This is a genomic window from Streptomyces cacaoi, from assembly GCF_006539165.1.
In the GTDB taxonomy this organism is placed as follows: domain Bacteria; phylum Actinomycetota; class Actinomycetes; order Streptomycetales; family Streptomycetaceae; genus Streptomyces; species Streptomyces cacaoi.
This window is the reverse complement of the sequence record NZ_BJMM01000044.1, coordinates 1-55,643: the sequence shown is the minus strand read 5'-3', so window position 1 is coordinate 55,643 and position 55,643 is coordinate 1. Positions and strand designations below refer to the sequence as shown.

Below are 55,643 nucleotides of genomic sequence, written 5' to 3'. Positions count from 1 at the left end.
TCCGCCGCCGGCGGGCGCGGCCACGCCCGGCTCGGCGCCCGCCGGTCCGTCGTCGCCGGCTTCCTGACCACCGCCGCCGGCTTCGCCACCCTGGCGGCGCTCACCCCCACCAGCCCGTATGCGCTCCTCGCGACCGGTCTGGCGCTCGCCGGGCTCGGCACCGGTTTCGCCGGCCCCTCCACCACGAGCACCGTGCTGAGCGCCGTACCGCCCCGGCGGGCCGGCATGGGCTCCGCGCTCAACGACACCCATCAACAGCTCGGCACCGCCCTCGGCATCGCGGGCCTGGGCGCGCTCCAGTCCGCGCTGGAGCGGGGCGCCCCGGCGGCGGCCGACGCCGCGCACCGGACCACCGGGGCGCTCACCGTCACCTTCCTCACGGCCGCGGCCTGCGCCGCCGCCGGAGCCCTCACCGCCGCCCTGACCCTGCGCCGCACCTGACCCGGGCCCCACCCGACGACCTGCCCGACGACCTGCCGGACACCTGGCCAGGGGGCCTGCCCGGGCCCGGTCCCGCGCCCGTCCACAGCGCGGAACGCGGGCGAGGCCGCGCCGGCGCGGCCGATAGGATTCAGGGCATGGCGGCCACTGGATCTGAGCAGGCGGGGCCGACGGCGTACTACGTCTCGACCCCCATCTACTACGTGAACGACGCTCCCCACCTGGGCCACGCCTATACGACCGTCGCAGGCGACGTGCTCACACGCTGGCACCGTCAGCGTGGCGAGAAGGTGTGGTACCTCACCGGCACGGACGAGCACGGTCAGAAGATCATGCGCACCGCGGAAGCCAACGGGGTCTCCCCGCAGGAGTGGTGCGACAAGCTCGTCGAGGAGGCGTGGAAGCCCCTCTGGGAGCACCTGAACATCGCGAACGACGACTTCATCCGCACGACGGAGCGGCGGCACACGGACCGCGTCCAGGAGTTCGTCCAGGATCTGTACGACCGGGGCGAGATCTACCAGGGCGGCTACGAGGGCCCCTACTGCGTGCCGTGCGAGGAGTACAAGACGTACGGCGAACTCCTCGACGGCGAAGGGGAGTTCGAGGGGCAGAAGCTGTGTCCCATCCACAAGAAGCCGGTGGAGATGCTCCAGGAGGAGAACTACTTCTTCAAGCTCTCCGCCTACGGCCCGAAGCTGCTGGAGCACTACGAGGCCAACCCGGACTTCATCCAGCCCGAATCCGCGCGCAACGAGGTCGTGCAGTTCGTCCGCCAGGGCCTGGAGGACCTGTCGATCTCCCGCTCGACGTTCGACTGGGGCGTCAAGATCCCCTGGGACGACAAGCACGTCATCTACGTGTGGATCGACGCCCTGCTCAACTACGCGACGGCCGTCGGCTACGGCTCCGACCGCCGCCGGTTCGACGAGACGTTCCCGGCGGACGTGCACCTCGTCGGAAAGGACATCCTCCGCTTCCACGCGGTGATCTGGCCGGCGATGCTCATGGCGAACGGGCTGCCGCTGCCCCGGCGCATCGCCGCCAACGGCTGGCTGATGGTCGGCGGCGAGAAGATGTCCAAGTCGAACCTGACGGGCATCTCACCGCAGGAGCTGACCGGCCACTTCGGCGTCGACGCCTACCGCTGGTACTTCCTGCGCGCCATCGCCTTCGGCCAGGACGGCTCCTTCTCCTGGGAGGACTTCTCCGCCCGCTACACCAGCGAGCTGGCGAACGACTACGGCAACCTCGCCTCCCGCGTCGCCGCCATGGTGAACAAGTACTTCGACGGCAAGCTGCCCGCGTCCGCGGCGCACGGCGAGGCCGAGCAGGCCGTCGTGGACGGGCTGGCCGGCGCCGTCCGCGAGGCCGACCGCAGGATCGGCGAGGAACTCGACTTCGCCGGCGGCATCGCCGCGATCTTCGACTTCATCAAGCAGGTCAACGGCTATCTGACGGAGCAGGCTCCGTGGAAGGTCGCCAAGGACACCTCCCCCGAGGCCCAGGCGCGGCTCGCGACGATCCTGTACACGGCCGCCGAGTCCCTGCGCGCCTGTGCGGTGCTGCTCAACCCGGTCATGCCCGAGACCAGCGCCAAGCTCTGGGACAGCCTCGGCGCCGAACCGTCCCTCGGCGCCCTCGCCGACCAGCGCATCTCCGAGGCCGCCGACTGGGGCCGCCTCCCGGCAGGTTCGACCGTCACCAAGGGCGCGGTCCTCTTCCCCCGCCTCGAAGAGAAGTAGGCCCCCGCGAACCCCGCACCCGCCGAGCCCCGCCCTCCCCGGGCGGGGCTCGCTCACGTTCGCTGCGGTGCGGTGCCTCGGGACGACAAGGTGGCAACCCGGTGATCGCACCGGACTTCACACGAAAGGGTGGACCCGAAACACACCTCGGGCCCGGAACGGGTCAACATTCCGGGCCCGAGGGGGAGTTGGGGTCAGCCGGGGATGCGGCCGAGGCTGGTCACCAGGATCCGTACGACGGCGTCCTCGATGACGTACAGGATCCGGTAGTCACCGACGTGCAGCCGTCTGATGTCCGTCCCGCCGAAGGCGAAGGAGCCGCGCGGGCGGGGGTTCTCACCGAGCAGATCGACGGCCTCGTACACCGCCTTGAGGCCCTGCGGGTCCTCCTGGAGGAAGCGGACGGCCGCATTCGTGGCCCGCGGCTGCCAGATGATCTCGTATGCCACTACCGCAGCCCCAGCATCCTTCCCACCTCTTCGTGGGAAGTGCCCGCCTCCAGCGTCCCCTCGGCCTTGCGGCGCTCGTACTCGGCGAGCGCCAGTGCGTCTTCGAAATCCTCTATGACCTGCGGCGACACCAGCAGCGCGGCCACGTGGCCGTGGTCGGTGAGGGCGATGGTCTCCCGCGAGTGCGCCGCCCGCCGCACGAGGTCACCGAGCTGGGACCGGGCGGCGCTGATGGCAATCTCCGTCATGGTTCACATGATGACTCAACATACATCTTGTGGTCAATTTGCCGGAGCCGTCGGCTCGGGCGGGGCTCCGGACACACCTCGGGCCCGGAACGGGTCAACGTTCCGGGCCCGAGGGGGAGTTGATTCAGGACTGCTTCACCTGCGGGGGCTTGCGGAGCGAGAGGTGGAGTTCGCGCAGGCGGGCGTCGTCGACCTCGCTGGGGGCGCCCATCAGCAGGTCCTGGGCGTTGCCGTTGAGCGGGAAGGCGATCGTCTCGCGGATGTTGGGCTCGTCGGCCAGCAGCATCACGATGCGGTCGATGCCGGGCGCGATGCCGCCGTGCGGCGGGGCGCCGAAGCGGAAGGCGCGGAGCATGCCGCCGAAGTCCCGCTCGACGTCCTCCCGGCTGTAGCCGGCGAGGGCGAACGCCTCGAACATGACCTCCGGCTCGTGGTTCCGGATGGCGCCCGAGGACAGCTCGACGCCGTTGCAGACGATGTCGTACTGCCACGCGAGGATCTCCAGCGGGTCCTTGGTGCGCAGCGCCTCCAGGCCGCCCTGGGGCATGGAGAACGGGTTGTGCGAGAAGCCGATCTCGCCGGTGTCCTCGTCCTTCTCGTACATCGGGAAGTCGACGATCCAGCAGAAGCGGAAGACGTTCTCCTCGAAGTGCCCGGCCCGCTTGGCGGCCTCGACCCGAACCGCGCCCATGATCTTCGAGACCTCGTCGAACTCGCCGGCGCCGAAGAACACCGCGTGCCCCGGCTTGAGTTCGAGCGCCTCGGTCAGCGCGCGGACGTCGTCCTCGGTGAGGAACTTGGCGATCGGGCCGGTGAGCGCGCCGTCGTCGCCGACGCGCACCCAGGCCAGGCCCTTGGCGCCCTGCTCGACGGCGAATTCGCCCAGGGAGTCGAAGAACTTGCGGGGCTGGGCCGCGGTGTCGGGCACGGCGAGGGCGCGTACGTGCTTGCCGGCGAACGCCTTGAAGTCCGAGCCCTCGAAGACGTCGGAGACGTCGGCCAGTTCGAGGCGGGCGCGCAGGTCCGGCTTGTCGGAGCCGTACTTGACCATGGCCTCGCGGAACGGGATCCGGGGGAACGGCGAGGTGACCTCGCGGCCCTCGCCCAGCTCCTGGAACAGCTCGGTCATCAGCGTCTCGATGACCTCGAAGACGTCCTCCTGCTCGACGAAGCTCATCTCCATGTCGAGCTGGTAGAACTCGCCCGGCGAGCGGTCGGCGCGGGCGTCCTCGTCCCGGAAGCAGGGCGCGATCTGGAAGTAGCGGTCGAAGCCGGCGATCATCAGCAGCTGCTTGAACTGCTGCGGCGCCTGCGGAAGGGCGTAGAACCGGCCGGCGTGCAGCCGGGAGGGGACCAGGAAGTCCCGGGCGCCCTCGGGCGAGGTGGCGGACAGGATGGGCGTGGCCATCTCGTTGAAGCCCTGGGCCACCATCTTTTCGCGGATCTTGGCGATGACCTGCGAGCGCAGCATGACGTTGCGGTGCATGCGCTCGCGGCGCAGGTCGAGGAAGCGGTACTCCAGGCGCTTCTCCTCGTTCACCCCGTCCTCGGTGTTGATCGTGAACGGGACCTGCTCGGCGCCGCCGATGACCTCCACCTGGGAGACCTCGACCTCGATCTCACCGGTGGGCAGCTCGGGGTTGATGTTCTCGTCGCCGCGCGCGGTGACCTTGCCGTCGACGCGCAGCACCGTCTCCTTCGAGAGCGAGCCGAGCTGTTCGCTGATCTCGCTGGACTCGTCACGCACGACGAGCTGGACGATGCCGTAGTGATCCCGCAGATCGATGAAGAGGATGCCGCCCAGGTTCCGGCGATTGTGCAGCCAGCCGCTCAGCCGGACGTCCTTGCCGACGTCCGAGGCGCGAAGCTCGCCGCAGGTGTGGGACCGGTACCGATGCATCATTCATCCAAGTCGTTCGGCTCAGGGGTCACAGAGGATCGCCCTTCAGCGTACCGCCCTCGAAGGAAGCCGCAGGACTCGTTTCCAGAACCAGAAGATGTCCGCATAAAGTGGTGCAATGCGCACCGATGATGTCCTGTCGGCCCTGGGTGCGGGGCTCTGGACCTGGGACAACGCCACGGGTCGCGTGACTCTCGACGCTCAGGCCGCTCACCTTCTCGGCCTCGCGGACGACGGCCTCGTCGACGGTGGCCCCGGGTCCGGTGGACCCGTCCGTGAGGTGTCCGGCACCGAGAGCAACGACGAGGGCACCCGCACCGTTTCGCCGAAGCCCACTCCCGGGGACGACGACGCGTGGCCGTACGCCTACCCGGCCGGAACCGTCCGCTCGCGCCTGCACGCGGTGGACTACATCGGCTTCCAGGGGAGCGTCACGCTGGCGCTGTCCGAGGAGACCACCGCCGAGATACTGCTGCGCGTCGTCGACCAGGACGGCGCGGTGATGCGCACCGTGCGCTGCATCGTCCACCCGCGCGACCCCGAGCACCCCGAGACAACGGTCCGTCCGGCACCGGTGGTCGGGCTGATCTACGAGGCCCCCGACTCGGGCACACTGCGGCCGGCACCGAAGACGCCGCAGCAGGAGGAGGACGAGGCCGCGGCCGAGCGCGACTGGCGCCGCAATCGCGAGGCGTTCCTCCTGGACACCGGGCGGGCCCTGGCCGAGGCGTACACCACGACCGAGGTGCTGCGGGTCGCCACGTCGCTGGCCATGCCCGGCTTCAGCCCCGACGCGCTGGCCGTCTTCTGTCTCTACCGCAACCAGCTCACCGTCTACGGCGCCCCGCACGGCAGCGCCGTCGCCGGTCTCGGCGGTGTTCCCACCCTCGGTTCGGGCGGCGCACGGGTGCGGCTGTCCGACGACGACCCCGCCGCCGAGGTCGTGCGCACCGGCCGCCCGATCTATCTGCTCAGCCCGCAGGAGTACGCCGCGCGCTTCCCCGAGGCCCGGCCCGCCGAGGCCCAACCGGGCGCCACCGCCTGGTCGTTCCTGCCGCTGCGGGTGGCCGGGCGCACCATCGGCGTGTGGATGGCGGCCTTCGCCCGGCCGGTGCCGTTCAGCCCGGACGAGCGCGCGGTGCTCACCACGGTGGCCCGGATGCTCGCCCAGTCGCTCTCGCGGGCCATGCTCAACGAGTCCGAGCGGGAGCTGTCGGCCGGGCTCCAGCGCACCATGCGTCCGGCGCGCAAGCCCGTCATCGCCGGCATGGAGCTGGCGGCGCGCTACATCCCGACCGGCGGCGGCCTCCAGATCGGCGGGGACTGGTACGACGTCATCCCGCTGCCGTCCGGCCGTACGGCGCTGGTGATCGGCGATGTGCAGGGCCACGACGTGCGCGCCGCCGGGATCATGGGCCAACTCCGGGTCGCCGTACGGGCGTACGCCTCCGAGGGGCACCGGCCGGACGCGGTGCTCGCCCGTGCCTCCCGGTTCCTGCACGGCATGAGCGGCGGCGACCCGGCCACGGCCTCGGCGCCTCCGTCCGAGCCGGCCGACGAGACCACCGCGCCCCCGGTGCCCGATCTCCCGACCGCGCTGCCCACCGCCGAGGACGACCCGGAGCGCTCCGACCCGCGCTTCGCCACCTGTCTGTACATCGAGGTCGATCCGGCCACCGGCGTCCTGGACGTGGCCCGCGCGGGCCATCCGGATCCGGCGGTGCAGATGCCGGACGGCCCGATGCTGGTGCGGCCCACGGCGGGCGGCCTCCCGCTGGGTGTCGAGCCGGACGCCGACTATCCGACGACCCGGCTCGTGCTGGAGCCCGGCGAGCGGCTGCTCATGTGCACCGACGGCCTCATCGAGACCGGCGGCCACGATCTGGAGACCGGCTGGGAGCGGGTCAGGGAGATCGTCGCCGAGCACGGGGACGCCGATCTGGAGGAGCTGGCCGACCATCTCGTCCAGATCGTGCACGAGCGCGAACGCCCGGAGGAGCAGCACCACCGGCCCGCGGGCCCGCTGCTGGACAGGCACGAGGACGACATCGCCCTGCTGTTGCTCTCCCCCAGCCCGTCCGCCGGTCCGCAGGGTCCGCCGGGCACCGTCGCCACCGCGGCGCGGCGCACGATGCTGACGATCGCGCAGGCCGAGCCGGACCGCATCGCCGAGGCCCGGCACCGGCTGCACGATCTGCTGCACGACTGGGCCGACCCGGAACAGGTCGACGGCGCGGTGCTGATGCTGTCGGAGATGCTCACCAACGTCCTGGTGCACACCGACGGCGACGCCCAGCTGCACGCGCAGATCATCTGCCCCCACGAGGCGGGGCCGGAGGGCATCGAGGCCGGGCCCCGCGTCCTGCGCGTCCGGGTCGCCGACACCAGCGACGAACTGCCGCACCGCCGCAGCCCGGGCGAGCTGGCGTCCTCGGGCCGCGGTCTGATGCTGCTGGGCATGCTGGCCGACCGGTGGGGCGTCGAGCCGCGCGGCGAGGGCAAGTTGATCTGGTTCGAGATCACCGAGACGAACCCGGAGAAGAACGAGGGCGGGGACGACGCGGTGACGGAGACGGGCGTCGGCGCCGGGCCCGGGCGCCGCGGGGCACAGGGCCCGTAGGCGTGCTCCACGGGTGGGGCGGGAGGGGCGGGCCCGGGCAGGGGCGGGGCAGGACGGCGGCGACGGGAGGACGCCGGGGAGGGATACGGCGGGTGCTGCTGCGGGTGCTGCGGGGTCAGCCGTACATGCGCCGCATCGCGTAGTCCACCATCTCCTCGACGGCCTTGGCGTCGAAGACGACCCGGTGCTCGCCCTCCATGTCGAGCACGAACCCGTAGCCCGAGGGCAGCAGGTCCAGCACCTCGGCCCCGGTGATCACGAAGTACTTGGACTCCTTGCCGGCGTAGGCGCGCAGTTCCTTGAGCGTGCTGAACATGGGGATGACCGGCTGCTGGGTGTTGTGCAGCGCGAGGAAGCCGGGGGTGTCACCGCGCGGGCAGTACACCTTGGAGTTGGAGAAGATCCCCTGGAAGTCCTCGGAGGACATCGAGCCCGTGGTGAAGGCGCGGATGGCCTCCTGGAGGGACGGCGGCGAGGGCTCCGGGTAGAGCGGCTGCTGCTGGGCGTGCTGCTGCGGCCCGGGCTGACCGTACGGCGCCCCCTGCTGCGCTCCGTACGGTGGCGGAGGCGGGGCCTGCTGGTGGTGGCCCTGCTGACCGGGGTGCCCGGCGTGGGGGTAGCCGTGCCCCTGGCCTGCGGAGGCGCCGGTCTGGTCGTAGCCGTACATACGTCAGAGCGTAACGAGTCACAGAACCCGGGTGAGGGGTTGCTTGTTATTACCGGCGGGTAGCATCATCGGTGGGAACTACTGACAAGTACGAGCGAGCCGATACGGAGCCGTCGCCATGGGGCATTACAAGTCGAATCTCCGCGACATCGAGTTCAACCTCTTCGAGGTCCTCGGGCGTGACACGGTGTACGGCACCGGACCGTTCGCCGAGATGGACGTCGAGACCGCCAAGAACGTGCTGAGCGAGATCGCCCGGCTCGCGGAGAACGAGCTGGCGGCCTCCTACGAGGAAGGCGACCGCACGCCCCCGGTGTTCGACCCGGAGACCAGCACGGCGCCGGTCCCCGCCGCCTTCAAGAAGAGCTACCAGGCGTACATGGACGCCGAGTGGTGGCGGCTGGGCATCCCGGAGGAGATCGGCGGCACCACCGCGCCGCGCTCTTTGCTGTGGGGCTTCGCCGAGACGATCCTGGGCGCCAACCCGGCCGTGTGGATGTACGCCTCCGGCCCGGCCTTCGCCGGTGTGCTGCACGAGGAGGGCACCGAGGAGCAGCACCGCATCGCCGAGCACATGGCCGAGAAGCAGTGGGGCTCCACGATGGTGCTCACCGAGCCGGACGCCGGCTCCGACGTGGGCGCCGGCCGCACCAAGGCCGTCAAGCAGGAGGACGGCTCCTGGCACATCGAGGGCGTGAAGCGGTTCATCACCTCCGGTGAGCACGACATGTCCGAGAACATCGTCCACTTCGTGCTCGCCCGGCCCGAGGGCCACGGCCCGGGCACCAAGGGGCTGTCGCTGTTCATCGTCCCGAAGTACGACTTCGACTGGGAGACCGGTGAGCTGGGCGAGCGCAACGGCGTCTACGCCACCAACGTCGAGCACAAGATGGGCCTGAAGGTCTCCAACACCTGCGAGATGACCTTCGGCGCCAACCGGCCCGCGAAGGGCTGGCTGCTCGGTGAGAAGCACGACGGCATCCGGCAGATGTTCAAGATCATCGAGTTCGCCCGGATGATGGTCGGCACGAAGGCGATCGCCACCCTGTCCACCGGCTACCTCAATGCCCTGGAGTACGCCAAGGACCGCGTGCAGGGCGCCGATCTGGCGCAGTTCACCGACAAGACCGCGCCCCGCGTCACCATCACCCACCACCCGGACGTGCGCCGCTCGCTGCTGACGCAGAAGGCGTACGCCGAGGGCATGCGCGCGCTGGTGCTCTACACCGCCGCCGTCCAGGACGAGGTCATCGTCAAGGAGCACAACGGCGAGGACGCCTCCGCCGCGCGCCGGCTGAACGATCTGCTGCTGCCGATCGTCAAGGGCTACGGCTCGGAGAAGTCCTACGAGCAGCTGGCGCAGTCGCTCCAGACGCTGGGCGGCTCCGGGTACCTCCAGGAGTACCCGATCGAGCAGTACATCCGGGACTCCAAGATCGACACCCTCTACGAGGGCACCACCGCGATCCAGGGCCAGGACTTCTTCTTCCGCAAGGTCGTCCGCGATCAGGGGCAGGCGCTCACCGCGCTCTCCGAGGAGATCAAGAAGTTCCTCGCCGAGGCGCAGGGCGGCGAGGAGCTGGCCCCGGCACGGGAGCAGCTCGCCAAGGCCGCCGGGGAGCTGGAGGCCATCGTCGGCACCATGCTCACCGACCTGGCCGCCACCGAGCAGGACGTGAAGTCCATCTACAAGGTGGGGCTCAACACCACCCGGTTCCTGATGGCCTCCGGTGACGTCGTCGTCGGCTACCTGCTGCTGCGGGGCGCCGCCGTGGCCGCCGGGAAGCTGGCGTCCGCGTCCGCGAAGGACGTGCCGTTCTACCAGGGCAAGATCGCGGCGGCGAAGTTCTTCGCGTCCTCGGTGCTGCCGATGGTCACCGTCCAGCGGGAGATGGCCGACTCCGTCGACCTGTCCGTCATGGAGCTGGACGAAGCGGCGTTCTGACGTACCGCCGCGACCGTGGGCGGGGCCCTTCCCCCTCGGGGCCCCGCCCACCGCGCATGCCGCCGTACGGCCCCGCCGGTGTGGGTGTTTGGGCCGTCTTGGGCCGCCGTATGGTGGGGGTATGAGCGATGCCAAGGTGTTCGGGGACGGCCATACCGATGGCCTGATGTCCTTTCTCTCCGCCAGCCCTTCGCCCTACCACGCGGTGGTGAACGCGGCGGCGCTGCTGGAGAAGGCGGGCTTCCGTCAGGTGCGGGAGACCGACGCCTGGGACGCCGCGGCGGGCGGCAGGTACGTGCTGCGCGGCGGCGCGCTCATCGCCTGGTACGTGCCGGAGGGTGCCGACGCCGCGACGCCGTTCCGGATCGTGGGCGCCCACACCGACTCGCCCAATCTGCGGGTCAAGCCCGTGCCGGACACCGGCGCGCAGGGCTGGCGGCAGATCGCCGTCGAGGTGTACGGCGGCACGCTGCTCAACACCTGGCTCGACCGTGATCTCGGCCTCAGCGGCCGGCTCACCCTGCGGGACCGCTCCACGCGGCTGGTGAACGTCGACCGGCCGCTGCTGCGGGTGCCGCAGCTGGCCATCCACCTCGACCGGCAGGTCAACGACGGGCTCAAGCTGGAGCGGCAGCGGCACATGACGCCCGTGTGGGGCCTGGGGCAGCCGCGTGAGGGCGATCTGATGGCCTTCCTCGCCGAGGAGGAGGGGCTGGCACCGGAGGACGTCACCGGCTGGGACCTGATGGTGCACAGCGTCGAGCCGCCCGCCCGGCTCGGCCGGGACAGGGAGTTCGTCGCCGGTCCCCGGATGGACGATCTGCTGTCCGTGCACGCCGGCGCCCAGGCCCTCGCGGCCGTCGCCGAGGGCTCGGCGCAGCCGGGCTGCATCCCGGTGCTCGCCGCCTTCGACCACGAGGAGAACGGCAGCCAGTCGGACACCGGCGCGCAGGGCCCGCTGCTGGGCACCGTGCTGGAGCGCTCGGTGTTCGCGCGCGGCGGGAGCCAGGAGGACCGGGCGCGGGCCTGGGCCGGCACCGTGTGCCTCTCCTCCGACACCGGGCACGCCGTCCACCCCAACTACGTGGAGCGGCACGAGCCGGGGCACCACCCGATGCCCAACGGCGGGCCGATCCTCAAGGTCAACGTCAACCAGCGCTATTCGACGGACGGTTCGGGCCGGGCGCTGTTCGCCGAGGTGTGCGAGCGGGCCGGGGTGCCCTGGCAGAGCTTCGTCTCGCACAACGACATGCCGTGCGGGACGACGATCGGGCCCATCACGGCGGCCCGGCACGGCATCACCACCGTCGACATCGGGGTGGCGATCCTCTCCATGCACTCCGCGCGGGAGCTGTGCGGCGCCAAGGACCCGTATCTGCTGGCCAATTGCCTCCGGGAGTTCCTGGCGGAGTGAGCCGGTGCCGGGCATGGGCGCCCGGCGCCGGGGGTACCCGCGACCGGTCAGCGAACCGGTCCGGGCAGCCACCTCGCTCCGGGCCGGGGACCCGGTCCGAGCGGCCCGCGGCCCGCGTACGGGCCGCCCGGCCGCCCTTGGAGGCATCACTCATGGGCATCGTCGTCTGTATCGGCATGATGGCCGCGGGCGCGATCCTGACCCTCGCGGTCGACTGGGACGTCAGCGGCTTCAACCTCGACGTGGCAGGGATCGTGCTGCTTCTCGTCGGCATCATCGGGCTGTGCTCGTACATCAGCATCCTCAAGCGGCGGCGTGTGCAGCCGCCGTCCCCCGGTGCGCCGGTGATCGAGGAAGTCAACAAGCACCACTGGGAATGATCCCGGGCCCGGCTCCCGCCGGTGTGCCCGGCGTCTGATCACCGTCCGGCCGGCGCGGTGCCGCCGTCTCCCGGCCGCTGTGCGCATACCTCCGTCGCCCCGGCGTAGACCTTCGGCTGACGCGCCGCCGGTCCCGCGCCGCCCACACTCGTGAGCGGAACGGCCCGGGACGGACGGGCGGACAGGCGGACAGGAGGGGCCCGACGGATGGAGCGGGAGAGCGGCGCCGGGCGGAAGGCGCACGGCCCGAGGGAGGCGATCGGCGCGGACGGCGCGATCGGCGCGGACGGCGGGCGGGAGACCGTGGTGGCGCAGGGCGCCTGGTTCGTCCCGGTGTTCACCGTCGCCGGCGGCGCGGCCGGCTTTCTGGCGAAGCTGCTCGCGCAGTGGCTGGTGACGCTGCCCTGGGCGCCGCTGAAGGGCCCCGCCGAGCTGCTCTCCTCGGCGCCGGAGCCGTGGCGCACGCTCGGGGCCGTCGCCCTCGGTGCGGTGGCCGGGCTCGTCCTGGCGCTGATCGGGCTGCACGAGTCGCTCACCGTCCGCGTCCGCGACGACGCCGTGGCGCTCACGGTCGAGGACGAGCACCGCACCGTGCCGCGCGACCGGATCGCGCTCGCCTTCCTCGACGGCAAGCAGCTCGTCCTCCAGGCGCCCGACGGCTCGGAGCCCGCGCGGGAGAAGTGCGACCTGGACGCCGGCCGGCTCGCCCGCGCCTTCGCCGCGCACGGCTACCGGTGGGCCGACGAGGACCCGCACGGGGACGCCTTCCGCCGCTGGGTCCCCGGCACCCCCGGCCTGCCGCCCGGCGCCGACGCCCTGCTGCGGGCCCGCGCCCGCGCGCTGGAGCAGAGCGGGGGCGCCGGGGATGTGCGGGAGCTGCGCGAGGAGTTGGGCAGGTCGGGCGTCGTCGTACGGGACACGAAGAAGCGGCAGTACTGGCGGCTCGCGCCTCCTGTGGAGTGAGGGGGCCGGGGCGCGCAGGTGCGCGGACTCACAAGCGCGCGGGTGCGTGCGCGGTGTGTGCCGGGTGGATGTCACGTTTCGGGGTGGGGGCTCCGTCGTAGGGGTGCGGGCGGCGCGGCGACGGCGGCGGCGCCCGGCAGGCACCGCCCGGGCCGTCCCGGGCCCGCACACCAGCGAGGAGCGCACCATGCCCCAACTGACCGTCGTCGGCGGCGGGTTCGCCGGACTCGTGGCGGCGCTGTCGGCCGCGGAGGCCGGCGCGGACGTCACCCTGTACGAGGCGCACCGCGCGCTCGGGGGCCGGGCCCGGACCGCCGACGGCCCCTACCGGACGAACGACGGGCCGCACGCCCTCTACTCCGGTGGCCCGCACCGGAGTTGGCTGCGGCGGCGCGGGCTGCTGCGCCCGGTGGCCTCGGTGCCGCCGGGCGAGGGGCTGCGGGCGCGGTACCGCCGGGGCGGGGACGGCGGGGTGCTGCGCCGGACGCCGCCCCTGGGCCTGCTGCGGCTGCGCCGGGCGACGGGCGCGCCCGTGGGGATGCCGTATCTGGAGTGGGCGGCCCGGCAGACGGACGAGGCGACGGCGCGGGCCGCCGCGCACTTCGCCGCCGTGGCCACGTTCCACCACGCGCCGGGCGAGCTGTCGGCGGCGTTCACCCACGAACGGATGCGCCGCGCCTCGGCGTTGCCGCCGGAGGCGCGCTACCCGCGGGGCGGCTGGGGCCCGCTCGTCGGACGCATGGCCCGGCTGGCGCGGGAGCGCGGGGTGCGGATCGAGACCTCGGCGCGCGTCGACCGGCTCGACGAGGCGCTGCGCCGGGGCCCCGTCGTCGTCGCCACCTCGCTGGACGCGGCGCGTGGGCTGCTGGGCGACGACGCGCTGCGCTGGCCGAGCGGCCGGACGGCGCTGCTGGACGTGGCGCTGGAGCGGCGGCGCGGTGACGCGTTCCTGATCTCCGATCTGGAGGCGCCGGGCTGGGTCGAGCGGTTCACCGCGGTGGACCGCACGCTGGCGCCGGAGGGCAGCTCGCTGGTGCAGGCGCAGTTCCCGATGTTCCCGGGCGAGAGCCGCGCGGACGCCGTCCGCCGCGGGGAGCACCTGCTCGACCTGGGGTTTCCCGACTGGCGCTGCCGGGTGCTGCACCGCCGGGAGGCCACGGCGGACGGCCGCACCGGCGCCGTCGACGAGCCCGGCACGAGCTGGCGTGACCGCCCGCGGATCGACCGGGGCGAGGGCGTCTTCCTCGCCGGGGACCAGGTCGCGGCGCCCGGCGTGCTCAGCGAGGTCTCCTTCACCAGCGCGTGCCGCGCCGTCCGGCTGGCCCTGGCGCACGCCTCCCGCCCGGCGCCGGCCTGAGCCGGGCTGCCGCACGGCCCGGCGCCCCGACGGGGGTGGGGCGCCGGGCGGCGCTCCGGCGACGGAACGCCGCGGGCCCCGCACCGACCCGGGTCGGTGCGGGGCCCTTCGAGAGCGGGGTGCGCCCCGCGGGGTCAGCAGTGGTTGGGGACCCCGGCGTGCTTGTCGCCCTTGAAGTAGACGGCGGGGACGTAGCCGGCGCCGCCCTTGTTGAGGGCGATCTTGATCCACACGTTGTTGGTGACGCCGTTGTCGGTGACGGTGGCGCCCTCGGTCCAGCACAGCGCCGGGTAGGTGTAGCCGGGCCGGACCTCGCTGAGCATCCTCTTGTCGCTGAAGTTCGGGTGCCGCAGGACGCCGGCGGTGTCGTACGCCTTGACGTTGGTGGTCTTGGCGACGGCGGCGGCCGGGGCACCGGTGACGGCGGAGGCACCGGAGGCGCCGGTGACGGCGGCTCCCGCGAACCCGGCGACGGCGAGTGCGGTGGCGGCGATGCGGAGCTTGGTGCGCATGATCGTCCTTCCGTTGGGTCGGCGGAGCGCGTCCCCCGTATGAGCCGCGCTCCGTGGACTCCACTCAACCGCCGCCGCGGGCCCGCCGGTACCTGTGATCTCTCAGGGGCGTACGGGCGCGCGACGGTGGCGCGGAAGGCGTTGACCAGCGCCGGAGCCGCTCAGCGGGCCGGCACGCGCAGGTCCGCGCCCACCCGGTCCGGGGTGTGCGGCAGGGTGCGGTGGCGGACGCCGGTGGCGTGGTGGAGGGCGTTGGTGAAGGCGGCCGCGGTGCCGACGATGCCGATCTCGCCGATGCCCTTGCCGCCCACAGGGGTGAGGTGCGGGTCCTCCTCGGCGAGCCAGTGGGCCTCGAACTGCTCGGGGACGTCGGCGCAGGACGGCACGTGGTAGCTCGCCAGGTCCGTCTCGACGAAGCCGCCGGTGGCCCGGTCGATGCTGCTGTGCTCGGTGAGCGCCATACCGAGGCCCATCGTCATGCCGCCCAGGAACTGGGAGCGGGCCAGGCGGGCGTTGAGGATCCGGCCGGCGGCGAAGACACCGAGCAGCCGCCGGGTGCGGACCTCGCCGGTGACGGTGTCGGCCTGCACCTCGGCGAAGACCGCGCCGAACGCGTGCCGGGCGTAGTCCTCGCGGGCCTGGACGTCGGCGGTGGTGTCGACGGTGGCGACGCTGCTGCCCGAGGTGCGCAGTTCGGTGCAGGCCGCGTGCACCGCCCAGCCCCAGGAGGCGGTGCCGGAGGAGCCGCCGGCCAGCGGCGCGTCGGGCAGATCGCTGTTGCCGATGTCGATACGGACGGCCTGCGGCCCGACGCCGAGCGCCTCGGCGGCGACCTGGGCGAGCACGGTGCGCGCTCCGGTGCCGATGTCGGTGGCGTTGATCCGGACGTGGAAGGTGCCGTCGTCGCGGGCCTCGGCGGTGGCGGTGGAGGGCGCCAGGAGCGCCGGGTAGGTGGAGGCGGCGACGCCGGTGCCGATCAGCAGGTCGCCGGAGCGCCGGACGCCGGGGCGCGGGTCGCGGTCGGCCCAGCCGAAGAGCCGGGCGCCCTCGCGCAGGCAGTCGGCGAGGCGGCGGCTGCTGAACGGCTTACCGGTCTGCGGCTCGACGTCGGGTTCGTTGCGCAGCCGCAACTCGATGGGGTCCATGCCGAGTTCGACGGCGAGTTCGTCCATGGCGGCCTCCAGCGCGTACATGCCGGGGGCCTCGCCGGGTGCGCGCATCCAGGACGGGGTGGGCACGTCGAGCGCGGCGACCCGGTGCCGGGTGCGGCTCGCGGTGGAGGCGTACATGGTGCGGGCCGGCACCGCGGCCTGTTCCACGAACTCCTTGACGGTGGAGGTGTGGGTGACGACGTCGTGATCGACGGCGGTCAGCCGTCCCTCGGCGTCGGCGCCGAGGCGTACCCGCTGGAGGGTGGGCGCCCGGTGCCCGGTGACGAACGGCAGGTGGCGGCGGGGCAGCACGACCTTGACGGGCCGGCCGGTGTGCCGGGAGGCCATGGCGGCGAGCACGACGTGCGGGCGCGGGGTGCCCTTGTTGCCGAAGCCGCCGCCGACGTGTTCGGAGACGACGGTGACCCGCGCGGTGTCGAGGGAGAACAGCGCGGCGAGGGTGTCGCGCACCGGGGTGGCGCCCTGGCTGGAGTCGTGGGCGACCAGCCGGGCGCCCTCCGGCCCCTCGGTCCATTCGGCGGTGGCGGCGTGCGGCTCCATGGGGTGGTTGTGCAGCGGGGGGATGGCGTACAGGACGTCGACGGTGTGGTGGGCGGCGGCCAGCTCGCTCTCGACGTCGCCGCGCGACGTGGCGCCCGCCGCACCGCCGTTGGCCTCGTCCGGCTGGTACAGCCCCGGGTGGTCGTCGTGGATGCGTACGTCGTGCGGTTCCTCGGCGTACTCGATGCGCACGGCCTCGGCCATGGCCTGGGCCGTCTCGGGGGTCTCGGCGACGGCGAGCGCGACGTGCCAGCCGCGGTGCGGCACCCACTCGTCCTGGAGCACGTCGAGGGTGGCGTCGTCGGGTTCGGTGATGCGGGGCGCGTTCTCGTGGGTGAGGACGGCGAGCGCGCCCTCCATGGCCAGGGCGTCCGTGGCGTCGATCCCGGTGATCCGGCCGCGGGCGACGGTCGCGGGGACGGGCCGGCCGTAGGCGCAGCCGGGCGGGGTCCATTCGGCGGCGTAGCGGGCGCTGCCCTCGGTCTTGTCCCAGCCCTCCAGGCGGGGGACGCCCGCGCCGAGCACGGTGAGCGGGGCCGAGCCGTCGGGTCCGCCGGGGCCCTGGGGGCCTTCGGGGCCTGCCGGGACTTCGTGGTCGTTCACTGCGTCGTCCTCCTCACGCCCGCTGCGGGCTGGTCCCGTCCGCGCCGCCCTCGGCGAGCGCGGTGAGCATGTGCACGGCCAGGCTGCGGGCCAGCGACACCTTGAAGGCGTTGCCCGACAGCGGCCTGGCCGCGGCGAGTTCGGCCTCGACGGCCCGGCTGCACGCCTCGGTGGTGAGCGGCGCCCCCGTCAGCAGTTCCTCGGCGGTCCTGGCCCGCCACGGCCGGTGCGCGAGCCCGCCGAAGGCGAGCGCGACATGCCGCACCGTCCCGTCCTGTGCCCGGGCGAGGACGACGGCGACGGAGGCGAGCGCGAAGGCGTAGCTGGCGCGCTCGCGTGCCTTGCGGTAGGCGGAGCGCGCCCCGGCGGGCGGGGGCGGCACGGTGACGGAGACGATCAGTTCGCCGGGCCGCAGCACGGTGTCCTGGTGCGGGTCGTCGCCGGGCAGCCGGTGGAAGTCGGCGGCGGGCACCGTGCGGCGCCCCTCTGGGCCGAGGAGTTCGACCTCGGCGTCGAGCGCGGCGAGCGCGACGGCCATGTCGGAGGGGTGGGTGGCGACGCAGTCGTCGGAGTGGCCGAGGACGGCCATGTCGCGGTGCGAGCCGTGCAGCGCGGAGCAGCCGCTGCCGGGTTCGCGCTTGTTGCAGGGCACCGAGGTGTCCTGGAAGTAGGGGCAGCGGGTGCGCTGGAGGAGGTTGCCGCCGGTGGTGGCGGCGTTGCGCAGCTGCCCGGAGGCGCCGGCCAGCAGGGCCTGGGAGAGCACGGGGTGGTCGCGGCGCACGGCGGGGTGTGCGGCGAGGTCGCTGTTGCGTACTGCGGCGCCGACGCGCAGTCCGCCGTCGACGGTGTGCTCGACGCGGTCCAGCGGCAGCCCGCTGACGTCGATGAGGTGTTCGGGGCGTTCCACGCCGAGCTTCATCAGGTCGACGAGGTTGGTGCCGCCGGCCAGATAGCGGGCGCCGGGCCGGGCCGCGTAGGAGGAGACGGCCTGTTCGGGGGTGGCGGCACGCTCGTAGGTGAAGGGTTTCACCGGGCCACCTCCCCGGCGTCCGCCGGCCTGCCGGCATCGGTGGAGGTCCCGGTGGAGGTCCCGGTGCCGTCGGCGCCGACGGCACCGGCGACGTCCTCGACGGCCTCCACGATGTGCACATAGGCCCCGCACCGGCACAGGTTCCCGCTCATGCGCTCGCGGATCTCCGCCCGGCTCAGCCCGGCCGGCCCGGTGGGCTCCGCGCCGGGCGGGGTGACGTACGAGGGGAACCCGGCCTCCGCCTCGGCGAGCATGCCGACGGCCGAACACAGCTGGCCCGGTGTGCAGTAGCCGCACTGGAAGGCGTCCCGGTTCCGGAACGCCTCCTGGAGCGGGTGCGAGGCGCGGGCCCCGTCCTGCCCGGCGAGGCCGTCCTGCCCGGCGAGCCCCTCGACGGTGGTGATCCGCGCCCCGTCCTGGGTGACGGCCAGCAGCAGGCAGCTGTTCAGCCGCCGCCCCTCGACGAGGACCGTGCAGGCGCCGCACTGGCCGTGGTCGCAGCCCTTCTTGGTGCCGGTCAGCCCGAGCCGCTCGCGCAACACGTCCAGCAGGGACGCGCGGTGGTCGGCGGTGACGGTGTGGGCGGTGCCGTTGACGAGGAGGGTGAGCGGGGACTCCAGCGAGGTCGCGGAGTTGGTGGGGGCCTGGGACGTGGGCCGTCCGGCCGCCGGTGCGGCGGTGGCGCCCGGGGGGTCTGCGGGGTTCGGTCGGGCTGACGATGCGTTCTCCACGGTGGCCTGCCTGCCTCTCTCGCTTGCTCTGCTGTGCCTCGGTCCGACTCGGTGCGGCTCGCTCCGGCTCGCTGTGGTGCGCTCCGGCTCGCGCTGACTCGCTCCGACTCGGCCGCGGTGGGGCCCTGCCGCCTCGGGCCGGGCCCGGTCCCGGTTCGGTTCCGGCCCGATCCCGGCTCGGTTCCGGCTCGGTTCCGGCTCGTCGGGCGGGGTCAGCCGCGTTCCAGCACGCCGCGGAGGAACGCGGCCTGTCCCACGTGCTGGAGGTCGTCGGCGAGCACACTGACCAGCCGGACGCCGAGCGAGACGGGCGGGTCCCAGGCGTCGTCGATGATCCGGTCCAGCGTCCGGTCCTCCAGCCCGCGCACGAAGGTGAGCGTCTGCGCGTGGACGTCGTCGAAGTAGCCGAGCAGCAGGTCCGGATCGTCCACCCGGACCGCCGCCACCTGTTCCGGGCCGTGCCCGAACCCGGTGGCGTCCGGCGGAAGGGCCAGGCCGAAGCGGTCGCGCCAGCCCTCGGCGTGCCAGACCTGCTCCAGTCCGGCGGCGTCGGCGATGTGGTCGTCCTGGACCCGGGTGAGGTGCCAGATGAGCCAGGCGACGGAGTTGGCGCCCTCGTCCAGCCGGGTGTTGAGGTGGCGGGGGTCGATGCCGTCGAGCGCGTCGTGGACCTCTCCGCTGACGCGCTCGTATCCGTCCACCAGCACCGCTGTGGTGTCCATCGTCCGGTTTGTCCCTTCTTCCGGTTTTACGGCTGACCTTACGGCCGCCCGGCGCGGGCGGCATGCGGCGCACACCCTCGCGGGGCGCACGCCCTCGCGGGGCGCACACGAGCGGCGTGGGCCCGCCCGCGGACGCGGGGGCCCGGACACGGCGCGTACCCGGCCGCGCTCACAGGAAGCTGACGTTCTGGGCCAGCGCCAGCTCGGACCCGTAGTTGACGGTGTTCGTGGCCCGCCGCATATAGGCCCGCCACGCGTCCGAACCCGACTCCCGGCCCCCGCCGGTGTCCTTCTCCCCGCCGAACGCGCCGCCGATCTCCGCGCCCGACGTGCCGATGTTGACGTTGGCGATACCGCAGTCCGAGCCCTCGGCCGACAGGAAGACCTCCGCCTCGCGCTGATCCCGGGTGAAGATCGCGGAGGAGAGCCCCTGCGGGACGTCGTTGTGCAGCGCGATCGCCTGCTCCAGACCGTCGTACTCCAGGACGTACAGCAGCGGCGCGAAGGTCTCCTCGCGCACCACCGCCGTCTGTCCCGGCATCCGCACCAGCGCCGGCTGCGCGTACGCCGCCTCCGGCGCCCGGTCCGCCAGCACCCGGCCGCCGCCCGCCAGCACCGCGCCGCCCTCCGCCCGCGCCCGGCCCAGCCCGTCCCGCATCCGCTCCAGCGCCGACATCCGGATCAGCGGGCCGACGAGGGTCCCCTCCGCGAAGGGGTCGCCGACCGGCAGGCCGCGGTAGGCGGCGGTGAGCCGCTCGGCCACCTCGTCGGCCACGTCCCGGTGCACGAGGAGCCGGCGCAGGCTGGTGCACCGCTGCCCCGCCGTACCGGCCGCGGCGAAGACGATCGCCCGCACGGCCAGGTCCAGATCGGCCGACGGCGCGACGATCGCCGCGTTGTTGCCGCCCAGCTCCAGCAGGCTGCGCCCCAGCCGGGCGGCCACCCGGGGCCCGACCTCCCGGCCCATCCGCGTCGATCCCGTCGCGCTCAGCAGCGCCACCCGCGGATCGTCGACCAGCGCCGCGCCCACCCCGCGTCCGCCCAGCAGCAGCTGATGCACCTCCGGCGGGGCGCCCACGTCCCGGGCCGCCCGCCGCAGCAGCCCGTGGCAGGCCACCGACGTCAGCGGCGTCACCTCCGAGGGCTTCCACACCACCGGATCCCCGCACACCAGCGCGACCGCCGTGTTCCACGACCACACCGCGCACGGGAAGTTGAACGCGGAGACGACCCCGACCACACCCAGCGGATGCCAGCTCTCCGCCAGCCGGTGCCCCGGCCGTTCGGAGGCGATCGTCCGGCCGTAGAGCTGGCGGGACAGCCCGACGGCGAAGTCGCAGACGTCGATCATCTCCTGGACCTCGCCGAGCGCCTCCGAACGGATCTTCCCCGCCTCGGCCGTGACGAGGTCCGCCACGTCCTCCTTGTGCGCACGCAGCAGATCGCCCAGCCGGCGCACCAGCTCGCCGCGGCGCGGCGGCGGCGTCGCGCGCCAGCCGGGGAACGCCTCGTGCGCCGCGGCCACCGCGGCGTCCACCTCGGCGGCGTCCGCGGCGAGGAGCGTGCACAGCGGTTCGCCCGTCACCGGGGTCAGCGCGGTCAGCCCGGTGCCGCCCGGCACCTCCACGCCCATCCGGCCGAGCGCGGCCAGCACCCGCTCACACAGCCACTCGGTCGTCGGAATCCCGGCACCCGCCCCGGTCCCGGCCCCGGCCGCGCTGCCGGCGGCGTCCGCCCCGGCGCCCGCGGCGTTCCCGTTCTCGTCGGTGCGGTCGGTGCGCTCGGTGTAGTGGGTGCGGTCGGTGCGCTCGGCGTCGTCGGCGTGGCCGGTGCGCTCGGTGTGGTCGTCGTGGTCGGCGTGCACGGCGGCTCCTCCTCGGTTCTCGGTGTCCGGGTTGCGGAAAACGGCCGGCGGAAACCCGGCGGGCCGTCCTCGCCCCTGTCCCTGTCCCCGTTTCCGTCCGGTCCCGTCCCGCCCCGCCCCGATTCCGCTCCCGCTCCCGCGTTCCCGTCCCCGTTCCGGGTCCGCCGCGTACCGGGTCAGATCGGTACGACGAGCCGTGGTTTGCCCTGTTCCGCGGTGTATTCGAGGGTCTGCCAGGTGGCGGAGCCGCGGCTGGTGCCCACGGGGAAGGCGATCGTCATGTCCGTGTGGTCGACCAGCCGGCGGTTGCGGGCCGCGTACGCGTCCGCGTCCACGGGCGAGGCGCCCAGCTCGACGATCTGCGCGATCCGCTCCCTGGCCCGGTCCACCAGCCGTCGCGCGTCCAGCGGCTCGTCGTGCAGCGTGCCCGGCAGCACGACGGTCAGCTCCGCGTCCGTCCGCTCGGCCAGCCACTCCAGCGCGAGCCCGCCGACGCCCCGCATCCCGCCGAGGTGGAAGTGCCCGCCGGGAGCGAAGGGCGCCAGATACCGCTCGAACAGTGCGGCGTAGTGCGCGAAGGGGCGGTGCTCGGTCGTTCGGCTGCCGGTCACGGCCATGGAGCGGGTCACGATCACCTCTGGTGTGCATCGCCTCGGAGCGTCCCGGCGCGCCCCGCCCGTGTCTGCCCGGTGCCGCCGTGTGTCCCCACGGCCCGGGCGCGCCCTGCTGCCTCCCTGGTCGGCGTGGGTCGCACCCGTGCGCCCCGCCACCGGACACCCTTCCCGCGCGCCACCCCGCTCACGCGCGCTCCGCCCGTCCACGGGACCGCACCCGCGCCCCGGGTCACCGGCACGGCGCCCGGCGGCGCCCGACATCATCTTCCGTATGACCGAGGACACCAGGGAGGGGACGGCGCCGGTGCAGGCGCTCGTCGTCGTCGATGTGCAGACCGCCTTCGTCTCCGGCGCCGAGGCGGTGCCGGACGCCCGGCGGATACGGGAGAACACCGCCCTTCTGCGGGAGCGGGCCCACCGGGCGGGGGCGCTCGTCGTCCAGTTGCAGAACGACGGGGAGCCGGGCGCGCCCGACGAGCCCGGCACCCCGGGGTGGCGGCTGCATCTGCCGCCCGCCGAGGGCGAGTACGTGCTGCGCAAGACCGTGGACGACGGCTTCGAGGAGACGGATCTGCGCGAGCGGCTGGACGCGGCGGGCGTCCGGGCCCTCGCGGTCTGCGGCGTGCTGTCGGAGATGTGTGTGAGCGCGACGGCACGCACCGCGCTGCGGCTGGGCTACCGCGTCGTCCTGCCGCACGACGCGCACGCCACCTACGACGTGCCGGCGGCCGAGGACATCAGCGGCGTCGTGCCCGCGGCGATGGCGGCGCGGGCCGCCGAGTGGGCGCTCGGGGACGAGATCGAGATCGTGCCGTTCGCCCGGGACGTGCGCTTCACCGCCGGCTGACCCGCGGGGAGCCGGACCGTCCGTCATCTGCCGGGGCCCGTTCCGTCGGCGGCGTCACAGCCCGGGTGCGCCCCAGACCGGGAACCAGCGGGAGAGGTCCTGCTCGATGGGCAGATCGTCCGCGAGTAGGGCCCGCACCTGGAGCTCCAGCCCGTTGTCCCGCTTCTCGCCGCCCCCGGGCAGCGGGGCGAACGGATAGAACGTGCCCCGCTTGTAGAGGTAGATCAACGCGAGCGACCGCGCCCGCCCGTCCTCGCCGGAGCCCCCGGAGCTGCCGGAACCGCCGGAACCCCCGGAGCCGCCGGAGGCCCCGGCCTCCCCGGAACCGCCGGAGGCGTCGGAACCGCCCGCGTCCCCGGGCCGTCCCCCCGGCCCGGACGTGTCCCGCTGCGCGAAGTCCACCAGCGAGCACAGCAGTTGGGGCCCGAAGCCGCCCTCCACGAGCAGCGTGTTCACCGCGTGCAGATCGCTGACCAGCTCCGCCACCTCGTGCGGGCCGTGCCGTGCGGTCAGCCAGGTGTAGCCGTAGTCGTCCCGCCCGAACTCGACGGGGATGCCGCCGCGCTCGGTGTCCGCGTCCAGCAGCGCCCGCACCTCCTGCCGGAGCCGTTCGAAGGCGCCGCCCTCGACGCTGGCGAAGCACACGGCGCCCACCCCGGTGGGCACGAACGCCGCGCCCGCCTCCAGCGTGACCGCGGCCGACGGCAGCGCGAACAGCTGGTCGAGGTCCGGCCGCTTCGGCTTGCTGCGGCCGAGCAGCGTGTCCAGGAAACCCACGGTCATCCCCTCGTCGTCGGTGGCCGCCGGATCACCGGCCCGGCGCCGTCACACCGTCCCCGGGTGCTCAGCCCTGCTGCCCGAGCTGCCCGGAGATCCGGCCGAGCTGGTCCAGGCGCTTCTGGAGCGGCGGGTGCGAGGACAGCAGCCCCGCGAGGCTCTCCCCGGAGAGCGCCGGGACGAAGAAGAACGCGTTGTACGGCTCGGCCTGGCGCAGATCCCGGGTGGGGATCCGGGCCATGTCCCCGCTGATCTTCGTCAGCGCGGAGGCGAGCGTGGACGGGCGGCCCGTCAGCAGGGCGCCGGCCCGGTCGGCGGACAGCTCCCGGTACCGGGACAGCAGCCGGGTCAGCAGAAAGCTGATGACGTAGACGAGCGCGCTGACCAGCGGAATCAGCATCAGCAGCAGTCCCGCCCCGTTGTTGTCGTTGCGTCCCACCGAGCGCCCGATGCCGCCCCACAGCGCGACCCTGGTCATGATTCCGGCCAGCACGCCGAGGAACGACGCGATCGTCATGACCGCCACGTCACGGTGGGCCACATGGGACAGCTCGTGCGAGAGCACGCCCTCCAGCTCGTCCGTCTCCAGCCGCCGCAGCAGTCCCGTCGTCGCGCACACCATGGAGTTCTGCTGGTTGCGCCCGGTGGCGAACGCGTTGGGGACGTCGCTGTCCGCGATCGCCACCTTCGGCTTGGGCATGTCCGCCAGCGCGCACAGCCGGTCGACGGCCCCGTGCAGCTCGGGCGCCTGCTGCGGGGAGACCTCCCGCGCGCCCATGCTGAAGGCCGCGATCCGGTCGCTGAACCAGAACTGCGCGACGAACATCCCGCCCGCGACGACCAGCACGATCGGCCACGCCTTGCCCAGGAGCGCCACCAGGACGCCGACGAAGACGACGTAGAGCAGTCCGATGAAGAACATCGTGGTGACCATGCGCGTGGTCAGCCCCCGGTCGGGGACGTAGCGCGTATGCCGGCCGGCCATCGATCCGCTCCCTTCCTGCCTCGGAGCACCCCCGTACCTGCACCCCCGCCCGCACCTCCGATTGTCCCGCTTCTCCCCATTTCCCCCCGAGTCCCCACGGCCGCGGACCCGAACCCCCGTCCGAGAACACCCCGACCGCACGGGCCGTACTACCGACAGCACGGGCCGTACCGACAGCACGGCGGGCCACACCGACGGCACCGACTGCACCGGCCACACCGGCCACACCGGCCAACCGACAGCACCGACAGCACCGACAGCACCGGCAGCACCAACAGCACCCCGGAGCACCCGTCGGCAGCACCGGCCGTGCACCCGGGGTACTCCCTCGTGCGCCGTCCGTGCTTCGGCTGCCCCCGGCCCCGCCCCCGATCTCGCACGCCTGTTCAGGCATATGCGGGAAGATGGTGCCTGTGACTCATCCGTCTGAACCCACCGCTCGCACCACCCCCGCCGGCACCGCCACCGTCCCCACCGGCACGGCCGTCCCCACCGGCCCGGCCGCCGCGCGTCCCCGGCTGATCGCGACCGACCTCGACGGCACCCTGCTGCGCGACGACAAGAGCGTCTCCGCGCGCACCATCAGCGCCCTGGCCGCCGCCGAGGCGGCCGGCATCGAGGTGTTCTTCGTCACCGGGCGCCCCGCCCGCTGGATGGGCGTCGTCAGCGACCATGTGCACGGCCACGGGCTGGCGATCTGCGCCAACGGCGCCGCCGTCGTCGATCTGCACAGCAGCGGCTCCGGCCGGCACCGCATCGTCGAGACCCGGCCGCTGGAGCGGCGGGACGCGCTGGAGATCGTGCACGCGCTGCGCGCCGCGGCACCCGGGGTGAGCTTCGCCGTCGAACGCACCGGGGGCATCCACTACGAGCCCGAGTACCCCTCCTTCCCGCTCGACCCGGGCGCCTCGTTCGCCCCGGCCGATGTGCTGCTGACCGACGCCACGGACCCCGCCTACGCCCAGCCCGTCCTCAAGCTGCTGGCACACCACCCCACCCGGGACCCGGACGAGTTCCTGGCGCTCGGCCGGAAGGTCGGCGGGGCGCACGGCGAGTTCACCCGGTCCAGCCACAGCGCGCTGCTGGAGATATCCGGGCGCGGCGTCAGCAAGGCCAGCACCCTGGCGCGGGCCTGCGCGGAGCGCGGCATCACCGCCGAGGAGGTCGTGGCGTTCGGCGACATGCCCAACGACCTGGCGATGCTGGCCTGGGCGGGCCGCTCGTACGCCATGGCCAACGCCCACCCGGAGGTCCTGCTGGCGACCACCGGCCGCACCCTCACCAACGAGGAGGACGGCGTGGCCACCGTCATCGAGACCTTCCTGCCCGGCTGATCCCGGCCGGGCTAGGGCTAGGGCTAGGGCTCTGGCCCGGGCTCGGGCTCGGGCTCGGGCTCGGGCGAAGGCTCTGACCCGGTCGAAGGCTCAGGTCCGGGCTCAGGCCCGGGCCGGGGCCGCGGTGGCCGGGCCCGGGAGCGCGGCGGACGCGGGCAGCGCGGGGCCGAAGTCGCCCTGCCCGTGGTGGCCGGTCTCGCGTTCCCGGGCGAGCAGCGCGGCGAACGGGCCGTCGGCCGCGACGAGTTCACCCCAGGCACCGCGTTCGACGACGCGCCCGCCGTCCAGCACGATCACCTCGTCCACCGCGTCCAGCCCCTGGAGCCGGTGGGTGATGAGCACGGTGGTGCGTCCCTCGGTCGCGGCGAGGAGGTCGGTGGACAGCGCGTCGGCGGTCGGCAGGTCGAGATGTTCGGCGGGCTCGTCCAGGACGAGGACGGGGAAGTCGGCGAGCAGGGCCCGGGCGAGGGCGAGCCGCTGGCGCTGTCCCCCCGACAGCCGGGCTCCGTGCTCGCCGACCATGGTGTCGAGCCCGTCCGGCAGCCCGGCCACCCAGGTGTCCAGCCGGGCCGCGGCGAGCGCGGACCACAGCCCGGCCTCGTCGGTGTCCGGCCGGGCCAGCCGCAGATTCTCCCGCAGGGAGCTGTCGAACAGGTGGGCGTCCTGGGCGCAGAGCCCGACGTACCGGCGCACCTCGTCCGGGTCGGCACCGGCCGCCGGCGCGCCGGCGAGGGTGTAGGAGCCGGAACCGCCGGAGGCCGGATCCGGGTCCAGGAACCGCAGCATCGCGTGGGCGAGCGTCGTCTTGCCGGATCCCGAGGCGCCGACGACCGCGACCCGGCGGCCGGGGACCAGCTCCAGATCGAGGTCGCGCAGGGCCGGCGGCGCGGCCGGGTCCGCGTCCGGGTACCGCACGGTGAGCCCGCTGAGCCGCAGCGGGAACGGCGCGTCGGAGGGCAGCGGACGGGGCTCCTCCGGCTCGGTCACCGGCACCGGCGCGTCCAGCACCTCGTACACCCGCTCGGCCGCGCCCCGCACCCGCTGCCGGAACTGCACGGCCTGCGGCAGCGGCGTGACGGCCTCGAACGTGGCCAGCGGGGTGAGCACGACGGTGGCCAGCAGCAGCCCGTCCAGCACCCCGTCGACCGTGGCCCGCGCACCGAGCCAGGCGGCGGCGGTGACCGTGAGCCCGGAGGCGAGCGTGCCCAGGCCGGCGGCGAGCGCGGTGCGCGCGGCCGACCGCCCGGCGATCCGGGTCAGCTCGGCGTCCGCCTCGGCGACCTGCCGCCGACGGCTCTCCAGGGCGCCGGTGACCGGGAGTTCACCGCTCGCGGTGCCGGCGAGCAGATCGACGGTGCGGACGGCGAGCCGGGAGCGAGCGGGCGCCAGCCGCCGCTCGGTGCGCCGGGAGAGCCGCCCGGTGAGCACCGGCACAAGGACCCCGGCGACGACGAGGCCCAGCGCCAGCGCCGCCCCGGCGAGCGGCAGCAGCCACGCGGTGAAGGCGACGGCGGCGAGGCCCACGGTCGCCGCGACGGCCACCGGCATCAGCCAGCGCAGGAACAGATCCTGCAACGCGTCGACGTCGGCGACGAGCCGGGTGAGCAGATCCCCGCGCCGGGTACGCCCCAGCCCGGCGGGCGCCAGCCGCTCCAGCCGCCGGTACACCGACACCCGCAGACCGGCCAGCACCCGCAGCGCGACATCGTGCGAGACGAGGCGCTCGGCGTACCGGAAGACGGCGCGGCCGATACCGAACGCGCGGGTCGCGGTGACGGCCACCATCAGATACAGGATCGGCGGCTGCTGTGCCGCCCGCGAGATCAGCCAGCCCGAGGTGGCCATCAGACCGACGGCGCTGAGAAGGGCGAGCGCACCGAGCGCCAGCGCGAGCGAGAACTTCCGCCGCAGCCCGCGCGCTTCGGCCCGCACCCGGACCAACGGTCCGCGCCCGGCCCCACCCCGGCGCAGCCCCCGCCGCATCCCCTCTCCGGAACCGGCACCGGCACCGGCCGGGCGGCCCGTCACCTCGGCACCGGAAACACCGGAAACACCGGAAGCACCGGAAGACGCGGGCACGGCACCCCCGGCGGCGGAAGCGGCGCCCCCGGCATCCCCCGCGTCTCCGGCGTCCCCGGCCTCCCCGGCGCTCTCGGCCGCGGAGCCGGACACCTCCCGGCCCGGCACCGCGGCAGCAGCAACGGAAACGGAGGCGGAGCCCGACGCAGGCGCGGAACCCGGCGCAGGCACGGAACCCGACACAGGCGCGGAACCCGGCACGGAGGCGGAACCCGGTGCGGAAGCGGAACCCGGCGCGGAGGCCGGGCCGTCGAGGGTCAGGATCTCGTCGGCGGCCTCCAGCAGGGCAGGGCGGTGGCTGACGAGGAGCACCGTGCGTCCGGCGGCGAGCCTGCGGACGGCGGAGGCGACCTCGGCCTCGGTGGCCCCGTCCAGCGCGGCCGTCGGTTCGTCGAGCAGCAGCAGCGGACGGTCGGCGAGGAAGGCACGAGCGAGCGCGACCCGGCGGCGCTGCCCGGCGGACAGCCCGGCGCCGCCTTCCCCGAGCACCCGCCCGGGCTCCAAGTCGGGCGCGGCGGCGTCCGCGAGCGCCCGGGCGACGGCCGCGTCGTCGGCGTCCGGCCGGGCGAGCCGGACGTTGTCGGCGACGGTGCCGGCGAACAGATAGGGGTGCTGGGGCACCCAGGCGATCTGCTCGTGCCAGCGGGCGAGGCCGAGGGTCTCCAGCGGGATGCCGCCGACGAGGACCCGGCCGCGGGTGGGCCGGGTGAAGCCGAGGAGGACGGACAGCAGCGTCGTCTTTCCGCCGCCGGACGGCCCGGTGAGCGCGACGGTGGTGCCGGGGCGCAGCACGAGATCGGTGGCGGGCAGCGAGTCCGCCGTCCGGCCCGCGTGCCGCACGGCGACCCCGTCGAGCCGGATCGCCGCGCGCCGCAGCTCGGGCACGGGCCGTCCGCCGTCCGGCCCCGGCCCGTTCAGTGGGGTCTCCAGGACGGCGAAGACCTCCTCGGCGGCGGACAGCCCCTCGGCCGCGGCGTGGTAGTGGGTGCCGACCTGGCGCAGCGGAAGGTATGCCTCCGGCGCGAGGACGAGCACCATCAGCCCGGTGTGGAGGTCGAGTTCACCGCGTACGAGCCGGGTGCCGATGGCGACGGCGACGATCGCCACGGAGATCGTCGCGAGCAGTTCCAGCGCGAACGAGGAGAGGAACGCGAGCCGCAGGGTGCGCAGGGTGGCGCGCCGGTAGTCCGCCGTGATGGCCCGGATGTTCTCCGCCTGCGCCTTGGCCCGGCCGAACACCTTGAGGGTCGGCAGCCCGGCGACGACGTCGAGGAAGTGCCCGGCGAGCCGCCCCAGCAGCCGCCACTGGCGGTCCATCCTCGACCGGGTGGCCCAGCCGATGAGCGCCATGAACAGCGGGATCAGCGGCAGCGTCACCACGATGATCGCGGCCGAGACCCAGTCGGCGGTGACGATCCGGGCGAGCACCGCCACGGGGACGACGACGGCGAGCCCGAGCTGCGGCAGATAGCGCGCGAAGTAGTCGTCGAGCGCGTCGATGCCGCGGGTGGCCAGGGTGGTCAGCTCACCGGTGCGCTGCGTGGTGAGGAAGCCGGGCCCCAGCGTGGTGGCGCGCTCCAGCAGCTGCCGCCGCAGCTGGGACTTGACCGAGGCGCCGCACCGGTGCGCGGCCAGCTCCGTCAGCCAGGACACCAGGGCCCGCGCCACCGCGACGGCGCCGAGCAGCAGCACGGCCCGCTCGTCGAACCGCCCGTGGCGGTAGGCCGCGACGACGATGTCGGCGATGAGCATCGCCTGCGCGACGACCAGCCCGGCACCGGCCAGACCGAGCCCCACGGACGCGGCGAGGAAGACGCGGGTGGTGCGCGCGTAGGTCATCAGCCGTGGGTCGACGGGCTTCATGCGCGCTCTCCCTTCGGGTGGTACGGCGCCGCCGGTGGCGGGGGCAGCGGGACGGTGGTGACGGGACGGCCGGCGGGCGGCGGGCTCAGTGACCGCCGGAGGCGGCCAGCGACTTGGTGCCGATCCGCTTGCGGAACACCCAGTAGGTCCAGCCCTGGTAGAGCAGGACGACGGGGGTGGCGATGGCCGCGCACCAGGTCATGATCTTCAGCGTGTACGGCGTGGAGGCGGCGTTGGTGACCGTCAGGCTCCACTTCTCGTCCAGCGTCGAGGGCATCACGTCGGGGAAGAGCGCGAGGAAGAGCATGGCCACCGCGGCGACGACGGTCACCCCGGAGAAGGTGAAGGCCCAGCCCTCGCGCCCGGCGAGGTTGGCGGCGAGCGCGGCCACCAGCGCGGCGACGGCGATGCCGAGCGCGATCCAGCTGGCCGTGTTGCCCCGGTCCGCCTGGGTCCACAGCAGGAACCCGGCGGCGAGCACCCCGGCCACCAGCCCGAGCACCCCGGCCATCCGGCGCGCCCGCTGCCGGATGTCACCGAGCGTCTTGAGCGCGGTGAAGACGGCGCCGTGGAAGGTGAAGAGCGTCAGCGTGACGAGCCCGCCGAGCAGCGCGTACGGGTTGAACAGGTCACCGAGGTTCCCGGCGTACTCCATGTGCGCGTCGATCCGCACGCCGCGGACGATGTTCCCGAACACCACGCCCCACAGGAAGGCGACGAGCACCGAGGTGCAGAAGATCGCGTTCTCCCAGCGGTTCTGCCAGCTCTCCTCCGGCCGCTTGGCGCGGTACTCGAAGGCGACGCCCCGCACGATCAGGCACAGCAGGATGACCAGGAACGGCAGGTAGAACCCGGAGAAGAGGGTGGCGTACCACTCGGGGAAGGCCGCGAAGGTGGCCCCGCCGGCGGACAGCAGCCACACCTCGTTGCCGTCCCAGACGGGCCCGATGGTGTTGATGAGCACCCGCCGCTCGGCCCGGTCCCGGGCGAGCAGCCGGGTGAGGACGCCGACTCCGAAGTCGAAGCCCTCCAGGAAGAAGTAGCCGATCCACAGGACGGCGATGAGGACGAACCAGACGTCGTGGAGTTGCACCGCGAGTCCCCTCCCTCAGTACGAGAAGGCCATGGGCCGGTCGGGATCGGTGTCGCCACCGATCTTCGTGGGCGGGTTGAGGTCGGCCTCCGTCAGCTCGGGCGGCCCGGCCTTGACGTACTTGACCAGCAGCTTCACCTCGACGACGGCGAGGATCGCGTAGAGCGAGGTGAAGGCGATCAGCGAGGTGAGCACCTCGCCCTGGGAGACGCCGGGGGAGACGGCCGAGGCGGTCGGCAGCACCCCGTAGACGACCCACGGCTGGCGTCCCGTCTCGGTGAAGATCCAGCCCCAGGAGTTGGCGATCAGTGGGAAGCCCAGCGTGAGGACGCCGAGCCGCCAGTACCAGGTGGACAGCCGCCCGCCCAGCTCCCGGTCCCGGGTGAGGGCCAGCCGTGGCACCTCGTCCTCGCCGGTGCGCAGCCGCTCGCCGAGCCACAGCCGCCTGCGGGTCAGATACAGCCCGACGACACCGAGCCCGAACGAGGCCATCCCGAAGCCGATCATCCAGCGGAACGACCAGTAGGCGACGGGGATGTTCGGCCGGTAGTCGTCCAGCCCGACGGTGTCCTTGTACTCCTTCTTCAGCTGGGCGTTGGTGTCGTTGATGCCGGGGACGGCCTCGTAGAAGTTGTCGTGCGCGAGGAACGAGAGCACCCCGGGCACCTCGATGGCGACCTTGTTGTGCCCCTTGTCGACGTCCCCGTAGGAGAAGACGGAGAACGGAGCCGGCGCCTGGGTCTCCCACAGCGCCTCGGCGGAGGCCATCTTCATGGGCTGCTGCTGGTACATGACCTTGCCGAGCCGGTCGCCGCTGATGACGACCAGCATCCCGGCGATCACCATCGTGACCAGCCCGAGCCGCAGCGAGCTGCGCATCACCGGTATGTGCTTCTTGCGCAGCAGGTGGTAGGCGGCGATGCCGACCATGAACGCGGCACCAGTGAGGAAGGCGGCGGTGAGCGTGTGGAAGAACTGCGCGAGCGCGGTGTTCTGGAACAGGATGCCGAAGAAGTCGGTCATCTCCGCGCGCCCGGTCTTCTCGTCGAGCTTGTACCCGACCGGGTGCTGCATCCAGGAGTTGGCGGCCAGGATGAAGTAGGCGGAGGCCACGGTCCCGATCGCGACCAGCCATATCGTCGCCAGGTGCAGCTTCTTGGGCAGCTTGTCCCGGCCGAAGATCCACAGGCCGATGAAGGTCGACTCCATGAAGAAGGCGATCAGCGCCTCGAAGGCCAGCGGCGCTCCGAAGATGTCGCCGACGAAGCGCGAGTAGCTCGACCAGTTCATGCCGAACTGGAACTCCTGCACGATGCCGGTGACCACACCCATGGCGATGTTGATCAGGAAGAGTTTGCCCCAGAACCGGGTCGCCTTGAGGTACTTCTCCTTGTTCGTCCGCACCCAGGCGGTCTGGAGGATCGCGGTCAGCGTCGACAGCGAGATCGTCAGCGGGACGAACAGGAAGTGGTAGACGGTCGTGATGCCGAATTGCCAGCGCGCCAGCGTCTCGGGCGCCAGAGCCAGGTCCACGGTGCTCTCTCCTTCGGGTGGACGCCGTGATCACCGGACGCCCGCGGCTCCGTTCCGCTATGCCCCGGTAAGGACGGGAACGCGAGTGCGGTCGTGAATGCGTTCACATTCACAAGCATTATGCCGCGCCCCCATTTCCGACATGTCACCGGGGGGGGACCCCCGCCGCGCGGAGGCCCCCGGCCGACACCCGCGATCAGGCCCCGGCCACCGGGTCCCGGGTCTCCGGAACCCGGGACCGAAGGCCCTGGCGGACGGCGCTGCCTAGGAGGAGGCGAGCTGCTTCCGGAAGCCGGCCGCGACCCCGAGGAAGAGATCGTTCGCCTCGGTCTCCGCGACGGACACCCGCACGCCCTCCCCGGGGAACGGCCGGACGACGACGCCCGCCTGCTCCGCGGCGGCGGCGAACTCGCCCGTCCGCTCCCCCAGCCGCAGCCACACGAAGTTCGCCTGCGACTCCTGCACGGTCCACCCCTGCGCCCGCAGCTGACCGACGACCCGGCTGCGCTCGGCCACCAGCGCCGACACCCGCTCCAGCAGCGCGTCCTCGCTGCGCAGCGAGGCCACCGCGGCCTCCTGTGCGAGCTGGCTCACCCCGAACGGCACGGCCGTCTTGCGCAGCGCGTCGGCCACCGGCTCGTGCGCGACGGCGAACCCGACCCGCAGCCCGGCCAGCCCGTACGCCTTGGAGAAGGTGCGCAGCACACACACGTTGGGCCGGTCCCGGTAGTGGTCGAGCCCGTCCACCACCCGCTCGTCCCGGACGAACTCGCGGTACGCCTCGTCGAGGACGACCAGCACGTCCCGCGGCACCCGGTCCAGGAACCGCTCCAGCGCCTCGCCCGGGATGGCGACCCCGGTGGGGTTGTTGGGATTGCAGACGAAGACGAGACGGGTGCGCTCGGTGACGGCGTCCGCCATCGCGTCCAGGTCGTGCTCCTCGGTGTCGGTCAGCGGCACCTGCACGGCGCGGGCGCCGGAGATCCGGGTGACGATCGGGTACGCCTCGAAGGACCGCCACGCGTAGACGACCTCGTCGCCCGGCCCGGCCGTGGCCTGGACCAGCTGCTGCGCGATACCCACCGAGCCCGTACCGGTCGCCAGATGCGCGGCGGGCACCCCGAAGCGCTCGGACAGCTCGGCGATCAGCCCGGAGCAGCCCAGGTCCGGGTAGCGGTTCATGGCCGCGGCAGCGGCGGTGGCCGCCTCCAGCACACCGGGGAGCGGCGGATAGGGGTTCTCGTTGGAGGACAGCTTGTAGGAGGTGGCGCCGCCCGCCGCGGGACGGCCCGGCTTGTAGGTGGGGATGTCGGCCAGCGCGGCGCGCAGCCGGGGGCCGGGCACCGCCTTCCCCCGCGCGTTCGACGCCTCCGCCACGGCACCCGCCGCGTCGTCGGTGCGTACCCCGCCGCCCTGCTCGCTGCGCTCGCTCACCGCTGCTCCTCCTCGGGTGTCCCGTCACTGCCGCCGGTCCGGGCGGCCCGGTGCCCGGCACCGGGCCGCGCCGACCGGCGGCCGCCAATACTGCTCACCATAAGAGGATTGGGCCGCCCGGCGTACGGTGCCGACGGGTCGTGCGCCTGCCGGGGCCGCGCGCTGGTGGCGGGCGCGGCGGCGCGCATCACTCGTCACGGTGACTTGGTCCCCGCCTTCCACTGTCCCCGATCCGGCCGGGAACCGTGCCGACGCCCACCCCGCACCGGGCGTTCTGCCCTGCGCTGTCTGCGGTTTCCATGGTCGTCACGGCCTGTCGCTCATGCAGAATCGTGCCTGCTCGCCCCGGTTCCACGTCCCCTTCCCGGTTCCGGCAGCGGGCCTACGATCGGGTCGCCATGACAGCAGCAGAGAAGCATCAGGCGAGCGGGACACCGGCCGCCCGCCCCACGGCGCCCGCCGGCCCGGCGGGGGCCGCCCCGGGCGAGAGGTGCCCCGGGCCCCGCGGCGGCTCCACCCGGCGCGGACGGGCCGGGATCCGGGACGTCGCCGCGGCGGCCGGCGTCTCGATCACGACTGTCTCCGACGCCCTCAACGGCAAGGGCCGGCTACCGGACGCCACGCGGCGGCACGTCCGCGAGGTCGCCGAGCGGCTGGGCTACCGGCCGTCGGCCGCGGCCCGCACCCTGCGCACCGGCAAGTCCGGGCTGATCGGCCTGACGGTCACCACCTACGGCGAAGAACCGTTCACCTTCACGGAGTTCGCGTACTTCGCCGAGATGGCCCGGGCCGCCACCTCGGCCGCGCTGGCCCGCGGCTACGCGCTGGTGATCCTGCCCGCCCCGGCCCGGCACAGCCCGTTCGACGTGTGGTCGAACGTGGCGCTCGACGGCACCGTCGTCATCGACCCCTCCGACCAGGACCCGGTCGTCAGCGAGCTGGTGCGCTCGGGCATCCCCGTGGTCTCCGACGGCCGGCCCAGCGGCGCCCTGCCCGTCACCGCCTGGGTGGACAACGACCACGAGGAGGCCGTCCACGCGCTGCTCGACCACCTCGCCGAGTCCGGCGCCCGCCGCATCGGCCTGCTGACCGGCACCAGCACCGACACCTACACCCGGCTGTCCACCCGCGCGTATCTGCGCTGGTGCGAGAACGCCGGGCAGGACCCGGTGTACGAGGCGTACCCGGCGCACGACCCGTGCGCGGGCGCCGTCGCCGCCGACCGGCTGCTGGCCCGCCCGGACCGCCCCGACGCCGTCTACGGCCTCTTCGACCCCAACGGCACCGATCTGCTGGCCGCCGCCCGCCGCTACGGACTGCGGGTCCCGGAGGACCTGCTGCTGGTGTGCTGTAGCGAGTCGACGGTGTACGAGACGACGGAGCCGCCGATCACCACGCTCTCCCTGAAGCCGGGCCGCATCGGCAACACCGTCATCCAGCTGCTGATCGACGCCATCGAGGGCATCGGCCCGCCCCGGCCCGTGCAGCAGGTGATGCCCACGGATCTGCTGGTGCGCACGTCCTCGCTGCGCCCCTCGCCCCGCACCACCGTCGCCGCACCGCGCAGGCCGGGCCCGGGCTGACGGAGCGGTACGCGGTCGTCGGCAGGCGTACACAGCCGTAGGCAGCCGTAGGCAGGCGTACACAGTCGTGCGCGGCCGGAGCGGCCACCGGCCGGACGGCGCACGGTCCGGGGATTCCGTTCGGTACGAGAGCGGAGAATTGCGGAGGAATGCGCGCCCCGTTCGGCCACGGCGCCAAATGCGGGCCCCCAGGTGCGTCACAAGCCGCGATCTGCGTTCCTATGATTGGGGGCACCTCCCGGCGAAGGCCGGGAAGGACGACACCGGGACCAGCTCCCCGCCTGGGTATGCGTCGGGGGGCTCCGGGCCGTCGGACCAACGGCCGGGAGTTTCCGAGGGCCGGCGGGCCCGGACGAGCGGTGGGAGGTCTCGGTGCACGGCGGCGGCGCAATGGTGGAGGGGTCGATGACTCAGGGGGCCGGTCAGGGACCCGACGTATGGCACGGCGGGGAGACGACGTACGGGGTGGGGACCGGCGCGGGTGTGCCCGCCGACGCCCGGCAGCAGTCCCCGGCGCCGCCACCACCGGGCGGCCCGGGCCCCGGCGTTCCGGTCCCGGAGACCCCGCCGCTCACCGGCCGGGAGGCCGCACATCCGCCCGGTTCCGCACCGCCCCCGCCGATGCCGGCGGGGCCCGCCGCGCCCGGGCAGCCCGCTGCCCCGCCGCCCGTACCGCCGCCCGCGCCCGCGCCGGTGCAGCCGCCCGCGGGCACGGGCGCACCGCGCACGCCGCCGGCGGACGAGGGACTGCCGGAGGCGTACACACCGACCGAGCGTGACCTGCCGGTGCTCACCGGCGGGGCGCCCGAGGTGCGGGAGCCGACGATGGTCGATGTGCCGGCCACCTCGGCGGCCCGGAACGACGGCGACGGCCCGCTCTACGTCGTCGGCGACGTGCACGGCTATCTGGACGAACTCCGCGAGGCGCTGCGGAGGTTCGGCATCATCGACGCGGACGACCGCTGGATCGCGGGCAACGCGCGCCTGTGGTTCCTGGGGGACTTCACCGACCGCGGCCCGGACGGCGTCGGCGTCATCGAGCTGGTCATGCAGCTGTCCGCGGAGGCCGCGGCGGCCGGCGGCTACTGCAAGGCCCTGATGGGCAACCACGAGCTGCTGCTGCTCGGGGCGAAGCGGTTCGGCGACCAGCCGGTCAACTCCGGCGCCGGCACGGCCTCGTTCCAGGCCGCGTGGCTGCTCAACGGCGGCCAGCGCACCGACATGGAGCGGCTACGCGACCACCATCTGCAATGGATGTCCCGGCTGGACGCGCTCGCGCTCGCGGACGGCCATCTCCTGCTGCACTCGGACGCCACCTGCTACCTGGACTACGGCGCCACCATCGAGGACGTCAACGACGCCATCACCGAGGCACTCCAGCGTAACGACGCGGAGGAGACCTGGGATCTGTTCCGCAAGTTCACCAAGCGGTTCGCCTTCCGGGACGAGGAGGCGGGCCCCGGCGCGGTGCGGGAGATGCTCGACACCTTCGGCGGCAAACGCCTCGTGCACGGGCACAGCCCGATCCCGTATCTGCTGGGCGAGGTGGGCAGCGAGGACGGCACGGACGACGAGGAGCGGTCGCCGCGCATCGAGGGCCCGCACGTCTACGCGGACGGCCTCGCGGTGGCCATGGACGGCGGCGTGACCATGGCCGGGAAGCTGCTGATCGCCCAACTGCCCCTCGTCCCCTGACGCCTGCGGTCCCGGCCGACGTGCGCTGACGTGCGCTGATATGCGCTGACGTGCGCGCCGTGCCGCCCGCCGTCCCTCCGCGACGGGCGGCCGGACGCGCTCATCGATGCAGTCGGGGGCGCGCGGGTGTGCTCTCACGCGCCTTCTGATTCAGGGGCCGATTCCCGGGCATGCGTTTCCCAGAAGTGATCGACCGGGGAACGCCACCGGGGGGCCGGCACGGAAACTCTCTGTCAGTCGAGGGGCGCGGCGCTCTACCATCGGCGGTGCCCTGACGAGTTCTCCGACAGCGTCGGCCGCGCCGGCGACGGCTGCGCCGACACCGCTGCCCACCGGCCCGCCCCGCTCTCGACCGGTCGCCGTGAGGCCCTACGGAGCATCGGGGGATGCACATGAACAGCGCTCCGCACCTGTTGCAGGAAGACCGTCCCGAGTTCGAGCGGATCCTCGACGAGGCCCTGCGTACCGCTTCCCGCCGCCCCGGACTCTCCGCCGTCGGCCACCGCCTGACCGTCGACGAGCTGCGCACGAGGGCGCTCGGCGCCACCACCGCGATCGCCGCCCGCGCGGAGACGGAGTACCGCGCGTTCGTCCGGCTGCGCGCCGAGTTGCGCCGCCCCGGGAACGCGCCCTCGGTCCTCGACGGCGCCTCCACGCGGACCTCCCGCGCCGCCGGGGCTGCCGAGGCCGCGGGGGTCGCGGGGACAGGCAGCACGGGCAGCACGGACAGCGTCTCCGGAGCGGATTCCGGCGCCGCCGGGGGCCCTTCCGGTGGCGGGTCCGACGGCGCCGCCGGCGCGGAGGGGGCCGACGGGCGCACCGGCGGGGTGTTCGCGGGCGGCGAGGGGCTGCTGGCCGAGGCGTCCGGTGCGGGGCTGATGGCGATGGTCTCGGTCCTCGTGCCGGTGCTGGCCGGCACGGCGGCCGTCATCTTTCTGCTGCTGGGGTACGCGCTGCACCTGGTCACGCCCGAGCCCGCCGCAGCGGGGCCGATCCGCACCGTCGGCTGGATCTTCGCCGGGCTCGCGGCCGCTGCCGTCCTCATCGCCATGGCCGGACTCCTGCTGACCGCGCTGCGCAACGGGTCGAGCGCCGTGCGCGCCCCTCGCGGCGGCGGGCCACCGGGCCGCAGGCCGGGTGCGGGTGGCGGCGCACCCCTGCACGACGGCGGGCTCGCGGCGGAGGTCGACCGGGCGCGGGAGGCGTGGCGGGCCGCCCTGCTGGAGCGCGGCGTCGTGCCGTTCCTGCGGGAGGCGCTCGCCGATCCGCGTGGGGCCGGGCCGGAGCCGTCCGGCCAACTGACCGGTGAGTGGGCGACATTGGGCTATTCGCACCCGGGCTTCTCCAGCCGGCCCGCCACCGAGGTCTTCGACCAGGAGGAGACCCGGCCGCGCTACTCCAGCCCCGACTTCTCCCGCCCGGGCCACGGCCTCCAGGAGAGCGGACGGACGGAGAGCGGACGCCCGGAGCGGCGGCCGGAGGGCGGGCGGCCCGATCACGAGGGCCCCGCGGCCCCCTGACCGGCGGGCGGTCAGCCGCCGGCCGCCACGTCCAGGGCGTGCCGGACGTCGGTGACGAGGTCGGCGGCGTCCTCGACACCGGCGGACAGCCGGATGAACCCCTCGGGCACCTCGTCCCCGCCCCAGCGGGCGCGGCGCTCGGCCGTGGAGCGGACCCCGCCGAAGCTGGTGGCCTGGCCGACCAGCCGCAGGGCCGCGAGGAACCGCTCGGCGTGCGCGCGGTCCGGCAGGGTGAACGAGACGAGACAGCCGTAGCGGGTCATCTGGCGCACGGCCGTCGCGTGCGCCGGGTCGCCGGGCAGCCCGGGGTGGCGCACGTCGCGGACCTCGGGGCGCGCGGTGAGGGCCTCGGCGAGGGCGAGGGCGTTGCCGGCCTGCCGCCGGGCCCGCAGCTCCAGGGTGGCCAGCGAACGGTGCGCGAGCCAGGTCTCCATGGGCCCCGGGATCGCACCGACCGTCTTGCGCCAGGCCCGCACGGAGCCGGCCAGCTCCGGATCGCGGCAGGCCACATAGCCGAGGAGGACATCGCCGTGCCCGGTCAGCCCCTTGGTGCCGCTGGCGACGGAGAGGTCGGCGCCGAGGTGCAGCGGACGCTGTCCGAGCGGTGTCGCCAGGGTGTTGTCGACGGCGACGAGCGCGCCCTCGGCGTGGGCCGCGTCGGCGAGGCGGGCGATGTCGCACACGTCCAGGGACGGATTGCAGGGCGTCTCCAGCCACAGCAGCTTCGCCCCGCTCAGCTCGGCGAGCTGGGCGTCGGCGGCGGTCGGCGCGGTACGCACCCGGACGCCGTGCTCCTCCAGGCGGGTGCGGAGCGCGGCCAGCAGGTTGTAGCCGTCGGCGGGCAGCACCGCCACGTCCCCGGGGCGCAGCCGGGAGAGCAGGACGGCGGAGATGGCGCCCATGCCGGAGGAGAAGCTGATCACCTCGGTGTCCGGGTCGCCGGGCGTCTCCAGTTCGGCGAGGGCGCGCTCCAGCCGGGACCAGGTGGGGTTGGCGTCGCGGCCGTAGACGTAGCCGTCCAGGGCGGCGTCGTCCGGCAGGTGGTAGTGCGCAGCGAAGACGGGGCCGGGCAGCGGCGGCTCGTAGGGCTCGTCGGCGGGCAGCCCGGCGCGGACGACACGGGTGCCGTCGGCGTCGTTGGCCGGGCCGTAGTCGAGACCGGGGCCGGTCAGCGGGTGCTCGTCCGGTGCCGTCATGCTCTCGCCCTCCGTCGTGCGCGCGGCCGCGCGGGCCGTCAGCCGAGCGCCGCGCGGGCGGCGGCGCCGCTCTGAGCACCGTAACCGCCGCCGAACAGGACGGCATGTGCCAGCAGATGCTGGAGCTGGTGCAGCGGGACCCGGGCGGCGCGGCCGGGGACGGGGCGCACCTCCTCGTACGCGGCGAGGATCCGGGGCAGTTCGGGGCAGCCGAACAGTTCGAGCATGCCGAGGTCGGTCTCCGGGTGGCCGCCCTGGGCCGCCGGGTCGATGAGCCGGGCGTGCCCGTCCGCGGCCCAGTGCACATTGCCGGACCACAGATCGCCGTGGATGACGGCGGGCGGCTGCGGCGGGCCGGAGACGGCCGGGTCGTCCAGTCGGTCGCAGAGCGTCTCGACGGCGCGGGCGTCGGCGGGGGCGATCCGGGAGCTGTCGACGGCCGCGCGCAGCAGCGGCAGCAGCCGGTGTTCCACGTGAAACGACGGCCACCGGGCGGGGTCCGTGACCGGCTCGGCCGGCGAACCGAGGGGCAGCGGGCCCAGATAGCAGGGCTCGCCGGGTGTGCCGTACGAGGGCGCGGAGGACGCGTGCAGCGCGGCCAGTTCCCGGCCGAACCGCTCGGCCTGCGCGGGATCGGGCCGGCCCGGTTCGACCCACTCCAGGACGAGCACGTCCGGCTCGGCCGCGAACACCTCGGGCACGGCGACCGCACCGGTGGCGCCCAGCCGCGCCAGGCCGGCCGCCTCGGCGGCGAAGAAGTCGCCGGGCGCGGTGCGCAGCGCCTTCGCGAAGACGGTGCGGCCGGCGCCCTCGGCGAAGGTGAGGCCGATCCGGTAGGCGTCGCAGATGTCGCCGCCGCGCACCGGTTCGGCGCGGGCGCCGGCCGCACCGAGCAGCCGGGCCGTCCGGGCGGCCACCACGTCGGGTCCGTGGTCCCCGGCGGTGCCGCCCGGCCCGCGCGTACCGGCGGCGCTCACCGGCCGCCTTCCGGGGCGCCGGCCGCGCGTGCCTGCGCGCCGCCGGGGCCGGCCGCGTCGACCGCCGCCGCCACCTCGTCGAGCAGGCCGGGGACGGCGGCCTCCACCAGCTCCAGGCAGAGATCGAAGCCGCGCGGGCCGCCGTAGTACGGGTCGGGGACGTCCAGTCCGCCCGGCCCGGTGCCCGGGGCGTCCGGGTCGTACGAGCGCAGCAGGCGCACCTTGGCCTCCTCCGTGCTGTTGCGGGCCAGGGCGCGCAGTTCCCTCGCGTGGCCCTCGTCCAGCGCGATCACCAGGTCGAACTCCTCGAACCAGGAGGGCTCGAACTGCCGGGCCACATGGTCGAGCGGGCAGCCGGCGGCGTCCAGCACCGCCATGGTGCGCGGATCGGCGGGCTCGCCGACGTGCCAGCTGCCGGTGCCGGCGCTCGCGGTCTCCACCAGGCCGTCCAGGCCCGCGTCCCGCACCTGGGCGCGGAAGACGGCCTCGGCCATGGGCGAGCGGCAGATGTTGCCGCTGCACACGAAACAGACGCGGTACATCCGTTCCCTTTCTCGCGGTCCGGGGCCCGCGCGCGGCGGTGCCCCGGACGGCGCGCTTCGGTCAGTTCCGGTCCCGGTCCAGCGCCAGGTTCAGGGCCCACGAGACGATCGAGATGATCAGGCCGCCAAGCACCGCCGTACCGAAGCCCTCGACATGGAAGCTCAGATCCAGCTTGCCCGCGACCCACGAGGTGAGCAGCAGCATCAGAGCGTTGATCACCAGGGTGAACAGCCCCAGCGTGAGCACCAGCAGCGGCAGCGAGAACAGCTTGACCACCGGCTTGACCACGACGTTGACCACGCCGAAGATCAGCGCCACGACGATCAGCGTGAGCGTCTTCCTGCCCCCGTCGTCGCCGGTCAGCGCGATGTCGCCGAGCAGCCATGTGGCCACGGCCAGCGCCGCGGCATTGGCCAGCGTCTTGATGAGGAAGTGCGTCATTCTGAGATCGTCGCAGAAGTCCGGGCGGTCGTCACAAGGCCGAGGGCGGAGCCGGGCGGGCCAGGGGGACACCGTCGCTCACCGGCGTGCGGAAGAATCGAGGGGCGGGGCACGGAGACCCGTGCAGGACCGTGCAGATCCGCGCAGGGCCGTACAGGCCGTGGAGAGAAGGGGCGGAACGTGACCGGGAAGGCGGCGCAGCGGTGAAGGTGTTCAAGCTGGACGAACTGGAGGCCGAGCGCCATGCGAACGAGGGCGCCTACCTGCGGTTCCTCAGCGAGCGGAACATGTCGGCCGGGCTGTACGCGCTCGACCGGGGCAGCCCGGACCCGCAGCAGCCGCACCCGCAGGACGAGATCTACTTCGTGGTCAGCGGGCGCGCCTCCCTCACCGTGGGCGACGAGACGACGGAGGTGGCCCGCGGCAGCGTCGCCTACGTCCCCGCGGGGACGGCGCACCGCTTCCACCACATCTCGGAGGACCTCCGCGTCCTCGTCGTCTTCTCGCCGCCGGAAGGCTGAGCCTTCTCGTCACCGGAAGGCCCGACCCGGGTGCTCCCACCCGCGGAGGGCCGAGGCCGCGCGGGCGTCAGGGTTGTGTCGGGGTCGGGTTCAGGGGAGGACCGGGGCCGCGGCCTCCCCGCCGGCTTGCCGGGTTGCCTAGCATCGAACGCACAGATCCCCCTGTCCCCGCGCATCCCGCGGGGCCGAACTCGGAAGACGGAGCACCTCATGGACGTGAAACGCACCTTCGCCGGCCTGCCGTGGTGGGTGACGTGGGTCGCCATACCGGTGATCGCGCTCGTCGTCTTCGGCAGCCTGATCGCGCACATCGTCGGCTTCCTGGTCGGCCTGCTGTTCAAGATCCTGATCTTCGCCGCGCTCGTCGGCGGCATCATCTACCTGGTCCGCCGGTTCACTTCGGCTTCCTCCTCCTCCCGCGGCGACTGGTGAGCCGGTCGCCGGCGGCGCGTCCCGCCGGCACCCGTGCGGCGGGGGCCGGCGCCCCGGACGGAACGCCCGGCCGTGCGGCGGCCGTTCGGGGCCGGGAGCGGTCGGCCGAGACGACCAGCGCGGCCAGCAGCGTCGTCACCGGCACCGAGGCCACCAGGCCGATCGAGCCGACCAGCGTCCGCACGATCTCCTCGGCCACGACCTCGCTCGTCGCCACCGACGTCACCTCGCTGCGCGCGATCGAGAAGAGCAGCAGCAGCGGAAGCGCGGCCCCCGCATAGGCCAGCACCAGCGTGTTGACGACCGAGGCGATGTGGTCGCGGCCGATCCGCATCGCGGAACGGTAGATCTTGCGCCAACTCGCCCCCGGATCGGCCTCCTTCAGCTCCCACACGGCCGACGTCTGCGTCACCGTCACATCGTCGAGCACACCCAGTGAACCGATCAGCACGCCCGCCAGCAGCAGGCCCTGGATCTCGATGTCCGGGTAGAGGCCGTGCACCAGGCCCGTCTGGTCGTCGGTGTTGCCGGTCAGCTTCGCCCAGCCGATGAACAGCGACCCGAGCAGTCCGATCAGCAGCAGCGAGACGAGGGTGCCGAGCACGGCGACGGACGTCCGCGCGGACAGCCCGTGGCACAGATAGAGCGACGCCAGCATGATGGCGCTGCCCCCCACCACCGCCACCACCAGCGGGTTCGAGCCCTGGAGTATCGCCGGCAGGATGAACAGCGTCAGCACCGCGAAGCTGATCACCAGCCCGACCAGCGCCAGCACCCCGCGCAGCCGCCCCACCAGCACCACCACCAGCGCGAACACCGCAGCCAGCAGCACCATCGGCACATCACGGCCGGCGTCGATCACGCTGTACTGGAGCTTGCGCGGCGCCTTCTCGGCGTACGCCGCGACGACCTCCTGGCCCACCGTGAACGTCCGGGTGGCGTCCGGGGTGACCACCTCGGTGAACGTGTGCCCCGCGTCCTTGCCCTCGGCGATCTCCACGGTGGCCTTCTGACAGCCCCGCCCGCCGTCTCCACCGTCTCCGCCGCCGCCCGGCTGCGCACCGCCGGCCGCGCCGCCTCCCATGCCGCCGCCGCCCGAACCCGTGGACGGCTGGCGCACATTGACGTCGGAACAGTCCACCGCGGCCAGCGCCGTCACCTTCGCGTGCACGGTCGGCCGGTCGAAGCCGACGCCGGTCGGATCGTGCCCGTGCCCCGGTGCGCCGCCGGGCCACAGGGCCACCAGGCCCACCAGCACCGCCAGCGCGAACGGGATGAGCACCGCGCCGATCACCGTCCGCAGATGGGCGGAGACCGGGGCCGGCGGGCCGTGGGCGTGGCTGTGCCCGTGGCCGTGCGCGGCGGCGGGATCGTGCCCGGCCGCAGGGCCGTCTCCCGTGGCGGGGCCCGGCCCGGCGGAGGGGGCGTCGGCCGGGTACGGGCGGGGCTCGGGGCCGGGTGCATGCGAGTGGGTCACCGCCCGATCATCGCAAGAACGCCCCGGGCGGGGTGTTCACCCGGGCCTGTGTGCCGTTAGCGTAGAGGCGCCTTTGCACATCGCGGGAGCTCCGAGCACGGGGCTGAGAGGGCGCTGACCTCCGTGGACGACCACGGAAACGGCTGCGCCGACCGCCGAACCTGGTACCGGGTAATGCCGGCGTAGGGAGTGGGTCTCATGACCACGCAGGATGCGCGCACGTCTGCCGCGACGACCACGACCGACGGCGCGATCGGTTCGCACAAGGACTACCTCGAAGGAGCGCGCCCGGACATCCGCGTCCCCGTCCGGCGCGTCCACCTCACCAACGGCCGGGACGTGACGCTGTACGACACCTCGGGCCCGTACACCGACCCGGCCGTCACCACCGACGTACGGCGCGGTCTCGCCCCGCTGCGCGAGAACTGGATCATCCAGCGCGGGGACACCGAGGAGTACGCGGGACGCGAGCTGCGCCCCGAGGACGACGGCCTCAAACACACCGCGCCGCGCGGCGGACGGCTCCAGGGTGCGGCAGGCGATCTGGCCGGGCTCGACGCCGTCTTCCCCGGCCGGCCCCGCCAGCCCCGGCGCAGCCGCGACGGGCGCTCCGTCACCCAGCTCGGCTACGCCAAGCGCGGTGAGATCACACCCGAGATGGAGTTCGTCGCCGTCCGCGAGAAGCTCGAACCGGCCTTCGTCCGGGACGAGATCGCCGCCGGGCGCGCGGTGCTCCCGGCCAACGTCAACCACCCGGAGACCGAGCCGATGGTCATCGGCCGGAACTTCCTGGTGAAGGTGAACGCCAACATCGGCAACTCGGCCGTCACCTCCTCCATCGAGGAGGAGGTCGAGAAGATGACCTGGGCGACCCGCTGGGGCGCCGACACCGTCATGGACCTCTCGACCGGCCGCAACATCCACACCACCCGCGAGTGGGTGCTGCGCAACTCGCCCGTGCCCATCGGCACCGTGCCGCTCTACCAGGCGCTGGAGAAGGTCGACGGCAAGGCGGAGGAGCTCAGTTGGGAGGTGTACAAAGACACCGTCATCGAACAGTGCGAACAGGGCGTCGACTACATGACGGTGCACGCCGGCGTCCTGCTGCGCTACGTCCCGCTGACCGCCCGCCGCAAGACCGGCATCGTCTCCCGCGGCGGCTCGATCATGGCCGCCTGGTGCCTGGCACACCACCAGGAGAGCTTCCTCTACACGCACTTCGGCGAGCTGTGCGAGATCCTGCGCGCCTACGACGTGACGTTCTCGCTCGGCGACGGGCTGCGCCCCGGCTGTATCGCCGACGCCAACGACGCGGCGCAGATGGCCGAGCTGGACACCCTGGGCGAGCTGAACCGCATCGCCCGCGAGCACGACGTCCAGACCATGATCGAGGGGCCCGGGCACGTCCCGATGCACAAGATCAAGGAGAACATCGACCGCCAGCAGGAGGTCTGCGACGAGGCGCCCTTCTACACCCTCGGCCCGCTGACCACCGACATCGCCCCCGCCTACGACCACATCACCAGCGGCATCGGCGCCGCGATGATCGGCTGGTGGGGCACGGCGATGCTCTGCTACGTCACCCCGAAGGAACATCTGGGCCTGCCCGACAAGGACGACGTCAAGACCGGCGTCATCACCTACAAGATCGCCGCGCACGCCGCCGACCTGGCCAAGGGCCACCCCGGCGCCCAGGACTGGGACGACGCCCTGTCCGACGCCCGCTTCGAGTTCCGCTGGGAGGACCAGTTCAACCTGGCCCTCGACCCGGAGACGGCTCGCGCCTTCCACGACGAGACCCTCCCGGCCGAACCGGCCAAGACGGCCCACTTCTGCTCCATGTGCGGCCCGAAGTTCTGCTCGATGAAGATCTCCCACGAGATCCGGGAACAGCACGGCGACGCCCTCACCCCCGACGAGGTGGCCGCCGGCATGGCCGAAAAATCCCGCGAGTTCGCCGCCTCCGGCAACCGCGTCTACCTCCCGGTCACCAACTGACCACCCACCGGCCGGCGACCGACGGCCGGCCGACCGCCCTCTGACCCCGCGCCCGGGCCCCGACGGACCCGGGACCGACCACGCACCGCCACGCTTCCGGGGCGGCGGCCGACTCCCGGCTACCGCCCCGGAAGCACATACACGTACGCACCCCCGGCATCCGTACCGCACTGCCGGAAACAGCGATGCCGCAACAGCAGCCGCAACGCGGCCAGCACCCGCGCCTGCGACAGCCCCGTCCGGGCCGCCACCTCCCCCGGACACACCCGGGCCTCCCCGCGCGCGGCGAGCTGTGCCGCCACCAGCAGCGCGACGGGCCACACATCGGCCGTGATCGCCAGGTTCCGCCGCTGCCACAGGGCGACCAGCCCCTCGGCCGTCACACCCGCCCCGCCCTGCCCCGGCTCAGGCTCCGGCTCCGAGTCGGTGGCCGGCGCCCCGGCCGGGACCGCTTCCGGCCCCCGGCGCCCCGGCTCCGCCATCCGCTCCACGCCCTCGGCGATCCGCCGCAACAACGCCAACGACTCCCCGCGGAACCGCCGTTCGTCCTCCTGTGCGGCGATCCACTGCTCGTCCAGCCGCAGATTGTGCTGCTCCAGCCGCACGATCGCCTCCGCGACCTGCCGCGGCATGGGATGGACGACGGACCTCCCCACCCCCGGCTCCCCTCCCGCAACCGCTCCCGGCTCCAGCCCCGGACCCGCCCCCGGTCCTGCTGCCGGCTCCGCCGCCGCTTCGCCCGGCGGCAGCGCGGGCCCCCGCTCCGGAAGGCGGTACACACCCTCCCGCTGCACGGTGACGACCACCTCGCTCACCCACCTCTTGAACGGCTCCGCCTCCGGTTTGGTGCAGCCGTTCACCAGCCGCACCAGACCGTGGACGTTCACCATGCGCATAGCCTTTTGCAGCCTCCGACCAGCCAGTTTGCGCAGGGCGTCTGCTCCATAGACGCCTTCTGCAAGCTCCTGCAAACTGGTGCTGCACTCGCTGGGCACATGCCACGCCAGCGCCTGCCGGGTGTTCGCGTAGCCGAGGTGTACGGCCACGTCCACGGCCGGGAACCAGTGGGTGCCGTCCGGCAGGGTCAGTCGGCGGACGCGGGCCTGGGTCGCTCCGTACACGAAGTCGTCGATGGCGATGGCGTCCTGTCGCTCGGTCATGAGCTCACCTCCGGAACCCACACAAGCAACCGAAGGCTCGAACGCATAGGTGATTAACGATCGTTAACCCGGACGAGTGACAGCGCGCAGGCCGTGGACAGCAGAAAGGGCGGTTCGTGGCTCCCCCCTCGTGCCACGAACCGCCCGGCGCTTCCTGTGAAGAAGCGTGCACACAAGGTTAGTTGACCGAGCGTCAGTGGCCAATCACAGTATTGGCCATTTGTCCGCGAAACGTTGAGCCCTGGACCACAGCGGAGGCCGTTCCGGACCGCCTCGTCCGGGTTTGGCCCCGGGGGCGGCGGGCCAGACCTCCTGCATGTCCGACGCACCATCCGAGGGCCCGCACCGCACACACGACGAGAGCGACGGGACCGGCGAGTCCATCGAGCCCGGCGAGCGCGGAGTCCCCCGCGAACTCCCCGTGATCAAGCGCACCGCCCGCGCCATCCTGTTCGACGAGGCCCCGCACCCCGGCAGAGGGCCGGGACATCTGATCGTCATCAAGCGCACCAAACCCGGCGAGGCCCCGTACTGGATCACACCCGGCGGCGGTGTGGAGCCCGGTGTCGACCGCAGTGTCATCGAGGCTCTGCACCGCGAGGTGGACGAGGAGTTGGGCGCGAAGGTCACCGACGTCGTGCCGGCCTTCGTCGACACCGTGCGGGACCCGCGCGAGACCCCGGGCGGGGTGAAGGTCCAGCACTTCTTCGTGTGCCGGCTGGTCACCATGGAGCCCGGGCTGCGGCACGGCCCCGAGGTGGAGTCCCCGTGCGGCGACTACGAGATCGTCCGCCTGCCCTTCACCCCGGAGGGCCTGACCCGGGTGAACCTCGTCCCGCCGACCCTGCGTTCCTACCTGGCGGCCAACATCGAGGGCATCCCCTCCCTGCTGGCGCACGACCTCGGCTGAGGGACACCGCCGGCCGGTGCCGGGCCCGGACGCCTCGGGGTGTGCTCAGCCGAACCAGCCCTGGAACGCCTGCTGTTCGGGCTCCTCGTGGTGGGTGGCGCCCCTGCGCTGGGCCTCGGCGAGCGCCTGCTCGGCCTGCTGGAGCCAGTCGAGCCCGCCCTGGCGGCCGGGCCCGGGCTGCTGCGGTGCGATCCCGGTCTGCTGCGGTGCGGATGCTGTCCGCTCGTGGCCGGACTGTGGCCGGTCGGGCCCCGGCCGCCCGTGGCCGTGCTGCTCCGGCGCGGGTCCGCCGGGGGTGCCGGCGCCGTACCCGGACGCGGTACGGCTCCCGTCGGCCACCGGGTCCGGGGCCGGGGCCGGGGCCTGTGGCACACCGCCGCCGCTCCACGCTGTCCCCGGCTCCGGTGTGGACGGCGCGGACGAAGCGCGCGAGACGACGGGGGGCACGGGCGGCACGGGCGGTGCGGGTGGCCCGGAGGGTGCCGGGGGACCGGACGGTGCCGGGGGACCGGACGGTGCCGGGGCGTCGAACGGCGTAGACATCGTTGAGGGTGCTGCGGGTGCCGAGGCCGCCGAGGGTGCTGTCGGTGCCGGGGGCGCGGGTGTCGGCGAAGGTGCGGCAGGGGGTGCCGCGGGTGCCGGTCCGGGTGGGACGGAAGCGCCGGGGAAGTCGGGCAGGGACGCCAGGTCCGGCCCCGGGAGCGACGCGAGGTCCGGGCCGGCGAGCGGGGCGGGGTCCGGCACGGGGTCGCCGGTGGGGGGTTCCTGGTCGGCGGCCGCGACGGGCGTGAGGTCCCGGGTCCGGTCCCCGGCCGCACCGGGTGTGGGGCCCGTGTTCTCGTCCGCGGCGGCGACGGGCGCGAGGTCCCTGCCCCGGGCGCCGACCGGGTCGGGCACAGGGCCGGGCGCCCGGCCCGGCACGGTGTCCGGGGCGGGGCCGGGGGAGGTGGGAGACGGGTCGGGGGATGCGGGGGACGGGCCCGGGAGGACGGGTGACGGATCGGGGGAGGGGGCGGAGGGCCGGGCGGTGGGGGGTGCGGAGGGCGGTGTGGCGGAGAGGGGCGTGCGGTGGCCTTCACGGACCGCACGGGCCGCGCCGAAGAAGTCCCCGCCCTTGCGCTTGTAGTCGTCCGTGCCCCAGTCCCGCGCGGACCGCCGGGGCGCCTTCTGCATCTGGGGTATGTGCTTGGCGCAGTGGATGTACGCCTCCTCGACCGTGATGCGCACCCACAGCACGGCCCGCCTGCCGGGCACGGGGTCCTCGGGCAGGTCGGGGGTGACGGCGCGCAGGTCGGCGTCCTCCACCAGTTCGGCCCGGCCGTTGATGTGCAGGCCGATCCGGGCCATCAGGAAGTCGACGAGCAGGATGCCCAGTTGGGGGTTCTCCTCGATGTTGCCGAGGCTGGCGTGCACGCCGTTGCCCCGGTACTCGGGGAAGACCAGCGTGCGGTCGTCGAGGACGCGCAGGAATCCGGGCGGTCCGGCGCGGAAGGTGCTGTCGCAGGAGCCGTGCCGGTCGGCGGTGGCGAGGAAGAACATCTCCTGGCGGGCGACGAACTCCTGCATCCGCGGGTTGAGATGGTCGAGGACCTGTTCGTCGTAGAACCGGTCGGCGCGTTCGGTGGTGCCGAGCCGCTGCTGGAGCCGGTGTTCGCCGTCGCTGCCGGGCCGGTGACGCCCCGGCAGCCCCTCCGCTCCCGGCACCCCGTCCGTTCCCGGCCCCGCTCCGTATCCGGACACACCGTCCGGCCCGGCCCCGGTCCCGACATCGGACACACCACCCCGCCCGGCTGCGGTCCCGGACGCGCCGCCCGGCCCCGCTCCGTACGCGGAAGCCCCGCCCGGCTCTTCCGCGTACCCGGCTCCGCCGCCCGGCTCCGCCGCGTGTCCGTATGCGCTGTTCGACGCCACGCCGATGTCCCCACTTCCATACCGTCGTCGGCTTGTTCCCGTGTCCCCCTCGGGTCTCCCCCGTCACCGCCGGCGTCCCCGCGGCCCCCGGTCCCCTGTGTACCGGACGGGCGCGGCGGCCCCGGTGGCCCCCGTGTGTCTCCCCCGTACCGCGCGGCGCCGGGCCTTCCCCCCGGGCGCGCGGTGCCGGACGCCGTCGTCCGGGCCGGGCGGTCTACGCCCCCGTCGCCACCAGTTCCTCCAGGGAGTCGTGGCGGATGCGGTGGGTGGGGATGCCGAGCCCCACCAGTGTCCGGACGCCGCTTTTGATCATTCCTGGGGGTCCGGACAGATAGCCGTCCCAGGCGGACCAGGGCCCGTGCGCGCGCACCGCGTCGGGCAGCCGGCCGGTCAGCGCGTCACCGGTGGCGCTGCCCGCGGCGACGACGGGACGGACGGCGAGCCAGTCGTGGCTGCGGGCCAGGCCCAGCAGGGTGTCCAGGTCGTAGAGGTCCTCGCCTCGCCTGGCGCCGTAGAAGACCTCGACGGGCCGGTGCGTCCCGTGCCGGGCCACGTCCTCGACGAGCGCCTTGATGGGGGCGATCCCGGTGCCGCCGCCCAGGCACAGCAGCCCGCTGCCGGCGTCGTGGTCGACGGTCATGGAGCCGGTGGGCGGGCCCAGGCGCAGCACGTCGCCGGGGCGGGCGCGCTGCACCAGCGCGGTGGAGACCCAGCCGGCCGGGACGGCGCGGACATGGAAGGTCAGCAGCCCGTCGGGCCGGGGCGCCGACGCGAACGAGTAGTTCCGCCACACCCGCGGCCACCAGGGCGTCTCCACCGCCGTGTACTGCCCGGCCCGGAACGGGTAGGGCTGGTCGGTGCGGACGGTGATGACCGCGATGTCGGGGGTGCGGCGCTCGTGCGCGACCACCTCCGCCTGCCACCAGGCGGGCGCGTGCAGGCTGTCCTCGGCCGCCGCGTCGATCATGATCTGCGAGATCGCGGTGTAGGCCCGCACCCACGCCGCCTCGGTGCGCGGGCCCCAGCTCTGCGGCGCGTACTGGGCGAGGGTGGCCATCAGGCACTCGCCGATCGCCGGGTAGTGCGCGGCCTGTGTTCCGTACTTGCGGTGGCCGCGGCCCAGTTCGGCCAGGAACGCGGTGAGCCGCGGCCCGTCGTCGTACAGCCGGACCGCGTTGAGCAGCGCGCGGAAGAGCCGGTCGCGCTGGGTGTCCATGGACGCGGGGAACAGCTCGCGCAGGTGTGGGTACTGGACGAACAGCAGGGCGTAGAAGTACGCGACGGCCGCGTCCGGTGTCTGCTCCAGCTCCGCCATGGTGGCGCGGATCAGCTCCGTGTCGGAGTGGGCGACCGCATCCGTCCGCCCTGCGGCGTCCGGCTGTGCGCCGTCCTCCGGGCGGCCGCCGTGCGGGGCCGCCGTACCGGGCGCCGGTGCGGCCTCCCGGGGCGCGGGGGTGAACCAGCCCCGCTCGCCTATGTCGTCGACGGACGGGCCGTCGTTGCCCGACATGGTCGTCATCTCGCCTCGCCTCGTACGTCTTCGGACGATGTGCGCGTCCGTGTCACGGACGTTCCGGTATCCGGCCCCCGAGACACCGAGCGAGGAAACCCAGCAGTAGTCCGTGCGGCACGATGCGGGACCGACCATACCGTCAGGGCATCACTCCACAACCCCGGTCCTTGGTTCCGCAGACTTTTCTGTGATTCCGAAGGTTCCGGTATTCCGTGCACCCGGGACGAATTACTCTCGGTCGGGGACCAGCGCGCACGCCTCGCCCAGATCGCGTCCCGTGTAACCGTGTGTGGCGAGATCGTGCAGGTGAGCATCGCCGTTGACGGCCACGGACACCGGTACGGCGGCGAAGAGTTCGGCATCGGAGAGCGAGTCGCCGTAGGCGACGCAGTCCTGGAGCGAGATCCCGAATTCTGCACAGAGTTTCCGCGCGATCTTCACCTTCGCCGCCGGAGTGAGAATGCCGGCCGGGTCGATGGGGTGCCGGGGATAGCCCTTCAAGATCGTTTCCGGTCCGGCGGCGACCACCGCGGACGCCGTGGGGACCTCCGGCCAGCGGGAGCCGTGCGCGGCGTCCGCGCCCCACGCCAGCAGCCGGTGCACGAAGAAGTCCGGCGACAGGGAGATCACCGCACAGCGCTCGCCCTTCGCCCGCAGCTCCGTCCAGGTCCGGCGGATGCCCGCGAGCCACGGCGCGCCCTCGAAGGCCGCGGTCACCACCTCGTCCGTCAGCTCCGCCCACAGGGCGCAGGCGCGCTCGGCGAACTGCGGCGGCGTCAGCCGGCGCTCCGCGAAGGCCGCTTCCAGCTCGCGGATCTCCCGCTCCACACCGAGCTGTTGGGAGATCTCGATGGGCGCGGCCGAGCCGTACATCAGCGTGCCGTCGAGATCGAACAGATGCAGCCGGGGCCGCCGTTCCCGGATCCGGTCCTCGTCGCGGTCATCGCGGTCGTTGCGGTCGTCGCCGTCCGGATGTCGCGGGGTGGGTATCGCAGCGGCCATACGCCCGATCGTACGGGCGGAGCGGGCGGCACGGCAGGGACCCGCACCACCGGGGACCGGACCGCCGAGGGGCTTGAGAGGGCCGCGCGGCAAGGGCGTACGCTCCCCGGGTGACCACCGGATCCGCTGACACCCCGCCGGACGAGCTGACCGTCCGGCGCGCGACGGGCGACGACGTGCCCGACATCGTCGCCATGCTCGCCGACGACCCGCTCGGTGCCGCACGCGAGAACCCCGCCGACCTCGGCCCGTACCGCGCGGCGTTCGCGCGTATCGACGAGGACCCGAACCAGCACCTGGTCGTGGCGGCCCTCGACGGGAAGACGGTCGGCACCCTGCACCTGACCGTCATCCCCGGCCTGTCCCGGCGCGGCGCCACCCGGGCGCTCATCGAGGCCGTCCGCGTGCACGGCGACGCACGCGGCAGCGGCCTGGGGACGCGCCTGATCGAATGGGCGGTGGCCGAGGCACGGCGGCTGGGCTGCGTCCTGGTCCAGCTCACCTCCGACGCCACCCGCATCGACGCCCACCGCTTCTACGAACGGCTCGGCTTCGAGGCGTCCCACCTGGGCTTCAAGATGCAGCTCGACTAGGCCGAGCGCCGGACAGGGCTCCGGCCCGGTCGAAGCGACCCACCGGGCACCGGCCTGCCCCGGGTCCGGGCCCGGACGGCACCGCCGCACCGCAACCCCGCGATACCCCGGCACCGAGGCACCGCAAGGCGCCGAACCGCCCGGCACGTCCGCGGGCGCGCCCGACCGCCCGCCCCGCGGCGCTGCGCCGCGGCCTCGCTGTTCACACCCGGGCGACACGTTCCAGCACGCCGAGGAACGCCGTGCGCTCCTGCGCGGAGAGCCCTTCCAGGAGTGCCTCGTTGGCCTCCCGGGCCGCCGCTGAGCAGCGGTCCAGGAGACGGCGGCCGGACGGGGTGAGACGGACGGCGTTCTTGCGGCGGTCCCGGGGATCGGGCTCGCGGCGTACATGGCCGTCGGCCTGGAGGTCGTTGAGGATGCCGACCACGTCCTTGGGGTCGAGCACGATGCTGCGCGCCAACTCCGCCTGGGCGACGGGCTCGTGGTCGGCGACGGCGGCCAGCACCACGTGGTGCCACATCCGCACGCCTTCCCGTGCCAGCTCCGCCGCCACCAGCTCGCGGCCGCGGGCGGCGGCCCGGCCCAGCAGCCAGCTGGGCAGTGTGCGGATGAGGGTCGGGGCGGGGGGAGCGTCGGCCATGGGCACAGCGTATCGGGAAAACGTTGGTGTTCCCCACGGTCTGGTATACCGTGGGGAACACCAACGAACTGGCGCCCGCACCTCGCGCTCTCCGTGGGCTTCCCGCGCCCACCCACCGCAGGGCGTCCGCCTGACCGGGCGCTCGTCCACCTGCCGCGCCCGCCCGACCGCCCGCTTCCCCACCCAGGAGCCTCATGCGCCGCATCCGTCATCGCCACGGCACCCTCACCGTCCAGCACGTGCCCACCCCCGCTCCGGGGCCGGGCGAACTCCTCGTCCGCACCGAGGCGATAGGTGTGACCCTGCCCGTCGTCCGCAAGCTCGCACCGCACGGCGGGGCCGCCGACGGACCTGTCGACGAGGTTGTCGACGAGGGCGACGACGGGGCCGGGCCGGAGCCCCTGGGCGGGGAGGTGGCCGGCGTCGTCGAGGCGGTCGGGCCCGACGTCGCCGAGGCCACCGGGTTCGCCCCGGGGGACCGGGTCACCGGACTGTGCTTCGGGGACGCGTACTCCGACGCCGCCCTCCTGCACACCGCGATGGCCTCGGCCGTACCGGACCACGCCACCGCGCACGACGCCGTCGCCCTGGTGCGCGGCGGCCTGGTGGCCCTGGGCGCGCTGGAGGCCGCACACCCCCGGCCCGGAGAGACCGCGCTCGTCACCGCGGCGGCCTCCGGGGCCGGCCATCTCGCGCTCCAGCTCGCCCGCCTGCGCGGAGGCGCGGGCCACATCGTCGCGGCTGTCGGCGACCCGGCCGCCAAGGGCGACTTCCTGCGCGCCCTGGGCGCGGACGCCGTCGTGGGCTACGGCGACACCGACTGGGGCCCGCCCGCCGACTACGCGCTCGACGCCGTCGGCGGCGCGCTCCTCGGCCCGTTGGTGCGCGGCCTCACCGACGGCGGACGCCTCGTCGCCTACAGCTCCGGCGGCGGCACGCTCGCCGCACACGAGCTGCTCGCCGGCGCCAAATCCGTGACCGGTTTCCAGATCGGCCGGGTGGCCCGCGAGCGCCCCGCGCTCTACGCGGCCTGGCGCGAGGAGCTGTGGCGACTGCACGCCGCGGGAGAGCTGCGCCCCGCCGTGGCCGCCGCCTTCCCGCTCGCCGAAGCCGCACACGCCCATGCCCTGATCCGGGCCCGCGGCAACCTCGGCAAGGTCGTCCTGGAACCGTGACCCACCGGGCGCGGCCCGACGCGCCCGGGCCGTGCGCTCCGGCTGGCCCTCCGGGAGGAAGGGCCGCCGTCGGCCATCAGTTCACGGCGACCGCCGGGTATCGCCGCGGCCGACCCGCACGCGGGCCACCGGGCCGCCGCCGACGCCAACACGCTCCTCGCCCGCACCACTCCGCCCCCGCAGCTGCACCGCGACGACTGCGACGACTGCGACAACCGGCAGTGCCCACCACCGTGCCCGCAGAGCCGGATGATCCCCTCGCTCACAACGTCGGCCCTGTTCCGCGTTCCGCGCTCCCTGCGCCCTGCTCCGCGTTTCACGTGAAACGCACACCGCACACCGCACACCGAGGCCCGACGCCCGCGGACCGCGGAACACAGCCCCCGCAGCGAAGAACACGGAGCCGGGAACGCGGCACGACGCCGACGCCGCCACCGAGGCCGCCGCCGACGACGACGAGGCGGGGAGCGCGGACAGACCTCTCCGCGCTCCCC

46 protein-coding genes are annotated in these 55,643 nt (G+C 73.8%); 19 read left to right on the top strand and 27 right to left on the bottom strand.

What is annotated here, in order from left to right; translation table 11 throughout:
- Together SCA03_RS35320 and metG are read left to right on the top strand one after the other, a co-directional pair.
- A partial coding sequence (locus tag SCA03_RS35320) for an MFS transporter (protein WP_371864001.1) occupies nt 1-441 on the top strand: 441 nt, incomplete at its 5' end.
- Between the two features lie 137 nt (nt 442-578).
- Entirely contained in the window at nt 579-2,186 is a 1,608-nt protein-coding gene (gene metG / locus SCA03_RS28340; protein WP_030885858.1) for a methionine--tRNA ligase, read from the top strand.
- A 194-nt stretch (nt 2,187-2,380) separates the two neighbouring features.
- On the opposite strand, the gene SCA03_RS28335 is transcribed toward metG, so the two are convergent.
- The 3 genes from SCA03_RS28335 to aspS all read right to left on the bottom strand — a co-directional run bounded on the left by SCA03_RS28335 (nt 2,381) and on the right by aspS (nt 4,783).
- A complete protein-coding gene (locus SCA03_RS28335) occupies nt 2,381-2,635 on the bottom strand; it encodes a type II toxin-antitoxin system RelE family toxin (RefSeq protein WP_030880725.1) in 255 nt (84 codons plus the stop codon).
- Entirely contained in the window at nt 2,635-2,883 is a 249-nt protein-coding gene (locus tag SCA03_RS28330) for a type II toxin-antitoxin system Phd/YefM family antitoxin (RefSeq protein ID WP_030880728.1), read from the bottom strand. The genes SCA03_RS28335 and SCA03_RS28330 overlap by 1 nt, the downstream gene beginning before the upstream one ends.
- 124 nt (nt 2,884-3,007) lie before the next feature.
- Entirely contained in the window at nt 3,008-4,783 is a 1,776-nt protein-coding gene (aspS, locus tag SCA03_RS28325) for an aspartate--tRNA ligase (RefSeq protein WP_030885866.1), read from the bottom strand.
- 118 nt (nt 4,784-4,901) lie between these two features.
- Between aspS and SCA03_RS28320 the strand changes: the two genes are divergently transcribed.
- On the top strand, nt 4,902-7,403 hold the full coding sequence (locus SCA03_RS28320) for an ATP-binding SpoIIE family protein phosphatase (RefSeq protein WP_051845995.1): 2,502 nt from the start codon (nt 4,902-4,904) through the stop codon (nt 7,401-7,403).
- Nucleotides 7,404-7,518: 115 nt separating this feature from the next.
- On the opposite strand, the gene SCA03_RS28315 is transcribed toward SCA03_RS28320, so the two are convergent.
- Nucleotides 7,519-8,070 (bottom strand): SseB family protein, encoded by a 552-nt coding sequence (locus tag SCA03_RS28315; RefSeq protein ID WP_030880738.1) that lies wholly within the window; start codon nt 8,068-8,070, stop codon nt 7,519-7,521.
- Nucleotides 8,071-8,188: 118 nt separating this feature from the next.
- Between SCA03_RS28315 and SCA03_RS28310 the strand changes: the two genes are divergently transcribed.
- The 5 genes from SCA03_RS28310 (at nt 8,189) to SCA03_RS28290 (ending at nt 14,129) form a co-directional block, all read left to right on the top strand.
- Complete coding sequence (locus SCA03_RS28310) at nt 8,189-10,015, top strand: acyl-CoA dehydrogenase (protein WP_030880741.1); 1,827 nt, start codon at nt 8,189-8,191, stop codon at nt 10,013-10,015.
- 121 nt (nt 10,016-10,136) lie between these two features.
- Nucleotides 10,137-11,429, top strand: a complete 1,293-nt coding sequence (locus SCA03_RS28305; protein WP_030880744.1) for a M18 family aminopeptidase — start codon at nt 10,137-10,139, stop codon at nt 11,427-11,429.
- 152 nt (nt 11,430-11,581) lie between these two features.
- The gene (locus SCA03_RS28300; RefSeq protein WP_030880747.1) at nt 11,582-11,809 is read left to right on the top strand and encodes a hypothetical protein; all 228 of its coding nucleotides are present in this window, start codon (nt 11,582-11,584) and stop codon (nt 11,807-11,809) included.
- 207 nt (nt 11,810-12,016) lie between these two features.
- Nucleotides 12,017-12,772, top strand: a complete 756-nt coding sequence (locus tag SCA03_RS28295; protein ID WP_212767378.1) for a YqeB family protein — start codon at nt 12,017-12,019, stop codon at nt 12,770-12,772.
- A 187-nt stretch (nt 12,773-12,959) separates the two neighbouring features.
- Nucleotides 12,960-14,129 (top strand): FAD-dependent oxidoreductase, encoded by a 1,170-nt coding sequence (locus SCA03_RS28290; protein WP_086817157.1) that lies wholly within the window; start codon nt 12,960-12,962, stop codon nt 14,127-14,129.
- A gap of 134 nt (nt 14,130-14,263) precedes the next feature.
- Here SCA03_RS28290 and SCA03_RS28285 read toward each other — a convergent pair whose 3' ends face one another.
- From SCA03_RS28285 to SCA03_RS28255, 7 genes are all read right to left on the bottom strand, one after another.
- Nucleotides 14,264-14,641, bottom strand: coding sequence for a hypothetical protein (locus tag SCA03_RS28285; protein WP_051845996.1), 378 nt, complete (start codon nt 14,639-14,641; stop codon nt 14,264-14,266).
- A gap of 161 nt (nt 14,642-14,802) precedes the next feature.
- Entirely contained in the window at nt 14,803-16,878 is a 2,076-nt protein-coding gene (locus SCA03_RS28280) for a xanthine dehydrogenase family protein molybdopterin-binding subunit (RefSeq protein ID WP_086817163.1), read from the bottom strand.
- Nucleotides 16,879-16,969: 91 nt separating this feature from the next.
- Nucleotides 16,970-17,986 (bottom strand): FAD binding domain-containing protein, encoded by a 1,017-nt coding sequence (locus SCA03_RS28275; RefSeq protein WP_030880760.1) that lies wholly within the window; start codon nt 17,984-17,986, stop codon nt 16,970-16,972.
- On the bottom strand, nt 17,983-18,717 hold the full coding sequence (locus SCA03_RS28270; protein WP_078873103.1) for a 2Fe-2S iron-sulfur cluster-binding protein: 735 nt from the start codon (nt 18,715-18,717) through the stop codon (nt 17,983-17,985). The genes SCA03_RS28275 and SCA03_RS28270 overlap by 4 nt, the downstream gene beginning before the upstream one ends.
- A 212-nt stretch (nt 18,718-18,929) precedes the next feature.
- A complete protein-coding gene (locus tag SCA03_RS28265) occupies nt 18,930-19,439 on the bottom strand; it encodes a mycothiol transferase (RefSeq protein WP_030880764.1) in 510 nt (169 codons plus the stop codon).
- Between the two features lie 169 nt (nt 19,440-19,608).
- The gene (gene amaB, locus SCA03_RS28260) at nt 19,609-21,072 is read right to left on the bottom strand and encodes an L-piperidine-6-carboxylate dehydrogenase (protein ID WP_086817161.1); all 1,464 of its coding nucleotides are present in this window, start codon (nt 21,070-21,072) and stop codon (nt 19,609-19,611) included.
- A 407-nt stretch (nt 21,073-21,479) separates the two neighbouring features.
- Nucleotides 21,480-21,932 (bottom strand): hypothetical protein, encoded by a 453-nt coding sequence (locus SCA03_RS28255; RefSeq protein ID WP_230988964.1) that lies wholly within the window; start codon nt 21,930-21,932, stop codon nt 21,480-21,482.
- A 256-nt stretch (nt 21,933-22,188) separates the two neighbouring features.
- Between SCA03_RS28255 and SCA03_RS28250 the strand changes: the two genes are divergently transcribed.
- Nucleotides 22,189-22,764, top strand: coding sequence for an isochorismatase family protein (locus SCA03_RS28250; protein ID WP_086817155.1), 576 nt, complete (start codon nt 22,189-22,191; stop codon nt 22,762-22,764).
- Between the two features lie 54 nt (nt 22,765-22,818).
- Here the strand turns inward: SCA03_RS28250 and pspAB are convergent, their stop codons facing one another.
- Complete coding sequence (gene pspAB, locus SCA03_RS36545; protein ID WP_086817159.1) at nt 22,819-23,541, bottom strand: PspA-associated protein PspAB; 723 nt, start codon at nt 23,539-23,541, stop codon at nt 22,819-22,821.
- Nucleotides 23,542-23,608: 67 nt separating this feature from the next.
- Entirely contained in the window at nt 23,609-24,526 is a 918-nt protein-coding gene (htpX, locus tag SCA03_RS28240) for a zinc metalloprotease HtpX (RefSeq protein WP_030880779.1), read from the bottom strand.
- A gap of 404 nt (nt 24,527-24,930) precedes the next feature.
- Here htpX and SCA03_RS28235 point away from each other — a divergent pair, with 404 nt between their 5' ends.
- Nucleotides 24,931-25,860 (top strand): HAD hydrolase family protein, encoded by a 930-nt coding sequence (locus SCA03_RS28235; protein ID WP_030885901.1) that lies wholly within the window; start codon nt 24,931-24,933, stop codon nt 25,858-25,860.
- A gap of 102 nt (nt 25,861-25,962) precedes the next feature.
- Here SCA03_RS28235 and cydD read toward each other — a convergent pair whose 3' ends face one another.
- The 4 genes from cydD to hisC form a co-directional block, all read right to left on the bottom strand.
- A complete protein-coding gene (gene cydD, locus SCA03_RS28230) occupies nt 25,963-29,802 on the bottom strand; it encodes a thiol reductant ABC exporter subunit CydD (protein ID WP_141275728.1) in 3,840 nt (1,279 codons plus the stop codon).
- 85 nt (nt 29,803-29,887) lie between these two features.
- Nucleotides 29,888-30,895: a cytochrome d ubiquinol oxidase subunit II gene (gene cydB, locus SCA03_RS28225; protein WP_030880789.1), complete on the bottom strand. Its 1,008-nt coding sequence runs from the start codon at nt 30,893-30,895 to the stop codon at nt 29,888-29,890.
- A 15-nt stretch (nt 30,896-30,910) separates the two neighbouring features.
- Nucleotides 30,911-32,428, bottom strand: coding sequence for a cytochrome ubiquinol oxidase subunit I (locus SCA03_RS28220; protein WP_030880793.1), 1,518 nt, complete (start codon nt 32,426-32,428; stop codon nt 30,911-30,913).
- A gap of 264 nt (nt 32,429-32,692) precedes the next feature.
- Nucleotides 32,693-33,772, bottom strand: a complete 1,080-nt coding sequence (hisC, locus tag SCA03_RS28215; RefSeq protein ID WP_030880796.1) for a histidinol-phosphate transaminase — start codon at nt 33,770-33,772, stop codon at nt 32,693-32,695.
- 488 nt (nt 33,773-34,260) lie between these two features.
- Between hisC and SCA03_RS28210 the strand changes: the two genes are divergently transcribed.
- The 3 genes from SCA03_RS28210 to SCA03_RS28200 all read left to right on the top strand — a co-directional run bounded on the left by SCA03_RS28210 (nt 34,261) and on the right by SCA03_RS28200 (nt 38,660).
- Nucleotides 34,261-35,445 (top strand): LacI family DNA-binding transcriptional regulator, encoded by a 1,185-nt coding sequence (locus SCA03_RS28210; protein ID WP_030880799.1) that lies wholly within the window; start codon nt 34,261-34,263, stop codon nt 35,443-35,445.
- Between the two features lie 390 nt (nt 35,446-35,835).
- Nucleotides 35,836-37,140, top strand: a complete 1,305-nt coding sequence (locus SCA03_RS28205; RefSeq protein ID WP_030885917.1) for a metallophosphoesterase family protein — start codon at nt 35,836-35,838, stop codon at nt 37,138-37,140.
- A 386-nt stretch (nt 37,141-37,526) separates the two neighbouring features.
- Nucleotides 37,527-38,660 carry a hypothetical protein gene (locus SCA03_RS28200; RefSeq protein WP_230988963.1) on the top strand — a complete coding sequence of 378 codons (1,134 nt, stop codon included), beginning with the start codon at nt 37,527-37,529 and terminating at the stop codon, nt 38,658-38,660.
- An 11-nt stretch (nt 38,661-38,671) separates the two neighbouring features.
- Here the strand turns inward: SCA03_RS28200 and SCA03_RS28195 are convergent, their stop codons facing one another.
- From SCA03_RS28195 to SCA03_RS28180, 4 genes are all read right to left on the bottom strand, one after another.
- Complete coding sequence (locus SCA03_RS28195) at nt 38,672-39,856, bottom strand: cystathionine gamma-lyase (RefSeq protein ID WP_037866025.1); 1,185 nt, start codon at nt 39,854-39,856, stop codon at nt 38,672-38,674.
- 38 nt (nt 39,857-39,894) lie between these two features.
- Nucleotides 39,895-40,833, bottom strand: a complete 939-nt coding sequence (locus SCA03_RS28190) for a fructosamine kinase family protein (RefSeq protein WP_308698377.1) — start codon at nt 40,831-40,833, stop codon at nt 39,895-39,897.
- Nucleotides 40,830-41,375 carry a low molecular weight protein-tyrosine-phosphatase gene (locus SCA03_RS28185; RefSeq protein ID WP_037849416.1) on the bottom strand — a complete coding sequence of 182 codons (546 nt, stop codon included), beginning with the start codon at nt 41,373-41,375 and terminating at the stop codon, nt 40,830-40,832. Before SCA03_RS28185 ends, SCA03_RS28190 begins: the two co-directional genes overlap by 4 nt.
- A 61-nt stretch (nt 41,376-41,436) precedes the next feature.
- A complete protein-coding gene (locus SCA03_RS28180) occupies nt 41,437-41,817 on the bottom strand; it encodes a phage holin family protein (protein WP_030880817.1) in 381 nt (126 codons plus the stop codon).
- Between the two features lie 203 nt (nt 41,818-42,020).
- Between SCA03_RS28180 and SCA03_RS28175 the strand changes: the two genes are divergently transcribed.
- Together SCA03_RS28175 and SCA03_RS28170 are read left to right on the top strand one after the other, a co-directional pair.
- Nucleotides 42,021-42,338 carry a cupin domain-containing protein gene (locus tag SCA03_RS28175; protein WP_030880820.1) on the top strand — a complete coding sequence of 106 codons (318 nt, stop codon included), beginning with the start codon at nt 42,021-42,023 and terminating at the stop codon, nt 42,336-42,338.
- Nucleotides 42,339-42,548: 210 nt separating this feature from the next.
- Nucleotides 42,549-42,770 carry a DUF5326 family protein gene (locus tag SCA03_RS28170; RefSeq protein ID WP_030880822.1) on the top strand — a complete coding sequence of 74 codons (222 nt, stop codon included), beginning with the start codon at nt 42,549-42,551 and terminating at the stop codon, nt 42,768-42,770.
- Here the strand turns inward: SCA03_RS28170 and SCA03_RS28165 are convergent.
- On the bottom strand, nt 42,733-44,247 hold the full coding sequence (locus SCA03_RS28165; RefSeq protein ID WP_078874656.1) for a YibE/F family protein: 1,515 nt from the start codon (nt 44,245-44,247) through the stop codon (nt 42,733-42,735). The genes SCA03_RS28170 and SCA03_RS28165 overlap by 38 nt on opposite strands.
- 198 nt (nt 44,248-44,445) lie before the next feature.
- Here SCA03_RS28165 and thiC point away from each other — a divergent pair, with 198 nt between their 5' ends.
- Nucleotides 44,446-46,245, top strand: coding sequence for a phosphomethylpyrimidine synthase ThiC (gene thiC / locus SCA03_RS28160; RefSeq protein WP_030885931.1), 1,800 nt, complete (start codon nt 44,446-44,448; stop codon nt 46,243-46,245).
- Between the two features lie 119 nt (nt 46,246-46,364).
- Here the strand turns inward: thiC and SCA03_RS36875 are convergent, their stop codons facing one another.
- On the bottom strand, nt 46,365-47,405 hold the full coding sequence (locus tag SCA03_RS36875) for a BRO-N domain-containing protein (RefSeq protein WP_141275727.1): 1,041 nt from the start codon (nt 47,403-47,405) through the stop codon (nt 46,365-46,367).
- A 316-nt stretch (nt 47,406-47,721) separates the two neighbouring features.
- Here SCA03_RS36875 and SCA03_RS28150 point away from each other — a divergent pair, with 316 nt between their 5' ends.
- Entirely contained in the window at nt 47,722-48,315 is a 594-nt protein-coding gene (locus SCA03_RS28150) for an NUDIX domain-containing protein (protein ID WP_086816374.1), read from the top strand.
- Nucleotides 48,316-48,360: 45 nt separating this feature from the next.
- On the opposite strand, the gene SCA03_RS37350 is transcribed toward SCA03_RS28150, so the two are convergent.
- The 3 genes from SCA03_RS37350 to SCA03_RS28135 all read right to left on the bottom strand — a co-directional run bounded on the left by SCA03_RS37350 (nt 48,361) and on the right by SCA03_RS28135 (nt 52,741).
- Entirely contained in the window at nt 48,361-50,019 is a 1,659-nt protein-coding gene (locus SCA03_RS37350; protein WP_371863999.1) for a pyridoxamine 5'-phosphate oxidase family protein, read from the bottom strand.
- Nucleotides 50,020-50,440: 421 nt separating this feature from the next.
- On the bottom strand, nt 50,441-51,745 hold the full coding sequence (locus SCA03_RS28140) for a globin domain-containing protein (RefSeq protein ID WP_078873107.1): 1,305 nt from the start codon (nt 51,743-51,745) through the stop codon (nt 50,441-50,443).
- Between the two features lie 222 nt (nt 51,746-51,967).
- Complete coding sequence (locus SCA03_RS28135) at nt 51,968-52,741, bottom strand: HAD family hydrolase (protein ID WP_086817852.1); 774 nt, start codon at nt 52,739-52,741, stop codon at nt 51,968-51,970.
- A gap of 194 nt (nt 52,742-52,935) precedes the next feature.
- Here SCA03_RS28135 and SCA03_RS28130 point away from each other — a divergent pair, with 194 nt between their 5' ends.
- On the top strand, nt 52,936-53,334 hold the full coding sequence (locus SCA03_RS28130) for a GNAT family N-acetyltransferase (RefSeq protein ID WP_051846049.1): 399 nt from the start codon (nt 52,936-52,938) through the stop codon (nt 53,332-53,334).
- 202 nt (nt 53,335-53,536) lie between these two features.
- On the opposite strand, the gene SCA03_RS28125 is transcribed toward SCA03_RS28130, so the two are convergent.
- Complete coding sequence (locus tag SCA03_RS28125) at nt 53,537-53,974, bottom strand: MarR family winged helix-turn-helix transcriptional regulator (RefSeq protein WP_086817853.1); 438 nt, start codon at nt 53,972-53,974, stop codon at nt 53,537-53,539.
- Nucleotides 53,975-54,168: 194 nt separating this feature from the next.
- On the opposite strand from SCA03_RS28125, the gene SCA03_RS28120 reads away from it, so the two are divergent.
- The gene (locus SCA03_RS28120; RefSeq protein ID WP_086817854.1) at nt 54,169-55,149 is read left to right on the top strand and encodes a quinone oxidoreductase family protein; all 981 of its coding nucleotides are present in this window, start codon (nt 54,169-54,171) and stop codon (nt 55,147-55,149) included.
- The last annotated feature ends 494 nt before the right edge of the window (nt 55,150-55,643 follow it).

What these genes read in the sequence shown, in the direction of transcription:
- SCA03_RS28265 (WP_030880764.1), bottom strand. Translation starts at nt 19,439, where the DNA reads ATGGACACCACAGCGGTGCTGGTGGACGGATACGAGCGCGTCAGCGGA.
- SCA03_RS28310 (WP_030880741.1), top strand. Translation starts at nt 8,189, where the DNA reads ATGGGGCATTACAAGTCGAATCTCCGCGACATCGAGTTCAACCTCTTC.
- aspS (WP_030885866.1), bottom strand. Translation starts at nt 4,783, where the DNA reads ATGCATCGGTACCGGTCCCACACCTGCGGCGAGCTTCGCGCCTCGGAC.
- SCA03_RS28320 (WP_051845995.1), top strand. Translation starts at nt 4,902, where the DNA reads ATGCGCACCGATGATGTCCTGTCGGCCCTGGGTGCGGGGCTCTGGACC.
- cydD (WP_141275728.1), bottom strand. Translation starts at nt 29,802, where the DNA reads ATGAAGCCCGTCGACCCACGGCTGATGACCTACGCGCGCACCACCCGC.
- SCA03_RS28290 (WP_086817157.1), top strand. Translation starts at nt 12,960, where the DNA reads ATGCCCCAACTGACCGTCGTCGGCGGCGGGTTCGCCGGACTCGTGGCG.
- SCA03_RS28140 (WP_078873107.1), bottom strand. Translation starts at nt 51,745, where the DNA reads ATGACGACCATGTCGGGCAACGACGGCCCGTCCGTCGACGACATAGGC.
- SCA03_RS28305 (WP_030880744.1), top strand. Translation starts at nt 10,137, where the DNA reads ATGAGCGATGCCAAGGTGTTCGGGGACGGCCATACCGATGGCCTGATG.
- SCA03_RS28315 (WP_030880738.1), bottom strand. Translation starts at nt 8,070, where the DNA reads ATGTACGGCTACGACCAGACCGGCGCCTCCGCAGGCCAGGGGCACGGC.
- thiC (WP_030885931.1), top strand. Translation starts at nt 44,446, where the DNA reads ATGACCACGCAGGATGCGCGCACGTCTGCCGCGACGACCACGACCGAC.
- SCA03_RS28285 (WP_051845996.1), bottom strand. Translation starts at nt 14,641, where the DNA reads ATGCGCACCAAGCTCCGCATCGCCGCCACCGCACTCGCCGTCGCCGGG.
- SCA03_RS28120 (WP_086817854.1), top strand. Translation starts at nt 54,169, where the DNA reads ATGCGCCGCATCCGTCATCGCCACGGCACCCTCACCGTCCAGCACGTG.
- SCA03_RS36875 (WP_141275727.1), bottom strand. Translation starts at nt 47,405, where the DNA reads ATGACCGAGCGACAGGACGCCATCGCCATCGACGACTTCGTGTACGGA.
- metG (WP_030885858.1), top strand. Translation starts at nt 579, where the DNA reads ATGGCGGCCACTGGATCTGAGCAGGCGGGGCCGACGGCGTACTACGTC.
- htpX (WP_030880779.1), bottom strand. Translation starts at nt 24,526, where the DNA reads ATGGCCGGCCGGCATACGCGCTACGTCCCCGACCGGGGGCTGACCACG.
- SCA03_RS28295 (WP_212767378.1), top strand. Translation starts at nt 12,017, where the DNA reads ATGGAGCGGGAGAGCGGCGCCGGGCGGAAGGCGCACGGCCCGAGGGAG.
- SCA03_RS28130 (WP_051846049.1), top strand. Translation starts at nt 52,936, where the DNA reads ATGCTCGCCGACGACCCGCTCGGTGCCGCACGCGAGAACCCCGCCGAC.
- SCA03_RS28210 (WP_030880799.1), top strand. Translation starts at nt 34,261, where the DNA reads ATGACAGCAGCAGAGAAGCATCAGGCGAGCGGGACACCGGCCGCCCGC.
- SCA03_RS28200 (WP_230988963.1), top strand. Translation starts at nt 37,527, where the DNA reads ATGCACATGAACAGCGCTCCGCACCTGTTGCAGGAAGACCGTCCCGAG.
- SCA03_RS28205 (WP_030885917.1), top strand. Translation starts at nt 35,836, where the DNA reads ATGGTGGAGGGGTCGATGACTCAGGGGGCCGGTCAGGGACCCGACGTA.
- SCA03_RS28300 (WP_030880747.1), top strand. Translation starts at nt 11,582, where the DNA reads ATGGGCATCGTCGTCTGTATCGGCATGATGGCCGCGGGCGCGATCCTG.
- SCA03_RS28170 (WP_030880822.1), top strand. Translation starts at nt 42,549, where the DNA reads ATGGACGTGAAACGCACCTTCGCCGGCCTGCCGTGGTGGGTGACGTGG.
- SCA03_RS28235 (WP_030885901.1), top strand. Translation starts at nt 24,931, where the DNA reads ATGGTGCCTGTGACTCATCCGTCTGAACCCACCGCTCGCACCACCCCC.
- SCA03_RS28150 (WP_086816374.1), top strand. Translation starts at nt 47,722, where the DNA reads ATGTCCGACGCACCATCCGAGGGCCCGCACCGCACACACGACGAGAGC.
- SCA03_RS28125 (WP_086817853.1), bottom strand. Translation starts at nt 53,974, where the DNA reads ATGGCCGACGCTCCCCCCGCCCCGACCCTCATCCGCACACTGCCCAGC.
- SCA03_RS28180 (WP_030880817.1), bottom strand. Translation starts at nt 41,817, where the DNA reads ATGACGCACTTCCTCATCAAGACGCTGGCCAATGCCGCGGCGCTGGCC.
- SCA03_RS28135 (WP_086817852.1), bottom strand. Translation starts at nt 52,741, where the DNA reads ATGGCCGCTGCGATACCCACCCCGCGACATCCGGACGGCGACGACCGC.
- SCA03_RS28185 (WP_037849416.1), bottom strand. Translation starts at nt 41,375, where the DNA reads ATGTACCGCGTCTGTTTCGTGTGCAGCGGCAACATCTGCCGCTCGCCC.
- SCA03_RS28250 (WP_086817155.1), top strand. Translation starts at nt 22,189, where the DNA reads ATGACCGAGGACACCAGGGAGGGGACGGCGCCGGTGCAGGCGCTCGTC.
- amaB (WP_086817161.1), bottom strand. Translation starts at nt 21,072, where the DNA reads ATGGGCGTGGAGGTGCCGGGCGGCACCGGGCTGACCGCGCTGACCCCG.
- SCA03_RS28195 (WP_037866025.1), bottom strand. Translation starts at nt 39,856, where the DNA reads ATGACGGCACCGGACGAGCACCCGCTGACCGGCCCCGGTCTCGACTAC.
- SCA03_RS28330 (WP_030880728.1), bottom strand. Translation starts at nt 2,883, where the DNA reads ATGACGGAGATTGCCATCAGCGCCGCCCGGTCCCAGCTCGGTGACCTC.